This window comes from Streptosporangium sp. CA-115845, assembly GCF_050943795.1.
Taxonomy (GTDB): domain Bacteria; phylum Actinomycetota; class Actinomycetes; order Streptosporangiales; family Streptosporangiaceae; genus Streptosporangium.
This window is the reverse complement of sequence record NZ_CP191988.1, coordinates 8,494,994-8,551,490: the sequence shown is the minus strand read 5'-3', so window position 1 is coordinate 8,551,490 and position 56,497 is coordinate 8,494,994. Positions and strand designations below refer to the sequence as shown.

Below are 56,497 nucleotides of genomic sequence, written 5' to 3'. Positions count from 1 at the left end.
TGATCCGATATAACCCCTGCCGGGTGGGATTTCTCCTCGATAACGGATCGGATGTATCGGGGGCGAGGGGTTGACATCGAGGTTCAGTGTCGTTCAGCATCACGGAACAAGACATCCGATGTATCAACGAAGGGTGCGGTGTGAAGCTGCTGCGAGTAGGACCCGTCGGCCATGAGCGGCCGGCCGTCCTGGACGGGGCCGGTAACCTCCGCGAAATCTCCGAAGCCGAGATCGACGGGGCTTTCCTCGCCTCCGGGGGAGTGGCGCGCGTCCGGGAGGCGCTGGAGCGGGACGAACTGCCCGTGCTGGACGCCGAGGGACTGCGGATCGGCGCCCCGATCGCCAGGCCGGGCAAGATCGTGTGCATCGGGCTCAACTACCGCGACCACGCGGAGGAGACGAACACCCCGCCCCCGGCGGAACCGATCGTCTTCATGAAGGCAGCCAACACGATCGTCGGTCCCAACGACGAGGTGCTCATCCCCAGGGACAGCGTGAAGACCGACTGGGAGGTCGAGCTGGCGGTCGTCATCGGCGAGACGGCCCGCTACGTCGAGACGGACGAGGAGGCGCTGTCCAAGATCGCGGGCTACACCATCTCCAACGACGTCTCCGAGCGCGAGTTCCAGCTGGAGCGCGGCGGCCAGTGGGACAAGGGCAAGTCCTGCGAGACCTTCAACCCGCTCGGTCCCTGGCTGGTCACCTCCGACGAGATCCCCGACCCGCAGGCCCTGGGCCTGCGCCTGTCGGTGGACGGCGTGCGGCGCCAGGGAGGCGACACCAAGAACATGGTCTTCACCGTGGCGGAGATCGTCCGCTACCTCAGCCGGTTCATGGTCCTCGAACCCGGTGACCTCATCAACACCGGCACCCCCGCCGGCGTCGCGCTCGGCCTGCCCGGCACCCCGTACCTGCGAGCGGGGCAGGTCATGGAACTGGAGATCGACGGCCTCGGCACCCAGCGACAGACGGTGGGACAGGCATGAGCGAGGGGGTGGGCGCGTACCACATCACCTCGATGGAGACCCATGACATCCGCTTCCCCACCTCGCTGGAGCTCGACGGCTCCGACGCGATGAACCCCGACCCCGACTACTCGGCCGCCTACCTGGTGCTGAGGACCGACGACGGGTTCGAGGGCCACGGCTTCGCCTTCACCATCGGACGCGGCAACGAGGTGCAGACCTCCGCGATCAGGGCGCTGGAGCCGTACGTGCTCGGCAGGGACGTCGAGGACATGGGCGCGCTCTGGAAGGAGATGGTCCACGACTCCCAGCTGCGCTGGCTCGGCCCGGAGAAGGGCGTCATGCACATGGCGATCTCCGCCGTGGTCAACGCGCTCTGGGACCTGAAGGCCAAGCGGGCGGGCAGGCCGCTCTGGCTGCTGCTGGCCGAGATGTCCCCCGAGGAGCTCGTCGAACTGGTCGACTTCCGCTACCTCACCGACGCGCTCACCCCGCGGGAGGCGCTGGAGATCCTGCGCGCCGCCGAGCCCGGCAGGCGCGAGCGCATCGCCCACCTGCGCGAGCACGGCTACCCGGCCTACACGACCTCACCGGGCTGGCTCGGCTACGGCGACGACAAGCTGCGCCGCCTGTGCAAGGAGGCGATGGACGAGGGCTTCACCCAGATCAAGCTGAAGGTCGGCGCCGACCTGGAGGACGACCGGCGGCGGATGCGCATCGCCCGCGACACCTGCGGCGACGACTTCCCCATCGCGATCGACGCCAACCAGCGCTGGGACGTCGATTCCGCCATCGCCTGGGTGAACGCCCTCGCGGAGTTCCGCCCGCACTGGGTGGAGGAGCCGACCAGCCCCGACGACGTGCTCGGCCACGCCGCCATCGCCAGGGGCATCGCGCCCATCCCGGTCGCCACCGGCGAGCACGTCCAGAACCGCATGGTCTTCAAGCAGCTCCTGCAGGCCGACGCGATCTCCTACCTGCAGATCGACGCGGCCCGCGTCGCGGGGGTGAACGAGAACATCGCGATCCTGCTGCTCGCCGCCAGGTTCGGCGTCCCGGTCTGCCCGCACGCGGGCGGGGTCGGCCTGTGCGAGCTGGTGCAGCACCTGTCGATGTTCGACTACGTCGCGGTCAGCGGCTCGATGGAGAACCGGGTGATCGAGTATGTCGACCATCTGCACGAGCACTTCGTCGACCCCGTGGTGATCGAGAACGGTGCCTACGTCGCGCCGAGCCTGCCCGGTTTCGGTGCGGCCATGCACGTCGCGTCGATCACCGACCACACCTACCCCGACGGCCCGGTATGGAGGTCCCTCAATGGGTGAGTTCGACGGCCTGCGCGCTCTGGTCACCGGTGGCGGTTCCGGCATCGGCCTGGCCGCCGCCACCCTGCTGGCCGAGCGGGGCGCGCGGGTGGCCTGTCTGGACATCAACGCCTCCGGTGGTCCGTTCGTCGAGGTCAAGGCGGATGTCACCGACGAGGAGGCGGTTCGCGCGGGCGTCTCCGGGGCCGTCGAGCGGCTCGGCGGCCTGGACATCCTCCTCAACAACGCCGGGATCGGCGCCGCAGGGACGATCGAGGACAACTCCTACGAGGAGTGGTCGAAGGTTCTGGACGTCAACGTGCTGGGCATCGTCCGGGTCACCCGGGCGGCCCTGCCGCACCTGCGCCGCTCGGCGCACGCCGCGATCGTCAACACCTGCTCGATCGCGGCGACGGCGGGACTGCCCCAGCGGGCGCTCTACAGCGCGTCCAAGGGGGCCGTCCAGTCACTGACCCTGGCGATGGCCGCCGACCACGTCCACGAGGGGATCCGCGTCAACTGCGTCAACCCGGGCACCGCCGACACTCCCTGGGTGCGGCGCCTGCTCGACGCGGCGCGGGATCCGGCGGCCGAGCTGGCGGCACTGGAAGGCCGCCAGCCGATGGGCCGCCTGGTGAGCGCCCCCGAGGTCGCCGCGGCGATCGCCTACCTCGCGAGCCCGCTCGCGGCGTCCACCACCGGTACGGTCCTGGCCGTGGACGGTGGAATGCACGGGCTCAGGCTCCGGCCCAAACCCTGACCCGGCCGGGGCAGGTCACGACGGATCCGGATGAGACAGCGCTCCACAGAGAACTCACCCCCCACACGGCTTTGAATCGAGGCAAAAGTATGAAAATCGGACCCGCGGCGACAGGCGCGGCACTGCTCACGCTCGCCGTCACCCTCTCCGCGTGCGGATCGCCGGAGGCCACCGGTACCGGCGCGGCCCAGCCCGCCGGTGCGGCCGGTGCCAAGGGCGGCAAGGTCGGGATCGACTTCCCCCGCGCGGACTCCGACTTCTGGAACTCGTTCAACAAGTACGTCCCGCAGATGGCGACCGAGGTGGGCGTCGACCTGATGCCGCCGACCAACTCGCAGAACGACGTGGCCAAGCTGGTGGCCAACACCCAGGCCCTGTCGGGACAGGGCGCCAAGGTGATCGTCATGGCCCCGCAGGACACCGGCGCGATCGCCTCCACGCTGCAGACCCTGGAGGGCAAGAACATCCCCGTCGTCACCGTGGACACCCGCCCGGACAAGGGCAAGGTCTACATGGTGGTACGGGCCGACAACAAGGCGTACGGCACGAAGGCCTGCGAGTTCCTCGGCGAGAAGCTCGGCGGCAAGGGCAAGGTCGTCCAGCTCATGGGCGCGCTCTCGTCGATCAACGGCCGCGACCGGGCCGAGGCGTTCGGCGCCTGCATGAAGGAGAAGTTCCCTCAGATCACGGTCTTCGACGAGCCGACCGAGTGGGAGGGCACCAAGGCCGCCTCGATGCTGCAGACCCGCCTTGAGCAGCACCCGGACATCAAGGGGGTGTACATGCACGCCGGAGGCGTCCACCTGGCCCCCACCATCCAGGTGCTCAAGGCCAAGAACCTGATCGTGCCGCCGGAGGACCCCAAGCACGTCTTCGTGATCTCCAACGACGGCATCCCGCAGGAGTTCGAGGCCATCCGCAAGGGCGAGATCGACGCCACGGTCTCCCAGCCGGCCGACCTCTACGCCAGGTACGCGATGTTCTACGCCAAGGCCGCGGCCGAGGGCAAGACCTTCCAGCTCGGCCCCACCGACCACGACAGCACGATCATCCAGCTGCCGAACGGACTTGAGGACCAGCTCCCCGCCCCGCTGGTCACCAAGGAGAACGTGGACGACAAGGCTCTCTGGGGTAACCAGGTCAAGTGATGACATCTTCCGTCAAGGCGGTCGAGGCGCTTGGGATCACCAAGCGCTTCGGCCCCACCACAGCCCTCGACGGCGCCGGGATCGCCATCACCGAGGGGGAGACGCACGCGCTCGTCGGCAGGAACGGCGCGGGCAAGTCCACGCTGGTGTCGATCCTGACCGGCCTGCAGCGTCCGGACGAGGGTGAGGTCCGCTTCGCCGGGCGGCCCGCGCCGCCACCGGCCGACCGGGACGCCTGGTGGCAGCGTGTCGCGTGCGTCTACCAGAAGTCGACGATCATCCCCACGCTCTCCGTCGCGGAGAACCTCTTCCTGAACCGCCAGACCGAGCGGGGCAGGATCAACTGGCGGATCCTGCGAAGGCGGGCCCGGCAGCTCCTGGAGCAGTACGGCGTGGACGTCGACGCCGAGACCATGGCCGGGGATCTCGGCGTCGAGCAGCGCCAGCTGCTGGAGATCGCCAGGGCGCTGTCGTTCGGCGCCCGGTTCATCATCCTGGACGAGCCCACCGCCCAGCTCGACGGCCCCGCCATCCAGCGGCTCTTCGACCGGATGCGCGCCCTGCGGGAGCAGGGCGTCACGATGATGTTCATCTCCCACCATCTTGAGGAGGTGTACGAGATCTGCCAGAGCGTCTCGGTCTTCCGCGACGCCCGGCACATCGTCACCGCCGCGGTCGGCGACCTGCCTCACGACCGGCTCGTCGACGCGATGACCGGCGAGGCCACCGCCGCCTACGAGTACCGCACCCGCACGCCCGGCACCTCGGCCCCCGTGGTGCTCTCGGCGCGGGCGCTCAGTCTCGCCGGCCGCTACCAGAACGTGGACCTGGCCGTCCGCGCGGGCGAGATCGTCGGCCTGGCCGGCTCGGGCAGCAGCGGCAAGGTCGGCCTCGCCGAGACCCTGGTCGGCCTGCACCGGGCGGACACCGGGACGGTGACGGTCAACGGCACGGAGGTCAGGCAGGGCGACGTGCCGTCGGCGCTCCGCGCCGGGCTCGGGTTCGTTCCCCAGGACAGGCACCACCAGGGCTTCGTCCCGCTGCTGTCGATCGCCGAGAACGCGACCATCCCGATCGCCCACAAGCTCGGCCGCTTCGGCGCGGTGTTCCCGGCCCGCCGCCGCGAGCGTGGCGCCCGGATGATCGAACAGCTGGACATCAAGACGACGGGGCCCGACCAGCCGGTGGCCGACCTGTCCGGCGGCAACGCCCAGAAGGTGGTGCTGGCCAGGGCGCTCGCCGACGACCCGCGCGCGCTCGTGGTCATCAACCCGACCGCCGGGGTGGATGTCAAGGCCAAGCACTCCCTCCTGGGTGCGGTGGAGGACGCGGCCGAGAAGGGGGCGGGGGCCGTACTGGTCTCCGACGAACTCGACGACCTGAGGATCTGCGACCGCGTCCTCGTCATGTTCCACGGCAGGATCGTCAAGGACGTGCCGCGCGGCTGGACGGACAACGAGCTGGTGGCGGCGATGGAAGGTATCGACCACTGTTGACGTCCTCCCCTCCCTGGGGGAGGGGAGTCCCACGGTCGCCCGTGAGGGTTCCTGCTTCACCGCCAGTCGCCCGCCAGGAGGAATCCCCCTATGAGGTCTTACACCGGCTCCACAGGCGTTTCACCTCTCCGCCAGCCCGGCGGCGAGGATGTTCTTCGCGGCGTTGACATCACGATCATGGGTCACGCCGCAGGCGCACACCCACTCCCGGACGTTCAGCGGCATGGACCGGGCGATCGTGCCGCACGCCGAGCACAGCTTGGAGGAGGGAAACCAGCGGTCCACGACCAGCAGTCGCCGCCCGTACCAGGCGGCCTTGTACTCCAGCATGATCCGCATCTGACGCCAGGAGGCGTCGGAGATCGCGCGGGCCAGCCGATGGTTTTTCACCAGGGGGCGCGACCACACGATGTCCAGCGGGCCGTCCAGCTTCGCCAGCCTCAGCACGCCGTCGCGGTAGGTGAACGCCGAGCGGGTGTACTCGGCCGAGGACCGGGACTTCTTGCGGGATTTGAACGTCGGGTACCTGGCCCGCTTGGCGAAGAAGTTGACGAACGCCGCCTGCAGGTGGCGCAGGGCCTGTTGCAGCGGGACCGAGGACACCTCGTTCAGGAACGCCAGCTCGTCGGTGCGCTTCCACTCCGTCAGCATCGCCGACGACTCCACATAGGAGAGGCGGCGTCCTTCGAGGGTGTAGGCGCGGCTGCGCTCCTGCAACGCCTGGTTGTAGACCAGGCGGACGCAGCCGAACGTCCGGGCAAGCTCCGCAGCCTGCCCGGGGGTCGGATGGAAGCGGAACTTGAAGGCCCGCTTCACCGTCTGCGCCATGCCTCACATCCTGCACGCTCAGTTAGATATCGCGCAGGCGTTCGACTTTCAAACCTGAGGCCCCAGGCTGCGTTTCTTTCCCGCCCTGAAGGACGGGGTCTCCATGCTGGAGGTATTTGATGACCACGACGAAGACCCCCACTCCCGCGCCGGTCGTCCCACGGGGCCGCCGCATCCGGCTCGGGCGTTTCCGCGACCTCACCCTGGTCCCGGTGATCGTCGTTCTGCTGATCGCCGGTTCCCTGGTGGACCCGATCTTCCTCACCCCGGGCAACCTGACCAACGTGCTCCAGCAGCAGTCCGCCCTGGCGCTGGTGGTGCTCGCCGAGGCGCTGATCCTGATCTCCGGCAAGTTCGACCTCTCGCTGGAGTCCACGGTCGGCATGGCGCCCGCCGTCGGCGTGATGCTGGTCATCCCGGTGGCGGCCGGCGGCTTCGGCCTTGAGCTGCCCGGCATCCTGGCGATCCCGCTCTGCCTGCTGATCGGCGGCCTGGTCGGCGCCTTCAACGGCTTTCTGATCCTGCGCTTCCAGCTGTCGGCCTTCATCGTCACGCTGGCCATGATGATCGTCGTGCACGGTCTCCAGCTGGGTCTCACCCAGGGCAAGAGCCTGTTCGAGCTGCCCGAGTCGTTCCTCTACCTGGGCAGCGCCACCTGGCTCGGCCTGCCGGCGGCCATCTGGATCGTCGGCGCGCTCTTCACCGCGGCCATCGTCACGCTCGGCTACTTCCGGGTCGGCCGCTCGCTCTACGCCATCGGCGGCAACGCCGACGCCGCCCGCGCGGCGGGCGTCAGGGTCGAGCGGGTGGTCTGGGTCGTCTTCGTCATCGGCGGGATCGTCGCCGCGCTGGCCGGCGTGCTGGAGACCGGTCGCCTGGGCGGCATCAGCGCCAACCAGGGCGTCGGCTGGATCTTCATGGCCTTCGCCGCCGCCGTCATCGGCGGCGTCAGCATGGACGGCGGCAAGGGGACGATCCTCGGCGCGCTCACCGGTGTCCTGGTGATCGGCCTCGTCGAGAACATCCTGACCCTGAAGGGCGTCCCCGGCGAGTGGAAACAGCTCGTCTACGGTTCGATCATCCTGGTCGCCCTGATGATCAGCCGCCTGGCGGGCGGCAAGGCCCAGGACTGACGCGCCGCGGTCCCGCTCCTCCGGGCGGGACGCGCGGACGTTCAGCCCGTACGGATGTGGAGCCTGTGCGGATGTGCGAACCCGGATGGATACCTCAGACTGCACGAGAGCCAATCAGTACGAGAAACGTGCAGTCGTACAGAACGGAGCAAGAGGTGCAGGTCAGCAGGTACGGCTTCGGCGCTGCCCCGATCGGGAACCTGTTCTCCGAGGTCGGCGAGGACGTGGCGCGGGCGGCGGTGGACGCGGCCTACGAGGCAGGCATCCGCCTGTTCGACACCGCGCCGCACTACGGGCTCGGCCTGTCGGAGCGGCGGCTCGGCGCCGCCCTGGCGGACCGGCCCCGTGACTCCTACGTCCTGTCCACCAAGGTCGGCCGCCTGCTCGTGCCGGCCGAAGGGTCCTTCGGCCGGGACGAGCAGGGCTTCGACGTCCCCGCCGACCTGCGCCGGGTGTGGGACTTCTCCCGGGACGGGGTCCGGCGCTCGCTGGAGGAGAGCCTGCAGCGGCTCGGCCTGGACGCGGTCGACATCGCCCTGATCCACGATCCGGACGACCATTGGGAGCAGGCGGCCGGTGAGGCGTACCCGGCCCTGGCGGAGCTGCGCGACCAGGGGGTCGTCAAGGCGATCGGGGCCGGCATGAACCAGGCGGAGATGCTCGCCCGGTTCGTCCGCGAGACCGATGTCGACCTGGTCATGCTCGCCGGGCGCTACACCCTCCTCGACCAGTCGGGCGCCGACGAGCTGCTGCCGCTCTGTGCCGGGCGCGGTGTCTCGGTGTTCGCCGCCGGGGTGTTCAACAGCGGCCTGCTGGCCACCCACGACCCGTCCGGCACCTACGACTACGCACCGGCCCCCGGTCCGCTCCTGGAGCGCGCCCGCCGGATCGCCGCCGTCTGCGACCGGCACGACGTCACCCTGCCCCAGGCGGCCCTGGCCTTCCCGCTCCGCCACCCGGCGGTCGCCTCGGTCGTCATCGGCGCCCGCTCCGCCACCGAGGTAACCCGCAACGCGGAACTGACCGCCCAGCCTGTCCCCGAAGCCCTGTGGACCGACCTCACCGCCGAGGGCCTGATTCCCTGAGCCCCCGGGGAAACGCTCGGAATTGGGATTGGACCATGGACAAGCCATGGCCCGGCGAACAAACCAAAACGGCGATGAACCGCCCTCACTGAACTTACCGATCAGGCGGCTCGCCCCTGCCCATCACCGGGAGAAGAAAGGGTTTCGGCGGCAGGGCCTCGACTCCACCTCCACTGTGCCCACCGGACCGCCCAGACGATGGCGTGGTGAGAGGCTTCGACTCTGAGAAGACTACGCCGACGCGAGTTCGGACCCTGCGGCCTCCAGACCTGCGAACTTGGCGCGGATACGCTGCTCGGGGTCTGAGACTTCATTGACACTTCGTATGATGCCGTTGAGGAAGTCCTCAACGGTGGATGCGAGATCTTTGTTTACCTTGCCGCGGGTCCACTGGTCGATGATTCGATCATCCTTGGCCAGCGTGAGCACTGCTTCCCTGCCGCGGAACCTGGCCTCCACGAACTCCCGCATCTCATCTATCGACGCAAAGGTGATCGCGGATACCTCGTCGCTCTCCTCGGTCTCAAGGCACACGTAAGCCCATGCGGAGAGGCCGTGAGAGCTCTCCAGGACCTGGGTGAACAACACCAGACGTCCACTCAGGTGGAAGGTTCCTGTCAGCGGGATCTCGTACTCGTGCCAAACGTCGAGCTCTGTCGCCTCTGGCCTGGGCTGCCAAGGGAATTGTCCACGTTTGATCATTAAGTCCAGATTCATCCGCTTTACCTCCCGTCTTCTCTGCACCCATTGAAGCACTCGACGAAGCTCTTCGTCACTGTGGGGGGCCAGGGGATTTTCTGCACGTTGAGAGGATCTTCCGTTGGCCAGATTACTGAGACATGCTGGCCGACGGCGCCACACTCTGCGCGTATGCGCCCTGGTGTATGGACCACAGCGAACCCTCCGCTTCGGGGCCTACCTGCTGTGGTGCACCTTACTGCGGCCAACTCAAGGTCTCTGGCGTTTATTATTTTTCGTCTATATCGGCTTGCGGCTTCCACGGAGAGTCGGCCGGTCAAGAGAGAGACCTCTCGCTCCATCTCATATCTTGGCTCATCGAAGAAGTGGTCCATGTCAAACGTATGATGAGTAAGTACCACGTCGTCTGATATGCACAGCCAAGGCATTTTGGTTGCTCTGCACGCTTTCGTGCGCACATAGGAGCTATCGGGCTCTCGCATGTCGGCCAAGGTTATAGCCCGAGTTTCGAAGTGTCATGAGATCGCTACGGAATCTTAAAAAACCATTTAAAGGGTGACATGAAAACCAGCCAAAAATCTACAGAATCCTTTTTATCTGGTTTTAATGGGGCTCTGGGGCAGGGCGTTATGGTCTGACGCGTTCCGCTTCGGCGGACACCTTCTGGTTCCGGTTCGCCGACGGGCCGAGCGACCCGTCCGGGCCCGTCTCATGAGCGGGACGCGGTACCGGTGAGCCTTCGGGGCTGGAACCGGTCGCAGAAGGTGCGAGAACAGGGCGGCAGGTTAAGGTTCTCCACGCTACGAGAGGTGGTCGAGCACGTGGCCAGGCAGGTCAAAGTGCCTGCCTCGGAACTGGGATTCCATCAGATCCTCCCGAGGGGACCGTCGCCTTTAGGCGACGGGGGAATCGGGAGCGGGAGGGCCGCCAAGGCCCGAGCGTGCCCTGACCTGTCTGGTCTGCGCATCAGAGATCTCCGTTCGTCGTGCATTAGATGAGCGGCGCTGTTATAAACATCATGTGACTCGTCGGATACGCACTTCTCCCGGTGCGGCGTATGACCTCGGGTACCACGTGGTGTGGTGCCCGAAGTACCGCCGCCCGGTCCTTGGCGGGCGGGTGAAGGACCGCCTGGAGGAGCTGATCCGCACCAAGGCCGACGAGCACGGGTGGGAGATCGTGGCGCTTGAGGTGATGCCCGACCACGTGCATCTGTTCGTCAAGCCCAACCCGAAGAACTCGCCGTCGTACGTGGCCAACCAGTTCAAGGGCTTCACCTCCCACCACCTGCGCGCCGAGTTCCCGCACCTGCGCTCCCAGCTGCCCACGCTGTGGTCGCGGTCGTACTTCGTGGCCACGGTCGGCGCGGTGTCGGCCGAGACGGTGCGGCGCTACATCAACACTCAGTACGAGCGCACCTCCAAAAGTGGTGGTGCTCGTGCGTAGGTCGTTCAAGTTCCTGCTCCGCCCCACCAGCAGGCAGGCCGCCGCGCTGACCGCCTGCCTGGACGACCACCGCGCCCTCTGCAACGCCGCGCTGGAGCACCGCCGCACCGCCTACGCCAAAGCGGGCGTGAGCATCCGCTACGGCGAGCAGTCCGCCGACCTGAAACACATCCGCGCCGATGACACCGGCGGTCAGGGCCGGTGGTCGTTCTCCTCCCAGCAGGCCACCCTGCGCCGCCTGGACAAGGCGTTCGCCGCGTTCTTCGCCCGCGTCAAGGCCGGGCGCACCCCGGGGTTTCCCCGCTTCAAGGGCAAGGGGTGCTTCGACACGGTGACCTGGCCCAAAGACGGCGACGGCTGCCGGTGGGACTCCCAGCCCGAACACCCTACCGCCACCTACGTGCGTCTCCAGGGTGTCGGGCATATCCGCGCCCACCGGCACCGGCCGGTGCGCGGCACCGTCAAGACGATCAGCGTCAAGCGGGAAGGCTCCCGCTGGTACGTCGTGCTGTCGTGCGACGACGTACCTGCCGAACCCTTGCCCGCCACCGGCGCGGTCGTCGGGATCGACCTGGGCGTGGCCTGGCTGGTCACCACCAGCGACGGCGAGCACCTGGACAACCCGCGCCACCTGGCCGCCTCCGCCGAGCGCCTCGCCGTCGCCCAGCGGAACCTCGCCCGCAGGAAACGCGGCTCCACGCGGCGCCGTAAAGCGGTGGCGCGGGTCGCCGCCCTGCACGGCAAGGTCCGCCGTCAACGCCTCGACGGCGCACACAAGGCCGCACTCGCGCTGGTCCGCGACTACGACGTCATCGCCTGCGAGGACCTGCGGATCGCGAACATGACCCGCTCGGCGTCCGGCACCGTCGAGGTGCCCGGCCGCAATGTTGCCCAGAAGTCCGGCCTCAACCGTTCGATTCTCGACGCGGGTTGGGGGGTGTTCTTGACGATCCTGTCGCACAAGGCTGAAAGCGCCGGTCGAGAGCTGATCGCGGTGAACCCCGCCCACACCTCCCGCACGTGCGCCCGCTGCGGGCATGTCGCGAAGGAGAACCGCCTCGCCCAGGCCACGTTCGTCTGTCAGCGGTGCGCTCATGCGGCGCACGCCGACGTCAACGCGGCGATCAACATCCTGCGGGCAGGGCTTGCCCTTCGCGACGTCGCGCAAGCGGCTTAGCGAGAAGCCGCTCCCTTCAGGGAGCGGAGGAGTCACGATGGCCGCTACCACGTGCTGCGGCGGGCGGCCTAACCGATGTCGCGGCGGCGGAAGCCGTAAAGTCCCGCGATCGCCAGCGCCGCGGCGATCGCGGTCATGGCCACCAGCGGGGTCGCCGACACCTCGCCGCCCGGCAGCCTGGGCAGGTGGCTGAAGGGCGACAGGTCCAGCAACGGCTGCGGCAACTCCAAGATCGCGCCCACCTGGCCGAAGAGCAGGAACAGCGCCAGCACCGCCCACGCCGTCGCCACCAGGCGAGGCAGCAGGCCGAACAGCGCGACGGCCAGCCCTGCGAAGATCCAGACCGCGGGCAGTTGGGCAACGGCGGCGCCCAGCGTGGCGGGCAGGTGGGCGGGCACGTCGCCGGTGGCCGCGCCGTACGACAGGCCGACGGCCAGGCCGGTCACGATGAGGACCGCCGCCGGGCCGAGCACGGCGAACAGCAGGTGGCCGGCCGCCCAGCCGACGCGGCTGACCGCGGTGGCCAGCAGCGGCTCGGCGCGGGCGAGGCTCTCCTCGGCGCGCGGCCGTAGCGCGGCCTGGATGGCGTAGCCGGACACGGCGATGCCGAAGATGCCGATCAGGGCGGCGATGAACATGTCGGCCGGGCTGACGCCACCGCCGATCCGGTTGAGCATCTCCATGATCTGGGTGTTGTGCCGCAACGCGGAGGAGGCGGCGTCGGCGGCACTGCCGATCACCGCGCCGAAGACGGCGAAGCCCGCGCACCAGGCCAGCAGCAGCCCGCGGTGCAGGCGCCAGGCCAGCGCGAGCGGACCGGCCAGGCCGGCCGCCGCCTGCGCGGGCCCCAGCCTGGGCGGTAGCAGACCGGCCGCGACGTCACGCCGGGCGGCCAGCGCGTAGGCGGCGTAGCAGGTCACCGCGATGAAGGCGATGAGCAGGGCCGCCGGCCACCACTGCTCGCCGGCGAAGGGGCGCAGCTTTTGCCCCCAGGCGATGGGCGACAGCCACGACAGCCACGAGGCGTCGGTGACGTCACCGGCCAGGCGCAGCAGGAAGGCCAGCCCGAGAGCGGAGACGCCGATCGCGCGGGCGCTGGAGGCGCTGTCGGTGAGCTGGGCGGCCACCGCCCCGATCGCAGCCAAGGCGATGCCGACCAGGGTGTAGCCGAGCCCGGTGGCCAGCGCGCCGGCCACCGGGTAGACGCCGGCGAAGGAGCCGGTGATGATCAGCCCGGCGATCACGTTGGCCGCTGCGACGACGAGGAGGGCGGCCGACAGCGGGGCGTGGCGGCCGACCACGGTGGAGCCCAGCAGCTCGCGGCGGCCGGTCTCCTCCTCGACCCGGGTGTGCCGGATCACCGTGAGCAGGCCGGCCAGGCCGAGTATCACCGGAACGAACCCGGCGCGCCACACGCCCAGCGCCGCCACGTGCCAGTCCAGCAGGGGACCGTACAGGGCGGAGAAGGCCGGGGTGCTGCGCATGGAGGCGGCGAAGGCCTGCAGCTCGGCGTCGGTGGTGTACAGGCCGCCGATGGCGGAGGTCTGGGTGATGGGCATGATCGCCAGCAGGAGCACCCAGATCGGCAGGATCGCCCGGTCGCGGCGCAGGATCAGCCGGATCAGCGCCCGGGTGCCCGTCATCGGGCGTCCTTCGCTGATGCGGCGCCGGCCTTGCCCGATGCCTCGCCAGAGCCCGCCCGGGTGCCGGTCCTGCTTTGGTAGTGGCGCATGAACAGCTCCTCCAGCGTCGGGGGCTGGCTGGTCAGCGTGCGTACCCCCGAACGTGTCAGCTGCCGCAGCGCCTCGTCGAGCTCGCCGGACGCGACCTGGAAGGTCACGCGGTTGCCCTCGACACGCAGGTCGTGCACGCCGTGCAGGCCGTTGGGCGAGTCGGCCAGCTCGGCGGTGATGGTGGTCCGGGTCAGGTGGCGCAGCTCGGCGAGGGTGCCGGTCTCGACCGTGCGACCGTCGCGGATGATGCTCACCCGATCGCACAGCTTCTCGACCTCGGCCAGGATGTGGCTGGACAGCAGCACCGTGCGGCCCTGCGCACGCAACTCGGCGACGCACTGGGTGAAGACCGCCTCCATGAGCGGGTCCAGCCCGGAGGTCGGCTCATCCAGCAAGAACAGCTCGACGTCGGAGGCCAGCGCCGCCACCAAGGCGACCTTCTGCCGGTTGCCCTTGGAGTAGGCGCGGCCCTTCTTGCGCGGATCCAGCTCGAAGCGCTCGATCAGCTCGGCCCTGCGCCGGGGGTCCAGGCCGCCGCGCAGCCGTCCCAGCAGGTCGATGACCTCACCGCCGGACAGCCCCGGCCACAGGGTGACGTCGCCGGGAACGTAGGCCAGGCGGCGGTGTAGTCGGGTGGCGTCCTTCCACGGGTCGCCGCCCAGCAGGCGGCAGGTGCCGGCGTCGGCGCGCAGCAGCCCCAGCAGAACGCGAATGGCGGTGGACTTGCCGGCGCCGTTCGGGCCCAGGAAGCCGTGCACCTCGCCGACCCGGACCTCGAGGTCGAGGCTGTCCAGCGCGGTCGTCCGGCCGAACCGCTTGGTCACACCGGACATGGAGATAATGTTGCTCACATTTTAGAATGTACACAGCCTTCACGAGTTCGTGAAAGCTATGAAGGCCGTAAAATACGGATTCTTGACACGAGGGGAGCGGCATGAGGGATGAGGAAGCGGTGCGCCAGTTCGTCGAACGGCTCAGCCGGGTGCTGGCCGACTGGGGGTTCCCCCCCATGGCGGGCCGCGTCCTGGTGGCGTTGTCGGTCGCCGAGGAGGACACGCTGAGCGCCGCCGACCTGGCCGAGCGCCTCGGCGTCAGCCCGGCGGCCATCTCCGGTGCCGTCCGCTACCTCATCCAGCTGGGGATGGTCGCCCGGGATCCGGTGCCCGGGTCCCGGCGCGATGTCTACCGCCTGCTTCACGACAGCTGGTGGGAGGTCGCGCTGACCAAGGTCGGCCTCTACAAGACCCTCGCCGGCATGGTCGACGAGGGCATCGAGGCGCTCGGCGGGCCCCAGACCCACGCCGGGCGGACCATGACCGAGCTGCGCGACTTCTACCTGTTCATGCACCAGGAGATCCCCCTGCTGTACGACAAGTGGCGCGCCACCCCCAGGTGAGCCTGGCGCCCGATTGAACCCGGGGACGGCCGGCGCCATGACCGCCGTGTCCAAGACCGGCCGGACCCCAAGGGGCCGGCCGGTTGACAGCCTGAGGGGGCGGGCATAACGTCGCTTTTGACAAGTTATCGAGAAATGTCAAAGTGACAAAATGGGAATCAACGAACAAGAACGTGAGCGGGCGATCCTCGACGCGGCCGCCGACCTGCTGCTCCGCCTCGGCTACAACAAACTGACGATGGGCGACGTCGCCGAGGCCGTGGACCTCCATCGCGGGCTGGTCTACCTGCACTTCAAGTCCAAGGACGAGCTGGTCGAGACGGTCTTGATCCGTGAGCTGGACCGCTACGTCGAGACCTGGCGCGAGCAGGTGGAGGCCGATCCGCGCGGCGGTGACGTGGCCAGCGTCTACCGGGCGATGGTCCACGTGCTGAAGACGCTGCCGCTGGCCTCCGCGATCACCGCGAGGGACCCGGACGTCTTCGGCAAATACCTGCGCAAGCCATCGACCCTGTTCGCGAAGCGGCCGGACACGCTCGGCATGCGCGAGTTCCTCCAGATGATGCAGGAGGCGGGCACCATGCGCCGGGACGTCGACACCAGGGCTGTCGCGTACATCCTCGACGCGCTCACCCCGGCCCTGCGCAGCGCCTTCATCGCGGAGAAGACGGGGCCGCACCCCGATCAGCCGACCTCGGACGAACTGCTGGAAACGCTGGCGGACCTGCTCGACCGCGCCCTGACGCTGCCGGACGGCGCCGACCTCGCGAGGGGCAAGGCGGTGCTGCTCGGCGGCTTGGACGAAGTTCGCAGCGCGATGGCCGTCGCGCTGCGCGGACAGGAACGAGAGGGATCATGACGGACGAGCCCTTTGTGCTGGCCCTGGACGACGCCCGCGCCACCTTGGAGCACGCCGGAGGCAAGGGCGCCTCACTGGCCCGTCTGGCCGCCCATGGCCTGCCGGTGCCGCCGGGCTTCCACGTGACGACGGCCGCGTACCGCCGCTTCGTCGCCGCGCACGGCCTGCGGGAACGCATCGTCGAGATCGCCTCGACGGCCTCCCCTGACCGGCCCGAGACCTGCGACGCCGCGGCCGAGAAGATCGCCGCGCTGTTCGCCGAGCAGCCCATGCCGGAAGAGGTGGCGCACGCCGTCGGCGCCGCGTACGCCGGGCTGGGTGACGACCCGGCGGTGGCCGTACGGTCCTCCGCGACCGCCGAGGATCTGCCGGACATGTCCTTCGCCGGGCAGCTGGAGACCTACCTCAACATTCGCCGCCGTTCCCCGGTCCTGGACGCGGTGAAGCGCTGCTGGGCGTCCTGGTGGACGGCCCGCGCCATCGGCTACCGCGCACGTCAGGGGGTCGGCGCCGACGACATCGCGCTGGCGGTCGTCGTCCAGGAACTTGTCCCCGCCGACGCGGCCGGTGTGCTGTTCACCGCCGACCCGCTGACCGGCGCGCGCGACCGCCTGATGGTCAACGCCGCGTGGGGGCTTGGCGAGGCGGTCGTCAGCGGGCAGGTCACCCCGGACACGCTCGTCATCGCCAAGGCCGACGGCTCGATCGTCCGCCAGGAGATCAGTGACAAACAGGTCATGACGGTTCGCGTGCCGGCCGGGACCCACGAGGAGCCGGTGCCCACCGAGCTGCGCGAACGGCCGGTGCTCGACCCGCCCCAGGCGGCCGAGCTCACTCGCCTCGCGGTCGCGATCGAGGAGCTGTACGACCGGCCGATGGACATCGAGTGGGCCATGCACGACGGCCACCCGTACATCCTCCAGGCGCGTCCCATCACCGCCCTGCCCGGCGCCGCACCCGGGTGGGAGCTGCCCGACCCCAAGGGCAGGTATGTGCGGGGCAGCGTCACGGAACTGCTGCCGGAGCCGCTCTCTCCGCTGTTCGCCACGCTGGGCCTCGGTGCCTGGAAGCGGGCCACGCAGGAGCAGTACAAGACCACCGGCCTGCCGTACTTCGAGGAGCCGTTCGCCGTCATCGGTGGTTACGCCTACTACAACATCACCTACACGGCCGGCATGATGGCCCGGATGATGGTGGCACAGCCGCTGTTCCTGACCACCACGCTGCCTCGGGGGCTACGCACCGCGGCCGAGCGGTGGCGCCAGGCCCATGCGGCCTACGCGGGCGTCGCGGCCAGGTGGGGCGCGGTCGACATGGGGACCGCACCGGCGAGTGAGCTGCTGGCAGGTGCCCGCGAGATCGTCGAGGAGGCGGCCCGCTACTACGTGGCCATCCAGAGCGGCGTCCTCCCGGCGGCCTACATCAGCGAGTCGATGTTCACCGCGGCGTACAAGCTCGTCAGGCGCCAGGGGGACCCGCCGGCGCTGACGTTCCTGCTGGGGTTCGACAGCAAGCCGGTACGGGCCGACAAATCCCTCTACGACCTGGCCCGCCAAGGGCGCACGGCGGAGTCGGCGGAGTTCGCCGCACACCTGGCCGAATTCGGCGACACGGTGTACGACCTCGACTTCGCCAAGCCGCTGCCCGCGGAGGATCCGGCGCCGTTGCTGCAGACGTTGGGCTTCTACCTCACCGGCGAGGCACCTGACCCCCATGAGCGGCAGCGGGCCGCGCGGGAGGAACGCGAGCGGGTCACGAGCCGGCTGAACGCCCGCCGTGGCCCGCGGGCGGCGTTCGCCAAGCGAGTGCTGCGCTGGGCGCAGCAGGTGGCGCCGCTGCGCGAGGACGCCCTGGCCGACGTGGGCCTGGGCTGGCCGGTCGCACGCCAGGCGCTGCACGAGATCGGCCGGCGGCTCGTCGCCGCGGAGGCGGTCGCCGACCAGGACGACGTGTTCTGGCTGCGGATGGACGAGCTGGAGACCGCGGTCGAGGCGCTGGACGCCGGCCGTACCCCGTCGGATTCGCGCGAGATCGTGGCCGAGCGGAGGGCCACGTGGCGGGCGCGGCGGGCCGCCGCGCCACCGCACGCTCTCTCGGAGGACGGCGGCATGAAGATCCTGGGCATCGATTTCTCCCGGCTGCTGCCCGGGCATCGCGACGACGGTTCCGGCGATGTCATCAAGGGCGTGCCCGGCAGCCCCGGACGGGTCAGCGCCCCGGCGCGGGTCATCCACGGCCCCGACGAGTTCGGCCAGATGCGTCAGGGGGACGTGCTGGTCGCGCGGATCACCACGCCCGCGTGGACGCCCCTGTTCGCGCTGGCGTCCGCGGTCGTCACCGACGTCGGCGGCCCGCTCAGCCACAGCTCGATCGTGGCGCGCGAGTACGGCATCCCCGCCGTCCTCGGCACCGGCGCGGCGACCGAACGGCTGCGGAGCGGCCGACAGGTCACCGTCGACGGCGAGGCCGGAACCGTCACTCCGGAGACCCGATGATCATCCCGCTGCGGGAGGGCGCCTCGCAGGAGGCGATCCACGGCCACGAGACCTTTCTCTCGGACCTCCCGGTCGCCCGGAACATCCGGTTGATCCGCAACGTGACGGCCCCATCGCTGACCGTCTACACCCCCGAACCGTCCGCGGCCACCCGTACCGGCGTGATCCTCTGCCCCGGCGGCAGTTTCCACACCCTCCCGCACTGGGACGACCCCGAGATCAACGGCATCGCGCGCCGGCTCACCGAGCACGGACTGACCGTGTTCGTGCTCAGGTACCGGCTGGCGCCGACGCCTCGGACCGACGAGGAGTTCATGCGCCTGGCGTCGGCGTCCGCCATCATGGACGCCGTCAAGGCGCAGTCGCGCGTGACCAGGGACGACCCCTTCCAGGCGCTCCGGATCATCCGCGAGCGGGCCTCCACCTGGGGGCTCGACCCCGAGCGCGTCGGCATGATGGGCTTCTCCGCGGGCGGGCTGCTCACGACCTGTGCGGCGACAGGGTACGACGCGGCCACCCGCCCCGCCTTCGCCGCGCCCATCTACGGCACTGCCTTCGACGAGTACACCGTGCCCACGGACGCGCCTCCGCTGTTCATCGCGTTCGCCAGCGACGACGAGGGCATCGGGGTGGTGCCCCGCTGCCTCGGCCTGTACAGCGCGTGGCAGACGGCGGGACACCCGGTCGAGATGCACGTGTACGCCCAGGGCGGCCACGGGTTCGCGGCCGCGCCGCCGGAGCTGCCCTGCGGCACCTGGATGGACCGGTACCTCCACTGGCTCCGCTCCCTCGGCTTCCTGAGCTGACAGCGAGCTGTCTGCCGACGCTTTCGGAGATGACGGGCCGACGGTTCGCCAGGCGCGTTTCACGACCGGGGAACGGTGCCGCCGGGCGGGCATGGGACAGGTGGCGGGTTGCCGTGCGCGAGCGGCAGGGTGGGGATCGGCCGGTGGGCGAGGGCGTCAGGCCAGGGCGTTGCGGAGCCAGTCCTCGACGCCGGCGATGTGGACGGTCGCCCAGGCGCGGGCGACCTCCGGCTGGTGGGCGGCGATGGCGTCGCAGATCGCGGTGTGCTGCTCGCGGGTCTTCTCCAGGGCGTTCTCCTGGGTGAGGCCCCTCCAGATCCTGGCCCTGGTGGTGGGTCCGGAGAGGCTCTCGATGAGGGAGCAGAGCACGGCGTTGCCCGAGCCCGCCGCGATGCGCTGGTGGAACTCCAGATCGTTGGCGACGAGCTGCTCGACGCTCGGATCGGGAGGCAGTGCGTCGAGGATCTTACGGAGTTCGGCCACCTCCGACTCGGACATGTACCTCGCCGCCATGGCGGTCGCCGCAGGTTCCAGGATCCGGCGAACCTGGAAGAACTGCAGCACCGTGTCGTCCTGATGGAAGTCGACCACGAACGACATGGCGTCGAGCAGGAGCCTCGGCTCCAGGCTGGTCACGTAGGTGCCGTCGCCCTGGCGCACGTCCAGCACGTTGATCAGGGCCAGCGCCCTGACCGCCTCGCGCAGGGAGTTGCGCGAGAGGCCGAGCCGGTCGGCCAGGTCGGCCTCCTTGGGCAGCCTGCTGCCCGGGGCGAGCTCGCCGGACAGGATCATCTGCTTGATCCTGTCGATAGCGGCGTCGGTGACCGCCACTCCGCACCGTCCTCAGGTTTCGCCAGACATCCGATGTCTATGAGTGTATGGCGAACCGGACCGGATCCACCCCCGTCACCCGGCGGATGATCCCGCGAGCCTCCAGGGTGCGCAGGTGCGCCGCCGCCTCCCCGGCCGCCATCCCGCGCAGCATGGGAGGGAAGTCCTCCCAGGGCCGGTTCCAGGTCATCCGTCCGGCGATCTCCCAGATGGTCAGCGGCTCCGCCGCCTCGGCGAGCAGGTCCGCCAGCCGTCGGAGCTTCTCCTCGTGATGGATGCCGATCTCCGCCGCCCGAGCCGCCGTGTCCGGAAATATCCATTCATGGGCGGGCATGGCTTCGAGGTCGCCCAGGCCCTTCACCTTCTCCAGCGACTCCAGGAAGTCGCTGAGCGGGTCGGCGTCCGCCCGGTCGTACGGGTAGATGCCGATGTGCGGAGTGATCGCCGGCAGCACGTGGTCGCCGGTGAAGAGCCGGTCGGCGTCCTCCAGGTGCAGGCAGACATGGCCCGGCGTGTGGCCGGGGGTCCAGACCGTACGGAGTCTGCGGCCCGGCAGGTCGATCAGGTCGCCGTCGGAGAGGACACGGTCGGGCAGCGCCGGCGGCTTCGGCCGGTTCACGGTCACCTCCTCCACCTCGACGGTGCCCGCTCCCGCGCGGCGCAGCATGTCGGCCTGGAAGTCGCGGTGCGCGTCGCCCTCAAGCTCTCGCATGAGGCCGACCAGCGCGGCGTCGGCCTCGTGCATGGCGATCCAGGCGCCGGACTCCTCCCGTACCTGTCCGGCCAGCCCGGCGTGGTCGGGGTGGAAGTGGGTGACGACCACCCCGCGCACGTCGCGCACGTCCATGCCGGCCACGCTCAGCCCGTCACGCAGGGCCAGCCACGCCTCGGGGGCGTTCCAGCCCGCGTCGATCAGCACCGGCCCGGCGGGGGACTCGATCGCGTAGACCAGGGTGTAGCCGAGCGGGTTTCCCGGGATCGGGACGGGCACGCTCCACACACCGCCACCGGTGTCGAACGGACGCTGCTCGCTGTACGGCCTGCGGCGGGATTTCAACGGGGGTGCTCCTTACCGGCGCCACTCAAAGGCGTTCCAGGATGGTCGCGGTCGCGAGTGCCCCACCCGCGCACATCGACACCAGCGCGGTCGAGGAATCGGACCGCTCAAGCTCGTGCAGGGCGGTGGTGATCAACCGGGAACCGGTCGCGCCGACAGGGTGGCCGAGTGCGATGGCTCCGCCGTTGACATTGACCCGTTCCATGTCCGGCTTGTGCACCGATGCCCAAGACAGGACAACCGATGCGAAAGCCTCGTTAACTTCGAATCTATCTATATCAGCCGCACTCATTCCGGTAGCGGACAGGGCCTTCGCAGTGGCGTCCACCGGGCCGTCCAGGTGGTAGTACGGCTCGGCGCCGACGAGCGCCTGGGCGAGGATGCGGGCCCTGGGGCGCAGGCCGTGCCGGGCGGCGGCCTCCTCGCTCATCAGCAGCACCGCCGCCGCGCCGTCGGAGATCTGCGAGGAGGTGCCCGCGGTGTGCATGCCGCCCTCGCCCATCACGGGCTTGAGCCGGGCCAGCCCTTCGAGCGTGGTCTCGCGCAACCCCTGGTCCCTGCTGACGACGCGGGTCTCCCCGGTGGGCTGCCCGTCCTCGCCGAGGATCGGCGCGGTCACCGGGATGATCTCCCGGTCGAAGCGGCCCTCGGCCCACGCCGCCGCGGCGAGCCGCTGGGACCTGGCGCCGAACCCGTCGAGCCGCTCGCGGGTCAGCCCGCGCCGTCGCGCGATCCGCTCGGCGGCGGTGAACTGGTCGGGCAGGTCGATGGACCAGTCGTCGGGCCGGGGCCGGGCGGGCAGCACGTTGGAACCGAGCGGTGCCCGGCTCATCACCTCGACGCCGCAGGCCACCCCGACGTCGATGACACCGGCCGAGATGAGCGCCGCGACCAGGTGCACGGCCTGCTGGGCGGAGCCGCACTGCGCGTCGATCGTGGTCACGCCCGCCTGGTACGGCAGGCCGGCGTACAGCCAGGCATGTCGCCCGACATGACCGCCCTGCTCACCGGCCTGCGTGACGCACCCGGCGAAGACCTGTTCCACGGCGGCGGGGTCGATGCCCGCCCTGTCGATCAGACCACCCAGCGCCGCCGCGAGGACCGCCTGCGGTTTCAGCCCGGCGAGCCACCCGTTGCGCCTGCCGATCGGGGTTCTCGCGGCTTCGACGATCACTGCACCCATACGATCTCCTCGCCCGCCGGCTCGGAGCTCGCGGCCACCGGGCGACCGTTCCCGCTCGCCCGCTCGCGCGTCGCTCCAGAACGTCGTTCCAGTCGCCTTCCAGTGCGACTGTAACGGGTTCTAGTTTCAGGTGGAAGGAGAGGGCCGGAAATCGGCGAGCAGGCGTTCTGCGGCGATCTCGATGCGACGCTGGATCTGCTCGTAGGTGCGGCGCCCCCTGAGCATCTCCAGAAGCTCGTGCACCCAGATGCTGGACAGCGAGCCCGCGAGGGCGAACTGCTCCTCGGTGGCGGTATCGACGGTGAGGTCGTCTCCGGCGACGCGGAGCAGCAGCCCGGTCATCCGGTCGCCGAACGGCGTCTCGACCTCGGCCATGATCAGCGAGCGGATGAGCGCGTCGGCGAGTTCGGGCTCGCGCATCAGGCCACGGGTGGCGCGCATCAGGATGTCGACGGCCCGCCCCGAGGCCGCGGTGGCGCTGGGCGGGCGGCGCTCGATGCTGCTTTCGAGGAGGTCGATCTCCTCGCCCACGACGGCGACGACAAGATCCATCTTGGAGGGGAAGTAGCGATAGAGCGTTCCCAGTGCGACCCCGGCACGCTCGGCGACGGTCCGCATCTGCATCGCCTCGACGCCGCCTCGCGAGGCGAGGGCGGCGGCGGCCTGGACGATGCGCTTGCGCCGCTGGTGCTGGCTCCTGGTGCGGACGCCCGTGGACGCCGGTTCGCTCTGCATGCCGGATGTCTTCTCGGTCGTGACCGGATCGAGGTCTCTCGGGACGGGCCTGTCGGCCGCGTGCGGGGTGACCGGCACGTCGGTGGACACATGCGGGATGCGCATGAGAACACGTTATCTGATTTCCGGATACTCCGGTGGGTTACTCGCCGGTCACAAAGACGCCCCGCGCTTACACGGCATATGCGATGTCGCGGTTATCCGGTGAGGTGTTGTGATCGGCCGCCTCTGGACACAGAATAGAATCTGTTCTAGTTTTCGGAGCAGCTGGCCTGGGCATCCTGGCGGGAGGCGCAATGTCCGAAGAGACGCTGGCGGGGCTGCTGGAGCGGCGTGCCGACGACGACCGGCCAGGACTGCTCTTCGAGGAGCGGACCTGGAGCTGGCGCGAGTACGTCGCCGAGTGCCGGGCCCGCGCCGCCCTGCTGGACGCGCGTGGCCGGAACCTGCACGTCGGCGTGCTGTTCGACAACGTTCCCGAGGTGCTGTTCCTGCTGGGCGGGGCCGCGCTCTCCGGTCACGTGGTCGTCGCGCTGAACACCACCAGGAGCGCCGCCGAACTCGCCCGCGACGCGGACACGACACATGTCGACCTGATCCTGCACGAGCCCGCCCACGCCACCCTCGCGGCCGACCTCGCCGCGCTCCGCGATCCGGAATCGGCCCGCTCCCGGCCGCCCGCCGATCCTGCCGTTCCTCTGGCGGGCCCGGTACGCGAGGACGCGCTGACGATGCTGATCTTCACGTCGGGGACCTCGGGACGGCCCAGGGCGGTGAAGATCACGCAGCGGAAGATCGCGGTTCCGGGGGCGAACCTGGCGGCGATGCTGTCACCGCAGGACGTCGTCTACTGCTCGATGCCGCTCTTCCACTCCGGGGCGATCATGGCCGCGTACGCCCCGGCGGTGGCGTCGGGGGCGGCGCTGGTGCTGCGGCGGAGGTTCTCGGCCTCGGGCCTGATGCCCGACGTCAGACGCTACGGGGTCACCTACCTGCACTACGTGGGCAAGGCGCTCTCCTACGTGCTGGCCACCCCGGCGGAGCCCTCGGACGCGGAGAACACCCTCAAGATCGCGTTCGGCAACGAGGGCGGCGCCACCGCGGTCAGCCGGTTCGGGGAGCGCTTCGGCTGCTACGTCATCGACGCGTTCGGGTCCACCGAGACCGCGATCTCGATCACCCCCGACCCGTCGGGACCGCCGGGATGCCTGGGCAGGCTCCCCGAGGAGGTCGAGATCCGCGCCCCCGCCACGGGAGAGAGGTGCCCGGTCGCGGTCTTCGAGGACGGGCGGCTGCTCAACGCGGGCGAGGCGGTCGGGGAGCTGGTCAACACCCGCGGACTGGGCCTGTTCGACGGCTACTACAACGACCCGGACGCCGACCGCGAGCGCGTCAGGCGGGGCGCGTTCTGGTCGGGGGACCTGGCCTACGCCGACGCCGACGGTTACGTGTTCTTCGCCGGACGGGGCACCGAGCGGCTCCGGGTGGACGGGGAGAACCTGGCGGTCGCGCCGATAGAGGCGGTCGTGCGCGAGTTCCCCGGCGTGGTCGAGGCGGCCGTCTACCCCGTACCGGACGCCGCGGCGGGCGACCAGGTGATGGCGGCCCTGGTGCTGCGGGACGGCTTCGACCCCGAGGCGTTCGCGAGCTTCCTGGCCGGCAGGAAGGACATGGGCCCCAAGTCCATACCCCGATATATCCGGATCAGCGCGGAACTGCCGCAGACCGCGTCCAACAAGGTCATCAAGCGGATCCTCGCAGCCGAGGCATGGCACACCGGCGACCCCGTCTGGTGGCGCCCACCCGGGCAGGCGTCCTGGCGGCCACTCACCACCGAGGACGCCATCCGCATCGACGACGAGTTCATCCAGCACGGCCGACGGCAACCCTGGAGCGCCAGTGGATTTCAATCTTGACGAGACCCAGACCGACCTGCGCGAACTCGCGGTCGACCTGCTCGGCAGGGAGGTGACCTCGGCCAGGATCGAAGCCCACGAGAAGAGCGGCGCCCCCTACGACGCCGCCCTGTGGCGCTCCCTGGCCCAGGCGGGACTGCTCGGCGTCTGCCTGCCGGAGGAAGCCGGCGGGGCCGGGCTGGGGCCGGTGGAGATGGCGGTCATCCTGCGGGAGATCGGCGCCCACGTGGCCCCGGTCCCCGCCGAGCAGAGCCTGGTCGCCGCGCAGGTGATCGCCAGGTACGGCTCCCGCGAGCAGCGCGAGGCGCTGGCCCCGCTGGCGGACGGCGAGGTCTCGCTGGCCGCCGCGCCCTCCGAGCCGGGTCGTGATCTCGGTGCCTCGCCCGCCACGACCGCGCGCAGGGACGGCTCGGGGTGGGTGCTGGACGGCGCCAAGGGCACGACGCCCTACGCGGCCCAGGCGGCGAGGATCCTCCTGCCGGCCACCACGGGGACGGGCGTCGGCCTGTTCCTGGTGGACCCCGCCGAGACGACGCAGCACCGGGTGACGCTCTCCACCGGTGAGCCGGCCGCCACGCTGAGCCTGGCGGGCACTCCCGGCGAGCTCGTCGGCGCCGCGGACGGCAGGGCGGCCGACGGCCTGCGGAGGCTGGCGCTGGCCGGGAACATCGCGGTCACCTCCGGAGTGCTGGCCGGAGCACTGGCGCTCACCACCGAGTACATCAGGACGCGCAGGCAGTTCGACCGGGCGCTGGCCGAGTTCCAGGCGGTCACCGTGCAGATCGCCGACGTCTACATCGCCGGTCGGGCACTGGACGTGGCCGTCTGGTCAGGGGCGTGGCGGCTGGCCGAGGGAGCCGACTCCGAGGCCGAGGCCGACCTGGCCGTCGGCGCGCTGACCGTCACCGACCAGGCGCTGCGGGCGCTCTACACCTGCCAGCACCTGCACGGCGGGATCGGCGTGGACGTGACCTACCCGCTGCACCGCTACTTCGCCTGGGGCAAACACCACGCCCACCTGCTGGGCGGGGTGGAAGCCCGGCTCGACATGATCGGAGCGCATCTCTGATGCTCATCGACCTGACCCCCGAGCAGCAGCGGCTCCGCGCCGAGCTGCGCGAGTACTTCCAGTCCTGCCTCACCGCCGAGGGCCGCAAGAAGATCTCCACCGACCCGTTCGGCGAGGCGTACATGGAGCACTGCCGTGCCCTCGGCCGCGACGGCAAGCTCGGTCTCGGCTGGCCCAAGGAGTACGGCGGCGGCGGGTACGGCCCGCTGGAGCAGCAGATCTTCGCCAACGAGATCGCCCGCGCCGAGGTGCCGTACCCGATCATCACGGTGCAGACCGTTGGGCCGACCCTCATGCAGTACGGCACGGCGGCGCAGAAGGAGTTCTTCCTGCCGCGGATCCTGGCCGGAGAGTGCCACTTCGCGATCGGCTACAGCGAGCCGGGGGCCGGCACCGACCTGGCGTCGCTGCGCACCACCGCGGTCCGCGACGGCGACCACTACGTGGTCAACGGGCAGAAGATCTTCACCTCGGGCGCACACTACTCCCAGTACATCTGGCTCGCCGCCCGCACCAACCCGGACGCGAAGAAGCACCGGGGGATCACCATGATGATCGTCGACTGCGCCGACCCCGGCTTCTCCTGGACGCCCATCCTGACGATGGACGGGCGCCACCACACCAACTCCACCTACTACTCCGACGTCCGGGTGCCGGTGGACATGGTCGTGGGGGAGGAGAACAAGGGCTGGGACCTGATCGTCAACCAGCTCAACCACGAGCGGGTCACGCTCGGCCCGGCGGGCAACATCGCGCACACCTACGACCGGTTCCTGGCCTGGGCCCGCCGTACCGGCGCGATCGAGGAACCCGCGGTGCGCAGGGCGCTCGGCCAGGTCTACGCCTACTTCCGGACCAACGAGCTGCTGAACTGGCAGGTCGCGGCCAACATGGACCTCGGCTGGCTGGGCGCCCCCGACGCCTCGGCCACCAAGGTCTACGGCTCCGAGCGGCTGCAGGACGTCGGCCGGATCGTCGGCGAGACGCTGGCCCGCTTCGGCGACCCGTCCGACCCCGGCACCGCCGACCTGATGGAGCGCGTCGACCGCGGCGCCAAGGGCGCCTTGGTGCTCACCTTCGGCGGCGGCGTCAACGAGGTACAGCGCGAGCTCATCGCCATGCTCGGCCTGAGCCTGCCGAGGCCGCCCCGATGACCGCGACGGCGGAGCCCACCGACCTGCACGAGCGGCTCACCGCCCTGGCCGAGCGGCAGATCGCCGCGGGCGAGGTGCTCGGGGTCGCGGCGGCGGATCCGGTGAACGCCCCGATGATCCGGCACTGGACCGACGCCCTGGGCGACGCCAACCCGATCTACACCGACCCCGGGGCGGCCGCGGCCGGGGTGCACGGGCAGATCGTGGCGCCACCGGCGATGATCCAGGTCTGGACCATGCCCGGCGTGAACCGGGACCGCAGGCAGGCGGGCACCCCGGTCGACGCCGTGCTCGCGATGCTGGACGGCAACGGCTACACCGGCGTGGTCGCCACCAACTGCGAGCAGACCTACCACCGGTACCTGAGGCTCGGCGAGTCCCCGGTCCCGGCCACCCGGTTCACCGGCCTGGCCGGCCCGAAGCGGACCGCGCTCGGCGAGGGCTACTTCGTCACCTGGAACGTCACCTGGTACGTGGCCGGCGAGGCGGTGGCCGAGATGCTGTTCCGGGTGCTGAAGTTCCGGCCCAGGGAGCGGGCGAAGGAGCCCACGGGGAACGGGACGTCGGCCGCCAAGGGTTCGTCCGTGACCGGTTCGTCCGCGACCGGCGAGGGCGGGGCCGCGACGGACGGGAACGGATCGGCGGCCGGCAAGGACCTGCCCTCGACAGGCGAGGGCACGCCCGCGGCGGGCGGGAACGACCAGGACGCGCCCGCTCGCAGGCCGTACCCGCTGAGACCCGCCGTCAACGCCGACACCGCGTTCTTCTGGGAGGGCGCCGCCGAGGGGGAGCTCCGGATCCAGAAGTGCGCCGACTGCGGCGAGCTCCGCCACCCGCCGGGACCGGTCTGCCCCTCGTGCCGCTCGGCCGCGCGCACGTACCTGACGGCGAGTGGTGTGGGCGAGGTCTACAGCTACGTCGTCCACCACAACCCCCCGGTGCCGGGGCTTGAGACGCCTTTCGTGGTCGCGGTGGTGGAACTGCCGGAAGGTGTGCGGATCGTGGGCAACGTGGTGGACTGCGTTCCCGCACGGGTGGGTATCGGTATGCCGGTGCGCCTGACGTATCGCCAGATGGACGACGAGCTGATCCTGCCCATGTGGGTCCCCCGGGAGGCGTGATGCGGACACTTACCGACGACGAGGTGCGGGTCGGAGCCGTGCTCCCCGAGCTCGCGATCGAGCTGACCCCCACCGTGGTCGTCTCGACCGCACTCGCGACCATGGACTTCACCCCCGTCCACCACGACGTCGAGGGCGCGAGGGCACAGGGGTCGAAGGACATCTTTCTCAACATCCTGACCACGATGGGCCTCGTCGAGCGCTACGTCACCGACTGGGCCGGACCCGAGGCGATCATCCGCGGCATCAACGTCAAGCTCGGCGTCCCCGCGTACGCGGGCGACAGGCTGGCCTTCAGCGGCGCCGTCCTCGCCTGCGAGGACGGTGAGTTCACGGTCGAGGTCCGCGGCAGGGTCAGCCTCGGCGACCACGCCTCGGGCACCGTCAGGTTCGCCCTCCCGTAGAAAGGCCCTCATCAGCGTGGTCTCCTTTTCCGGGAGTACGGCCGTCGCCGGCATCGGCGCGACCGAGTTCTCCAAGCAGTCAGGCCGGTCCGAGCTCCAGCTCGCCGCCGAGGCCGTGTTCGCGGCGCTCAACGACGCGGGCCTGGCGCCCTCGGACGTGGACGGCCTCGTCACCTACACCCAGGACGCCAACCAGGAGATCTCGGTGGCCCGCGAGGTGGGCATCGGCGACCTGTCGTTCTTCTCCCGTGTCCACTACGGCGGCGGCGCGGCCTGCGGAACCGTGCTGCACGCGGCGATGGCCGTCGCCACCGGGGTCGCCGAGACCGTGGTCTGCTACCGGGCGTTCAACGAGCGCTCCGGACGCAGGTTCGGCCAGCCCAACCCCGGGATCGGCGGCGAGCCCACGTCGCACGGGCTGGACATGAGCTGGCACCTGCCGTACGGGCTGATGACCCCGGCCGCCTGGGTCGCCATGTTCGCCCGGCGCTACATGCACGCCTACGGCGCCACCTCCGAGGATTTCGGCAGGGTGGCGGTGGCCATGCGCAGGCACGCCGCCACCAACCCGGCCGCCTGGTTCCACGGGCGCCCGATCACGCTGGAGGAGCACCAGGCGTCGAAGTGGATCGCGGAGCCGCTGCACCTGCTCGACTGCTGCCAGGAGAGCGACGGCGCGGTGGCGCTGGTGGTCACCTCCGCCGAGCGGGCCAGGGATCTGCGCAGGTCACCCGCGCTGATCACCGCCGCCGCCCAGGGCGCGGGCGCCGGTCAGATGACGATGACCAGCTACTACCGCGACGACATGACGGGCCTGCCGGAGATGGGGGTGGTCGGCGGCCGGCTGTGGAGGCAGTCCGGGCTCGGGCCCTCGGACGTGCAGGCGGCCATCCTGTACGACCACTTCACCCCGTTCGTGCTCACCCAGCTGGAGGAGCTGGGCTTCTGCGGACGCGGCGAGGCCCGCGACTACGTCGCCGACGGCGGCATCGAGATCGACGGCCGCCTGCCGGTCAACCCGCACGGCGGCCAGCTCGGCGAGGCGTACATCCACGGGATGAACGGCATCGCCGAGGCCGTCAGGCAGATCCGCGGCACCTCGGCCAACCAGCTCGCCTCGGTACGCAACGTGCTGGTCACCGCGGGCACGGGGGTGCCGACCAGCGGACTGGTCCTGTCGGCGGATTGACGTCCTCCCGCGGCTCGGAAGCCTGGGATTCCAGCACCCGACCTGATGGTCGGATCTGTCGGTTCGCGGTTCACCGGCCCGAGCACCCCCGAAGCCTCCCCGCGCGGACACGGCACGCCCTGCCGCGTTCACACAAACATGCTCCACTTGGCTATCGCGGAACACCCCGACCCTACCGAGCCGCGCCCGCACACCACACGAAAAAAGAAAAGTGCTTCCTCCCTGCCCTGAAGGGGGAGGCATCTGCACCAAATGTTCGGTGAACGGACGAATGTGAGAAGGGCGCGGCCGCCTGGTCGCGCCCTTCGTGTCCCGCGTGCTCACGGGGGCCCGCACTTGGCGGGCGGGGTGACAGGAGGAGCGGACCCCGCCGCCCCCGCCAGTCGGTCAGCAGCTCAGGTTGCCGCCCGGGGTGGTGCCGAGGATCTGCGTGAAGCTCTGGTAGGAGTTGATCCGGCTCTGCACCTGTGCCGGGTTCCTGCCGTCGCACTCCAGGCTGCCGTTGATGCTGCGGATCGTCTGGCCGAAGCCGTGGCCGTTGACCATCGCGTTGTGCGCCGTCATCGTGCCGGGGCCGTTCTGGGTGTTCCAGTACCACAGGGCGGTCTTCCAGGCCACCGCCGCGTCGTTCTGCACCAGGTACGGGTTGCCGAGCAGGTTGATGCCGAGCGCGTCGCCCGCCGCCTTGTAGTTGAAGTTCCAGCTCAGCTGGATCGGGCCGCGCCCGTAGTAGGCCGCCTGACCGGCGGGGCAGCCGTAGGGCTGGCTCGCGTCGCAGTAGTGCGGGTAGTTCGCGGTGTTCTGCTCAACGATGTGGACCAGGCCGCCGGTCTCGTGGTTGACGTTGGCGAGGAAGGCGGCCGCCTCCTGCTTCCTGACCGTGTCACTGCCGGTCTTCGCGAAGCCGGGGTAGGCGCTCAGCGCGGCGGTCAGCCCGCTGTAGGTGTAGAAGGGGTTCCGGTTCGGGAACATCTGGTTGAACTGTGCCTGGCTCACCACGAAGCCCGAGGTGGGCGGGTCGGTGGGCGGCGTCGTGCCGCCGCAGGTGTACGGGTCCCAGTACCAGGTGCTGATCACCGGGTCGTAGCCCGGGTTGTCGTGCTCGGCGATGTAGTAACCGCCGTTGGTGTACTTGACGATGCTGCCGGCGGCGTACCAGGTGCCCGCCGCCCAGTTCGGGTGGTTGCAGTTGCCCGGGGGCGTCGTGCCGCCGCCGCAGACACCCTTGTCCGCCCAGACGTCGGCGGTGCCCGGGGTCTCGTTCTGGGTCCACCACTTCGCGGACCAGTTGTGGCCGTTGTACGAGGCGGTCATGCCGCCGGTGTAGACGGCCGAGGAGTTCCACGCGGCCGCGCAGCTCTCGGCGGAGGCGGAGGACATCGGCAGGACGACCGCGAGCACGCCGGTGACCGCCAGGGCGGCGAGGGCGGCGATGATGCGCTGTCTCAACACTTGATCACTCCCATGGGGGGGAAACCGGAAGGTGTGGGGTGTCCGGACGGTCGGACTTTCGCGCGGTGACGGCCCGCGTCATCGCGTTCGCGCAGCTCGTTCCTGGATCGGGCGGGTCCGCCGTGGGGCGCGGGGCCGCCAGCCCGATCTTTCTCTTAAGAAAGTTTCCTAAGAGTTGCCGCGATACTAGCCTTGACAGATCGCTGTTACAACCCGTTCGGACATCAAGTTCCGCCATTGCGGGCCGGGTGCGTTCCAAACGCGGGGAACCTCGCGCGCCGCCGGTTCGCCGGGGCGTGATTCATCCGGTTAGCTATTAAATGTAACTTTTATCGGTGTTTAGGGTGTCACCGTTGCGGCACGGTGGAATCCCTCGGGCTCGATCCTGTGGAGGAGCGCGTCCACCGGTTCCTGGTGACGACCACGGAGGCGGACGCCACCGACCTCCTCCGCCACCGGCAGGCGCTCGACCGGGCGCGGCGTGAGGTGGCGCGGCTGTCCGACACCCGGGCCAGGTTCGTCGCTTCGGATGCCTGGATCAGGGGGCTCGTCACAGATGTCCCTTACGCCGTTGTTCGTACGGCCCCCTGCCCAAAGGCGATGTGGCGCCAGGTGTGAAACGGCGGATCGGAAACGTACATCAAAGGGCAACGACGCGGCTTGGTGACGGTGTGCGGACGGTTGGGCGCACCGCCCTGACATATGTTTCCATTCCATCGCAACCAAAAATCGATCATTTTCTCGGCGTGATTGCGCTGACCCGGCTCGTGTGGCGTTGTTCGCGGCGCACATTGCCGTTCCGTTGTTCTCCGACCCTTGCGGCTTACGGTAATCGGGCACTGCGGCTGTGGAATGTTCTGAGTTTGCATAGGGCTTTGCCGCGGCAACGTCTACGTGTGCTTGCTGTCCGCTACGGTGGGAAGTGTGATGGTATGGAATGTTTGATTACCTCCGGTACCGAGGGCGCTCTGTTGCAGTGACCCGTGAGCAGAAAACTCTCGCCGTCGGCTGACCGATCGAGAAGTGTCTGCGTTCAAAGCTCGAACCGGCGAACACCGCTGACGAAGGGGTGCCGTTCCCCATGAAAAGAACAGCGAGATCATGACTTCTGGTTACGTCTGTCTTTGCGGTGCTTTTCGCCATGAGCCGGAGCGGCTTCCGCAAGCCAAACCGGCGACGCGCCGAGCAAACCCCGCGACGCAGGCTCCACGGGCCGGCACGGTAACGGCCGGCACGGCCAAATCCCGACCGGGTTAAGGACGTCGGCCCCGACACGGCCGGTGCCGGCCGGCGAGGAAACGCTGAAGTGGCCTGTCATCTTTTCTCCCCCCGCTACCTGACAGGAGGAGGATCATGAGGATGTTCGCGCTTCCAGAACCGCGGAGAACCCAGCGGCGGCCTGTGCTCGCGCTCGCGGTGGCCGTCTTGACGATCGGCGCCCAGGGCGCCGCGGCACCCGCCGCCCATGCCGCCCCGCTCACGACCGCGAACGCCGTCGAGGGGACGCCCGAGGGGACGCCGCAGGGCAACGTGGTGATCGAGTGGAATCGGACCCTGCTCAACATCGTGAAGACTCCGCACGCACCGCCGACCACCGTTCACCCCACCCGCAGCTTCGCCATCATGAGCGCGGCCGTCTATGACGCGGTCAACGCGATCAGCCGCGCTCACCCCCTCTACGGCACCGGCTTCACCGCCCCGCAGGATGCCTCCCGTCCCGCCGCGGCCGCGACGGCCGCGCACGACACCCTCACCGCCCTGTACCCGGCGCAAAAGCCCGGCCTGGACCGGCAACTGGCCGCCGATCTCACCGGCATTCCCGACGGCCGCGCCAAGCAGGAGGGCATCCGGGTCGGTGCCCAGGCGGCCCAGGCCATCCTTACCCTGCGCGCGCATGACGGCGCCGACGCCACCCCGCCGCCCTACACCAGCACCGGCAAGCCCGGCGACTACCGGCCGACCCCGCCAGACTTCGAGCCACCGGTGTTCACCCACTGGGGCAAGGTCACCCCATTCGTGCTCCATAGCGGCCATCAGTTCCGCCCCGCCGCGCCCCCGGCGCTGGCCGGCCCGGTCTACGCGGCAGCCATCAATGAGGTCAAGACCATCGGCGCCGCCCACAGCACGACGCGCACGGCGGAACAGACCACGACCGCCAAACTCTGGGGTGCCCCCATCCAGAACTACTGGTACAGCATCGGCCAACAGGTCGCCCTCGCGCGCCACAGCGGCCTCGACCAGTCGGCGGACCTGTTCGCCCTGCTCAACCTCACCATCGCCGATGCCACCATCGGCGTCTACAACGCCAAGTACCACTACCGGTTCTGGCGGCCGATCACCGCCATCCGCTCCGCCGCCGGCAACCCGCAGGTCAAACCCGACCCCGGATGGACCCCGCTTGTCGTCACCCCTCCCGACCCGTCCTACCCGGGCATGCACAGCGCGATCAGCACGGCCGCCGCCACAGTACTCGCCGGCTTCTACGGCGACCGCAATGACTTCACCCTCACCTCACCCACCGCGTCCGGCACGACCGAGACCTACACCAACTTCAGCGCCGCCGCGACCGAAGCCGGGCTCAGCCGCATCTGGGCGGGCGTGCACAGCCGGATGGACCACCAGGCCGGCAACAAGCTCGGCACCACCATCGGTCGCTACGTGCTCAGCCAACTGAAGCTCGCCCCGGCCACACCGGCTTCCCCGACCGCGAAGCCCCCGGCCGGCAGCGGCCTTGCCGCAGGCGTCACCGTCGAGGTCCGGGACTCCAGGCTCGGCAAGATCCTCACCGACGGCCAAGGGCGCACGCTGTACCTGTTCGAGACGGACAAGGGCACCAAGTCGACCTGCTACGGCGCGTGTGCGGTCGCCTGGCCGCCGCTGGTCGCCACGGGCAGGCCGCAGGCCGGCAGCGGCGCATCCTCCGCCCTGCTCGGCACCACCGCCAGGACCGACCACACCACAGGGGTCACCTACAACGGCCACCCGCTGTACTACTACGTCGGCGACACCAAGCCCGGCGACACCAGCGGGCAGGGCCTCGACTCCTTCGGCGCCAAGTGGTACGTGCTCAACCCGCAGGGAAACAAGATTGACACGGGCTGAGCAGCCACTACTCGGGCAACGCTGAGCGGGCTGTCGCGAGAGCGCCGACGGCCGGGAGCACGGGAGGGAGCAGAGGAACATGGGAGCAGCACGGACGATGTCACCCCGCCCGGTCTGGCTGCGGCCGGCGGTGGCCGCCGGGCTCGCCCTGGCCGTGGCGGCGGCCTTGTACGCGTTCGGCCGGATACACACTCCGGACTACGCCGGCAGCCTGTTCGGACGCCGTGGCGACGACGCGAACCTGCTGAAGGCGCAACTCGGCACCGCCCTGCTGGGCCTGGCCCTCTACCAGCTCGTATTGGCGCTGTGGATGTACCGGCGGCTACCCGGGGCCGGCGCCGCTCCCCGCCCGGTACCCATCGCCCACCGCATCGGCGGAGCCGTGCTGTTCGTGCTCTCCCTTCCCGTCGCCTACCACTGCATCACCACCTACGGAGTGCAGCTGGACGATGCCCGGGTCGCCCTGCACTCCCTCGCCGGCTGCTTCTTCTACGGCGCGTTCGCCGCGAAGGTGCTCCTCGTCCGCAGCCGGTACCTACCCGGCTGGGCGTTGCCGGTCGCCGGCGGCACCCTGGTCACCCTCATCGCGATCCTGTGGTCCTCGGCGGCACTCTGGCAGCTGGCCCAGCCGTAGCCTGTCCGCCCCCGGGAAGTGGTCAGCGGACGGTCACGGCCAGGGGTTCGTGGCAAGGAACCAGGGCGGCTTCACGGGGTCGCGATCATCGGTACCGCGAAGAAGACGATCATGGCGATCGCCACCGCGATGATGAAACCGATCACTTCCCAGGCCCAGTCGTGGTGGGAGACCTTCGTCGGCGCCTTGTACCTGCGTGCCGCTCGCCGGCCCGCGCGCCTGCGGGATCCGGCCCGTCCGGAAAGCCGGAGCCCTGTCTCCGCCGTCGCGGTCTCGCCGGTCTCCGCCCCGGAATCGCCTTCCTGCGCGGTCGTCGGCTCGCTCCACTGCGCGTCGTACGACGCCGGGGTGTGCTCCTGGGGTGCGCTGTAGTTCGGAGGCACGGTGTGCGGCGGGGCGTCGTCCGGCTGGTCGACCCGCATGATCCAGCTGGGCAGGCGCAGCTGGGCACGGCCCGCCGGGATGCTGAGATGGTCAGGCCGGGGAGACCAGGCGGGGAGGGCCGTCGGGGTCTCGCCCGAGGTCTCGTGCCGGGTCTCGTCGGCCTGGGCGTCTGTTCCGGTGCCGGTCGCGTTGCCGGTCTCGGTGCCGGTCTCGGTGCCGGTCTCGGTGCCGGTCTCGGTGCCGGAGGGAGCGGCGTCGGTGAACCAGTCGACCGCGGGCGTCTGAACGGGGTCGGTGACCCAGGTGGGCATCGGCGGCTGCACGCGACCGGTTTCGGGGTCGGGGGCCGGTGCCGGTGTGGCCCAGGTGGGCATCGGCGGTTGCGCGTGACCGGTTTCGCGGTCAGGAGTCTCCACCTGTGCGGGCCTGACGGGGAAGAGAGGCCGGTGGCGCTCGGCGTCGGAGAGGGCGTCGAGCTGGTCGGTCTGCAGGGGCCAGCCGGGGAGCGGGTGCGCGGTGGGGGGCGCGGTGGGCACATCGTCCAGCACATCTCCCGGCACGGGTCCGGGAGCCGGGGCGATCGTCAGGGGCGTGCGGGGGGCCTCGACGGACAGAGCCTTGGGCGTCTCGACGGGCCTGGGATCGGCGGGCGGATCGGCGGGCGGATCGGCGGGCAGGGCCTCGGGGCGGGGCGCGGCGGCGACGAGCCTGTCGGTGTGGACGCGGGCCGCCCGCGCCTCAGGGGTGAGCGGGCGGAACAGGTCCTCCCGTACCGGGGCACCGTCGAGGGCACCGTCGGGGGCACCGTCGAGGGCACTGTCGAGGGCACCGTCCAGCACGTCCCCCGGGATGGGCGCCGACAGCGGTGCCGCCCGGCGCGGCCTGGGACGCTGGAGCCGGCGGCGCGGCCGCAGGGCCGCGGTGTCCAGGGCGGTGAGCACCGAGTCGCCGAGCCTGGGCAGCGGTTCGGTGCTGGCCTCGTGGGTGGAGACCGTGCCGGGGTCCCTCGGCGCGAAGGGGTCCGGGAAGCGGTCGCCCGCCATGTGGTCCGGCACGGGGAAGGCCGGGGCATCGGCCGGGGCGCCGCTCTCCGGAGACGGTGGTGGCCAGCCGGGCGACGTCGGCCACAGTTGCCTGACCAGCGGGGAGGTTGACCGCCTGGCGACGGGAGCGAGCGGTGCCCGCGGTCCGAGCACGGCGGCGCGCAGCCCGGAGGGAGGGGTGGCCCAGGGGGCGAGGACGAGCACGTCGCGGACCGGGGCGACGGCGAGGGCGCCGAACACCTCCGTCAGGTGCGCGGGGATCCGGGCCGAGGCCAGGGCGGCGCCCAGCGACTGGGCGAACCTGCGGCAGGCGCTCACCGTCAGCTCGTCGGCGGTGTCGACGGCCACGTCGAGCACCCAGGACAGCTCGGCGGCGTTCATCTCGCAGACGCCCGACAGGTACAGCACCTCGCGCTGGTGGGTGCGCAACTCGCTCAGCACACGCTCGACGAGGGCGGGGACGGGGGCCAGGCCGGTGCGGGGGGGCGAGTAGACGATGTCGCGCTGGAAGATCTCGCGGCGGGCGAGCGCGTACAGCGCGGCGCGCGGGGGGTGGGTGTCCGTGACGCTGGACAGAACGGTCACCAGGACGTCGAAGGCCGAGTCCGCGCTGCCCAGCTGGTCGTGGGAGTAGGCGTACAGTCCTGCTGCGTGGCGGTCGTAGAGCTCGGCGATCAGTTCGCCGCGCGAGCGTTGACCGAGGAGCGGTTGGGTCACGGGACCGGCTTCCTCTGGTGGTTCGTCGAGCGTGGTGAAGAGGTGGGGCGGCTGTGAAGCCTGTGACATACGGTGCCAGAGGGATCAACTCCAGCAATGTGGGTAATCATGTCAAGTCATGGGCACCTCCCGCACTACTGAATGCCCTTTTCGTGAGAAATACACATGTCGATCTACCCGGCAAAGCCGGGAAGACAGATCGGAGAAGTGGGGCATAGGCTGACCTGAGCCAGATTGTGGGGGCGGTTGGGGCAGGGGGCCGTAACCCGGCGACAACAAGAGGTTGTGCATGATCACATTCAACGGTGTCACCAAGCGCTACGCCGACGGCACCGTAGCGGTGGACAGCCTGAGCCTTGAGGTGCCCACCGGGGAGATCACCGTCTTCGTCGGCCCCTCGGGGTGTGGCAAGACGACCTCCCTGCGCATGATCAACAGAATGATCGATGCCACCGAGGGGCAGATCCTCCTGGACGGCGTCGATGTCAAGACCATAGACCCGCCGACACTGCGTCGGGGCATCGGCTACGTCATCCAGCAGGCCGGGCTCTTCCCGCACCGCAAGATCGTCGACAATGTGGCGACGGTTCCCCTGCTGCTCGGCTGGGAGAAGAAGAAGGCCCGCGACCGGGCGATGGAACTGCTGGAGCGGGTCGGGCTCGACCTGAAGATGGCCGACCGCTACCCCTTCCAGCTCTCCGGCGGCCAGCAGCAGCGCGTCGGCGTGGCCCGCGCGCTCGCCGCCGACCCGCCGGTGCTGCTGATGGACGAGCCGTTCAGCGCGGTCGACCCGATCGTCCGGGCCAGCCTGCAGGAGGAGTTGCTGCGGCTCCAGGCCGAGCTGAACAAGACCATCGTGTTCGTCACCCACGACATCGACGAGGCGGTCAAGCTCGGCGACCGGGTGGCCGTCTTCCGCGTCGGGGGTCACCTGGCCCAGCTCGACGACCCCGCCACGCTGCTGGCCAGGCCCGCCGACGACTTCGTCCGCGAGTTCCTCGGCCGCGACCGGGGCATCCGGCGGCTGTCGTTCGTCTCGGACGAGGGGGTACGGCTCCGCACCGACCTGCTCGTCCCGGTCTCCACCGACGCCGCGTCGGCCTTGGCACGCGCCGGGGGAGAGCCGTGGCTGGCCGTGGTGGACGCGGGGAACCGGCCGCTGGGCTGGGTCGCGGTCAAGGACCTGCCCGAGTCGGGCACTCTCACCGAGGTGGAGTTCGCGCCGTACGGGACGTTCGTCAGCGGGCGTGACTCGCTGCGCGGCGCGCTGGACGCGACGCTGCTCTCCCCCTCGGGCAACGCCGTCGCGGTGGACGGCGAGGGCAGGGCCGTGGGCGTCGCCACCCGCGAGGCACTGGACGAGGCACTGGCCGAGGTGACGGGAGGCGTCGGCGGGTCCGCCGGGAGTGCGGGAGGTTCCGGCGGGCCCGTGGGGGACGCGGGGAGTGCCGCCGAAGCCATCGGCAAGGAAGGCGTCGGCGGCTCCGCAGGTGGCGCGGGAAGCGCGGCCGGATCCGTCGTGGACAAGGGGCGCGCGGGAGGTTCCGGCGGATCCACCGGGGACGCGGAAAGCACCGGCGAGGGCACGGCAGGCACGGGGGACGCGGGTGAGTGAGGAACCCCTGGTCCGCTGGGACTGGATCGGGCGCAACTGGCCCACGATCCAGGGCCTGCTGGCGGACCACATCGTGATGGCGCTGGTGCCGATCGTCGTCGGGCTGCTCATCGCGCTCCCGCTCGGGCTGGCCGGAGTCCGCTGGCGCTGGCTCTACCAGCCGACCGTCGGCGTGATGAACGTGATCTACTCGCTGCCCTCGCTGGCCGTCTTCATCGTGCTCATCCCGGTCACCGGCCTCGCGACACGGCTGACCGTGATGGTCCCGCTCACCTTCTACGCCATGGCGGTGCTGATCCCGGCGGTCGTCGACGGGCTGGGCTCGGTCCCCGACCACGTGCGCCAGTCCGCGGTGGCCATGGGCTTCACCCCGCTGCGCAGGCTGCTCCAGGTCGAGTTGCCGATCGCGGTGCCGGTCGTGCTGGCCGGGCTCAGGGTGGCCACGGTCGCCAGCGTCAGCCTGGTCAGTGTGGGCGCGCTGGTCGGCAGGGGAGGGCTCGGCTACCTGTTCATCGACGGCTGGCAGCGGCAGTTCTACACCCCGATCGTGGTCGGCATCGTGCTGGTCGTGGTGCTCGCGGGGGTCGCCGACCTGCTGCTGATCCTGGCGCAGCGCCTGCTCACCCCGTGGTCGCGAGCAAGGGGGTCCGCGTGAGGCGGCTGGTCGACTTCTTCGGCGACCCGGCCGGTGCGGCGCCCCGGATTTCCGGTCGCCGTCTCACCGGAGTCGCCATCGGCGGGACTCCCATCACCCCGTGGACGAGGGGGGCGGCGTGAACTGGCTGATCGACTTCTTCGGCGACCCGGTCAACTGGTCGGGTCCGGACGGGATTCCGGTCCGGCTGCTCGAACACCTGGAGTTCGCCGGGCTCTCGTTGCTGCTGGCCATGCTGATCGCGCTCCCGCTGGGGCTGCTGATCGGCCACACCGGCAGGGGCGCCCTGCTGGTGGTCTCCATCGCCAACGCGGCCCGCGCCCTGCCGACGCTCGGCCTGCTCGTCCTCATCGTGCTGCTGATGGGCGTCGGCACCATCCTGCCGGTGCTGATCCCGCTGGTGGCACTGGCCGTGCCGCCCATCCTGGTCAACACCTACGAGGGCATCCGCGGGGTCGACCCGGACCTGCGTGACGCCGCGTACGGGATGGGACTGCGGGGCGGGCAGGTGCTCGGCCGGGTGCTGGTGCCGGTCGCGCTGCCGCTCATCCTGCTCGGCCTGCGGCTGGCCGCCATCCAGGTGGTGGCGACCGCGACGGTGGCCGCGTACGTGGGCCTGGGCGGCCTCGGCCGCTTCATCATCGACGGTCTCGCGACCAAGAACTTCCCGAGCACGATCGGCGGAGCGGTTCTCGTAGCACTGCTGGCGCTGCTCGTTCAGCTCGGGTTCACCCTGGTACAGCGCGCAACGGTCTCCCCGGGGGTGAGCGAGCGCCAGACCATCCGATAGTCTCCATTACCCCCCGTTTTGGAAGGGAATAGCACCATGAAGCGCCTGTTCAGCACCGCGGCGATCCTTCTGTCCGCGGCGCTCACACTTACCGCGTGCGGCGGCGGAGATCCCCTCACCAGCGCGTCCCCGGCTCCCGCCGAGTCCGGGTCCGCCTCCGAGCCGGCGGCCGCCGGGAAGGTCGTCATCGGGTCGGCCAACTTCCCGGAGAACGTCCTGCTCGGCGAGATCTACTCGCAGGCCCTGGCCGCCAAGGGCGTCCAGGTCGAGGAGAAGTTCAACATCGGCAGCCGTGAGGTCCTGTACGACCAGGTCAAGAGCGGTGGCCTGACCATCCTGCCGGAGTACATCGGCTCGCTCCTCGCCTTCGTCGACAACACCGCCACGGCGAAGTCGAAGGACGACGTCGTCGCCGCGCTCAAGGAGAAGCTCCCGGCCGAGCTGGAGGTCCTGACGCCCGCCGCGGCCGAGGACAACAACTCGCTGACCGTCACCAAGGAGACCGCCACCAAGGAGGGTCTCACCACGATCGAGGACCTGGTCAAGGTGGCCAAGAACTACGCGGTGGGCGGCCCGCCGGAGTTCAAGAGCCGCCAGGAGAAGAACTTCAAGGACACCTACGGCCTGGAGTTCAAGGAGTGGAAGAAGACCGGCGACGCCACCGCCGACGCCATCAAGGACGGCACCGTCCAGGTCGGCAACGTCTTCACCACCGACCCGAAGATCATCATCAATGACCTGGTCTCCCTCCAGGACACCAAGAGCGCCTTCGCCGCGGAGAACATCGCCCCCCTGGTCAACAAGGCGGGCGTGAACGACACGGTGCGGACCACCCTCGACGCGGTCTCCGCCAAGCTCGACACCGCCGGCCTGGTCGCGCTGATGAAGCGCGTCGCGGTCGACAAGGACGACGCCGACGCGGTGGCCAAGGACTGGCTCACCCAGAACGGCCTGCTCTGACGATTCGTCCGTCCGATCACGTACGAGGCCGATGCGGCCTCGTACGTGATCGACCGGCAGTTGCGTGAGCTTCGGCTCTTATCGCTGCTTGTGCAGGGTTCTGGCTACGTGCAGGTGCTCGGCGATGATCTCTACATCCTGCGCGGCACCGACACTCGTGCCCCAGTCACCGGCCGGCACGACGGCGACACCGAGGAGAGTAAGGGTGAACGCGGCAGAAGGGCGACGGAGGAGAGTGTGCGCCCCGCCACCGCTCACGGCTTCAGCGTGAGCCTCTTCCTCGACGCACCCGGGAACACGACGACCAGGTGCTCCTCCCCTGCGTCGCCGACCCGCACGTAGACACGGAGCCGGTAGCGGCCCTTCCCCGCGATCGCCAGGTTCGGCATCGGGGCCCCCGCGCCCACCTCTCCGCCCTCGCCCATCTCCGGCACGGTGAGCCGGCCGCTGCGGCTGACGATCGGCACCTCGTTGACCTGATCCCACCCGGCCGTCCGCGGTGGCGGTGCGGTGCGGAAGGCCTTCACGGTGAGGCACAGATCAACGACGTCCTCGACGTGCCCGATGAGCACCGTGCTGCCGGCCACCCCGATAAGGGTGTTGTCGTCGTAGAGCTTGTCCATCGCCTGCTCCTCCGCCTCGCCGGACGCCTCGTCTTCGGGGTCGTGGACCAGATAGCCGGGATCGCCGTCGACGAACAGGAAGTATTTGGCCGTGGCCTGGACGACACCCTTCGTCCGGGGCCACGGGTCGCGGCACTTCGCGTTCTCCTCGGCGATGTAGGCGGTGTTCGCCGCCTCCATCTCCGCGGTCGACCGCAGCAACTCGGGATGGGTCGCGCCGACGATCTCCGGGCAGACGTAGACGAGGTCCCACGGGTCCGCGCCCCAGGCGGGCCGCGCGCTCCCGGCCCGCGTCAGAATCGCCTCCTGCTCGTCGCGGTCCTTTGTCCGGCACAGCGCCCGCCCGTACGCGAGGATCTGCTGGTCCGACAGGCTGTCCGGGAACATGGGCGAGACCCCGCCATCTGTGCTCCGCGCCCGGCACAGGAACGCGGCGTCGCGTTCCGCGGGTTTCAGGTCGCCGAAGCTGGGCCGGTCATAGCAGTCCATCGACCAGCCGGTGTAGGTGAGGTGCGGGGTCTGCTCCGGGTGGATCAGTGCGACGATCGGCAGTACGGCCACGGCCGCCACCGCGACGCGGATCACGCGCCGCCGCGCGGGCGGAAGGGCGGGCGGAAGGTCCGCCGGGCGGTCCTCAACGGGCAGTTCACGGGCGGTCGCCGCGATCCACACGGTGCTGACGAGCCCGGCCGCGTCCATCATGACCAGTATCGCCAGACTGCCGCTGGAGATCCTTCCGAAGAGAATGCTGAGCGGGATCGCCAGCGCGTAGACGCCCACCGACAGCCACCCGGCGACCTGCGTGCCGCGGCTCCACCGGCCGTCGCGCCGCTGCCCGACGACCGTGATGACGGTCCCCACCACTCCACCCAGTATCAAGCCCAGTGCGACGATGTCGCCCGATCCAAGCTCCGGGAGGTCGAGTTCGTCGAGCAGTTCGTTGGCCACCCCGGCCAGCGTGACCGCGAACATCGCTCCGGCCGCCGCGCGCAGCATGCGGGACCGCCAGCGGATGACGAGCAGGTAGAGGACGTCGATCGCGGCCCACAGCGCGAGCTGGAATGCCGCGTTGACCGCGTCGGGGAGCAGCACGATCGGATACCACAGCACGAGGGCGTACGCCACCGCCAGATACAGCAGCCGGCGCAGCGCCTTCTCCCGGCGGTTCAGCGGTCCCGGCGCGGGGGCACGCAGGATCAGCCACAGGAGCGCGGCCTTCACCAGGGCGGCCACGAGCAGCGCCACAGTCGTCGGGGCGTCGAACCCGCCGCGCGCGTAGAACTCCGCATAGGCCGGCGGCGACCATTCGACGGCCACCCAGAGCCAGGCGTCGCCGAGAATCAGGCCCGCGACCGCCGCCGCAAGAACCAGGCCTACTAATCCAATCCTGATAATCCGCCATAAATTATCCGAAGGCACGGGACGTGATCTTAGTGCGGCACCGCCGTACCGGCGGACATCGTCTTGTTCACACCCGGTGGCGTGACACCGAAGGTACGCCGGTGCCGCCTCTCGAAGTCGCACACGATTTCTGTCGGACCGGCATGCCAGGATTCCTTGATCCGTCCCCAGCGAGAGCAGGATTTTCGTGAGTGGCTACGACTGGCTCGATGACACCGCGTTCTGCGCGACGTTCGTCCGCGGCCTCACCCCACACGAGGCGCTGGCGCGCCTCGGCATCGAGGTGTTCGACGGCGATGACGAGGAAGGCGAGATCGAAGAGGGCCTCATCTGTGCCCACCAGGCCGAGGGCGGAACCATTCTGAGCGAGTCGAACGGCTTCGCCGGCACGCTGGACGAGGTGTTGCGGCCCCTGTCGGCCGGGACGGTCACGGCAAGCGTCTTCGTCAACGTGAACCTGGTCGCGGACTTCGACCACTACGCCGACGGCCGCAGCATCCTGTCCTTCGACCCGCTGTACCCCGGCGACGAGGACGGTAGCGCGAAAGACTACCTGGCCGACCGGATCGAGCTCGGTCTGGTCGGCGACAAGTCGGAGGGCGGGCTCGCCGCCGCGCTGCGACTGGCCGAACGCATCACCGGGGTGCGGCCGAACGCCTCCAGCGACATCGTGGCCGCCCACGGTGTCCTCGATTACTGAGCTTTCCTCGGCATACGTTTCCACAGTTCGTCAGGTGGTCCCGAAGTCCGTTCAGGCCCGGAACCGCCTACGGAGCGCTTGCGAGTTGCTGTCAGGTCAGCGCCTCAAGACACATTGGGGCACTCCCTGACCAGGATGAAAAGGCTCACTGTTTCTCCTCGCTCAGCGGTTCGGCGCCGCGCCGGTCGGTCCGAGTCGGCGGCGTGGCTATTCGTCGGGTAGATGCAGCTGCTTCCAGCCGTTCTCGACCGATAGGCGGCACCTGTCGGGGTTGTCTCCCACGCTGATGAACAGCGCGGTCAGCAGGGGGACGCCGTAGCCAAGCGTCTGGTGGGGCAGGGGGCCGTTGGCGACCAGGGAGACCAGCCCGTGGGCGATGGTCCAGCTCTGGGTCGCCAGTTCCAGCGGGTCGGTGTCGGCGCGGAAGCGGTCGGCGTCCCTGCTTCGTTTGACGGCCTGGACCAGATACTCCAGGGTCGCGTCCGCGGCCTTGAGGTCTTCAAGGTCGAAGTTCGCGTCGAACATGACCCGGTACAGGTCGGGGTGGTCCAGGGCGTTGCCGAGGTAGGCGGTGACCAGGACGGTCAGGTCCTGAACCGGGTCCTCGGACGTGGCCACCGTCGCGAACCTGGCCGCCAGGCGGGTGAAGCCCTCCTGTCGTAGGGCCTTCCACACGCCGTCCATGCCACCGAAGTAGGTGTAGACGGCCATCGTCGACACGCCGGTCTCGGCCACCAGCGAGCGCAGGGTGATGGGCTCGCGGGTGCGGAGCATGTGTGCGGCCCGCTCGATGAGCAGGGTGCGGACCGCTGGATCCTTCGTCCTCGCCATGACATCAGAATACATAGCATTGCACTGCTATAGTTTCGGGACCCCGAGCCCCCGAGGCTCTTACGACAAGGAGTCAGCATGGCCATCACCCTGGTGAACCCCGAAGGACTGCCGAAGGTCGACTTCTACCGGCAGGTGTCGGTCGCCACCGGATCGAAGCTGGTCTTCATCGCCGGCCAGGTCGCCCGCGATGCCGATGGGAACAGAGTCGGTGAAGGCGACCTCGCCGCCCAGGTCGAGCAGTGCTGCCTCAACATCGGCACCGCCCTGGCCGAGGTCGGTGGCTCCTATGACGACGTGGCGAAACTGACCGCCTACCTTGTCGACTGGACCCCCGACAAGATGCCCCTGATCATGGAGGGAATCGCCCGGGCCTCCGCGAAGCTGGGCGTCACTCCGCTCTCGCCGCTCACCGGGGTGGGCGTCGCCGCACTGGCCGAGCCCGACCTCCTGGTCGAGGTCGAGGCCACCGCGGTCATCGATTGAACGCAAGACGATGAGGCGGCCCGGACCGGCGCGGCAGCCGCCGTTCGAGGTCTCGGTCCGGGTCGGCGGTCACCGCGCAGATGTCGCCGGGTGGGGGCTGCGGTCAGGACACCGTGTCCTCGTGCTGGAGGGTGCGTCCGGAGCGACATCCGCGCGGACGTCGTCGCGAGTTCTGGCGATGAGGAAGCCATGGCCGGGGCGAGGCGCCGTGATCAGGGGTTACCCGCTGGTCGAGCAGAGCTCGAACCAGATGACGGTCCCGGTGGGGTCGCGGTGAAATCCCCAGCGGGTGGCGAGGTCGTTGACGAGGAGGAGTCCCCGGCCGCCGGTGGCCTCTGGGCCGGGCTTTCTCGTACAGGGAATCTCTGAGGCGCCGAGGTCCTGGACGGTGATCAGTACGCCGTGGGAGAGGAAGGCGACCGTGACGACGAACTCCCGTGGCCGCTCGACCGGTCCGTTGTCGTGTGACCGGATGTCGGCGGCCTCGGTGTCGAGCGATCGGGTATCGAGCGGTCTACCGGAGTGCTCGACGGCGTTGGTGGCGAGTTCGCTGGTCAGGAGTACGGCGTCGTCGTGGAGCGGGTGGTCGTCGCCGAGGAGTTCGGCGACGAAGACGCGTGCGGGCCTGACCTGGTCGGGAGCGGCCGCGAACCGTTGCGAGATGACAGGTGTGTGGCCCAGGGGTGCCGACCAGCCGGGGATCCGTCCCAGATGCGGTGACCGTACGACGCCGTCGGTCGTTGTGCGGAAGCGGTCAGCGAGTACGCCGACGAGTACGGCCAGGAGTCGTGCTGCCATCTCGGTCCCCTCCCCTGCGCGCGATCCTGTTCTGCTCGGGGTTTCTGGCGCCCTTGACGTCCGTGCTGCTTTCGGGGCGCGGGGCTTCTGCCCTGGAGAGGGGGCGGTTGGGCTGGCCGGGGGCGAGATGGGGACAGAAGTTCTCGATGTGCTGCATCTGGGCGGCCAGTTCGGTGGGAGTGTCGGCCTCGATCAGGCCGACGTGCTCTCGGCACCAGGCGGGGGAGAGCGCCCACCAGTGTCCGGTGGCCTTGCCGTACCAGAGGTGCCAGCCGGTGAACCGCAGCGCCAGCGCACGCGGAACCCGGTCGTATCCGTCGTCTCGCGATGTGCACTGCAGAAGCTCGGTGGTCTGGCAGGGATCCATGGTGATCACTGGTGAGGGATCGCCCGACATATCTTCTCCCGGTGAGATCAAGTAACTCTGTGTAATTCCCTTCCAAGAGAAGCGCAGCTGAGTGACGATGAAAGGAGCCTCGTAGGGGCCCGCGTCGAGGGGCCGCTTTGAAGGCCAGGTCAGTCGCGAGGGGGCCGCTTCCTGGCCTACAGGTGGTGAGCGAAAGGAGCCGGGGCGTGGAGGGTCTGACGATCGAGGAACTGATCAAGCAGTCCAGGCAGGCCAAGGGCCTCACTCAGGCGAGCCTCGCCGACCGGCTCGCCCGAGCGTCAGGGCAGTCCACGATCACTCGCAACGAGATCTCCCGCTGGGAGCGCGGCAGGCGGTTGCCCCTGGCCTGGCTGCCGTGGTTGAGCATCGTGCTGGATCTCCCGCTGGCTCTGCTGGACCAGGCGGTCGTGCTGTCCCGCGCCAAGCGACTGGGCGTCACCCCGCCCGGCGTGAACGGTGATCGTCTGACACTGTTCAGCGATGGCTGGACGCGCGAGAGCAACGAGGCGATGGCCGCCGGGCTGGTCATCGAGAGCGAAGGCATGTCGGAGGAGTCCGCGCTCCGCGTCGCCCACGAGTGGCTGATCGTGGAGCCGCCACAGCTCCATGAGATCCGGGCGGGACGTCGTGTCGGTCACTCGTTGGTCGACAAGATCGAGACTCGGGTCGACCATTTGCGGCACCTCGATGACTACGTGGGCGGTACAGACCTGCACACGCTTGTCTCTCAAGAGGTGGAGGCGACCGCCACAGTCGCCAAGGAGGCCGCGTACCGCGAGGACGTGGGCCGCCGACTTCTGAAGGCTGTGGGAGAGCTCTGCCAGCTCGCGGGATGGGTAGCCTCCGATGCGGGGCTGTACGGTCGCGCTCGTACCTATTACGTCAAAGGCATTCAAGCCGCACATGTCGCTGGAGATGAGCCGACGGCGGCCAATCTGCTGTCCTCGTTGAGCTACCAGATGGCCAATGTGGGAGACCCCAGGGAAGCGGCCATGATGGCCCGTACGGCGGTCAAGGGCGCTGAGCGATCAAGCACCCCGCTCACCTGCGCCCTGCTACTGGAACGGGTGGCCTGGGCACACGCCAAGGCCGGAGATTCAGCGATCACCGAACGGGCACTCGGCGCGGTCGACCGGGTGTTCGAGCAGCGTGGGAACGGTGATGAGGACCCGAAGTGGGTCTACTGGCTGGACCGAGGCGAGGTCGACGTGATGGCCGGCCGCTGCTTCACCGAACTCGGCCGCCCGCTCAGGGCCGAACCGCTGCTCACCCAGGGCATCGACACCTACGACGCAACGCACGCTCGGGAGGTCTCCCTCTACCTGAGCTGGCTCGCCGACGCCTACGCCCAGGCCCGCGAGATCGAACGGGCCACCGAGGCCGCCTCGAAGTCGTTGAACTTGGCGGTCAAGGTCAACTCAGCCCGCGTCACCGACCGCATAGAGACCATCCGGTCCCGCCTCCGGCCCTTCGCGGACACCGCCGCGGTTCGAAGATTCGAGGACCTTTACCAATCGACGGTAGACGCGATCTGACCAGTCGAAAGTCGAGTGGCCATTACTGGGGAACGCAGGAACGACGCCAGGAGGCGTGGTCACGACACCGCCTCGCGGGAGAGGCGGTCACTCGGCTCGGGGCTCGTCAGCGCACCAACTACTACGAGCTGTCCACCAACCAGCCCAACATCGACATCCACGGCGTCGCCATCGCCGTCGAACTCGGTGACGGACCACAGGCCGTACGGCGAGCGCAGGCGATGCACCTTCCCAAGGATCTACAGGCAAGCCGTGCCGGCTATCACCATCTCGATCACGCCCGAGGACTGCTGTGGTGCGGCAAGCGCGACGACGCCCTGGCCGCACTGGAACGCGCCGAGAAGATCGCCCCCATGCTGATCCGTAACCACCCGATGGCCCAGCAGGCCGTACGGACCCTCCTTGACCTGGAGCGCTACAGCTACCGCGAACGCATCCGCCGCCTCGGCACACGCATGCACATCCTTTGAGACGTTCGATTTGGTTGGTCAACCGCAGTGCAAGGAGAGGATTGCGGACCGGACCAGCCCTGTGCTCGCCTGACGCAAGAGCAGCAGGAGTGCTCAGCAGGACAACTGAGTGGAGGTGGCAGCCCTTCCGGACGGAGGCCGCACCGTACGAGACAGCAAGGATCCGAACGGGCCCATGCTGCGTTTCGCGAGTAGTGATTGGCAGTCATTCATCGTCATCCTAGAACCCTCCGCCTGACCGGCCGAGCTGATCACCAACCCCGATGCGCCATCGCACGCCGGGGTTCGCTACCGCCTGCCCGGTGATACTCCGATTTTCGGATTAGAACTCAGAAGATGTTATCGATGACCTGTCCCTTATCGGCCCGCATTTCATCGTATGCGCTAAGCCACACGTCGAACTTCCGCTCCGCGCGCAAGGCCGCCTCCACGAGGCTCGGAGAGAAGGATTTGTGTGGTCGTAGTCTTTGTACTTCTTCAAAGGTCGCCTTGCGGCCCACCTCACCACGGAAGTTCTGGATGTAGTAATCACCACCGAGACCAACTTGCACCTTAAATGCCGGTATCGGCAGATTACTTGAAGGGGTTCTATTTCCTATGACCCTCCACCTCTCAGATTCGACGCTCTCACCCATCGTCTCGATCAGGAACACGGGGTTGGTCAACTCGATCTCATCGAGATCGGGCACGGTAGAGCTGTCGAGGTATGCCGGGAATGTCGCGAGTAGGAACGAGCTGCCCATCACTCGGACAACCTGACACACGCAAGTTCGTATCTCTGTTAGGGGAACGAGTAGCACGTCCCCTTCTTTGGTTAACAAACGCCTCCTCCTGCAGCTTTGTACCTGTTATCGTTCATTTGAACCCGATCATTCGAGAGTGCACTCCCCGCATTTCGACTGGGGCCGCCTCCGGCCCGGATCCAACTCTCCTCAAGAACATCGAGGTCGGTCCCATATGTCGCACGCCCGAGGACCTCGAACGTAAACCGCGCATTGGGAAGCTTCTTAGCGTGCTCTTTCTGACGCTTAAGGTAGCGATCCCAACTGCCAGCCTGGCCGACATATTCTTTTCCGGTAACCTGATCGGTGCGCAGATAGACAACACCAAGGCTCCCCGGAGGAATAGGAGCATTGTGCACCAGGACGGGCGTGTTGCCCGCGAGGACATGGTAAGTGTGCAGGCCATCGACTGTCAGGTTGTGGACGCGTTGGGTGGCGGTCCACTTCTTGATGGCGGTGAGTTGGACGTAGGTGCCGGCGCTGGTTCGTAGGAGCATGCCGGGCTGGAGTTCGCCTGCCTTGACCCACTTGCGGAGGTCGGGGACCCAGAACGGGTGGCCATCCGTGGCGACCAGTGTTCCGGATTTGCCGGTCGTTTTGTCCGGAGCGATGGTGATGCGGACGAGGTGTTTTTCGCCGTCGCCGGTGATCAGGTGGCTGACACGCCTGGCGGCGGTCAGTCCTGTCGCCGCGTCGGCGGCCACCACCCAGTCGCCTACCTCGACGTCTTCGATCGGCTTGGTGGTGCCGTCGGCCATCAGGACCTTGGTACCCGGGACGAAGCTATTGGGGTCGGAGGGCGAGCAGGACACCGGCGGGAGTGGCGGGGCGTCGGGGTACGGGTCGGGGTCGATGTCGGTATCGGGAACGGGGAAGTTACGCGGGCGAGCTGTGCCGTTACCTAGATCGTCGCCGGAACTGGGCACACATCCGGACACCGATGTGGAGGACAGAAAGCCGATGGATTCGCTGCAGGCGTCTCTTCCGCAGTTTCCTGGATTCCAGTCCTCGCATGAAATTCCTCCGCCGCCACGCTGATGTATCCGTGGCATGAGGCCCGCAGGCAGCTCCACATAGCCCGAGCTCGTCAGATCGACCGCGGTGTCGGTGCTGCCGGCCAGTGCTCCCGGACGCCCTCGGGTCGCCTCGGAGTAGTAGGCCGGACCGGCGCCCCAGCCCAGATCGGCCGCGTTGCCGGAGGCCTCACCCAGCCGCCAGTAACCGAACGGGTCGGCGTCCTGGACCGAGCTGCGATACAGCGAGCCGGCGCCGTACTCGAAGCCGGTGCAGGCGGTCGTCGGTGCGCAGACCTCGGTCAGGCGGTCGCCGGTGTAGGAGTAGGTCCAGGTCAACGGCGCCCCGTTGACCGGGGAGGTGGACACGGTGGTGACGTGGTCGCCGGTCCAGGTGAACGACAGGGACCTGCCGCCGGTCGCGGTGACCTCGCTCAGCTTGCCGTCGGTGCCGTAGGTCAGCTCCTGGCTGCGGCCCCGGCTGTCGGTCGCTCTCAGCAGCCGTCCCTGGGCGTCGAAGAGGTAGGTGGTGGACGACTTGTCCATCAGCCGCCAGCCGCCCCCGGTGACCGTGGCCAAGGTGGCGTAGGTGCCCGGCGGCGGCTGGAAGATCCCGTCTCCCTTGTCGGCGAAACGCACCGTACGCCCGTCGGGGTAGGTCACCAGGAGTGCCTCGAAGCCCCGGATCGTCTCCGGCACGATCCGCATGTCGAAACGGGTCGACCAGCCCGCCCCGAACGCGCCGTCGCGCCGGGGGTCCATGCTGTTGTAGGAGCGCACCACCGACAGGGGCGGCCCCGCGGCGTTGACCACCGGCGCGACGGTCAGGTTTGGGGAGGGGAGATATCGAACACGTGAGTGAGATATGACGGATAGTCGTGGAGTGGCGAGACAAAAACAGTGACGCAGGGAGTGGGCGTGATCACTCTTGGCCACTTCGCGCTGTTCGCCTTCGAGGGTTTTTTCTGAAATCCCAGATCGCGCCTGGTAGGAAGCGGTGGTGGCCATAAAAAAGCATCCGAGTGGGGGGCAAGGCCTATTTTCGGACACCCGACGACGAAGGGGGCGTCACTCCGCCAGTGGCCGGGTGCAATGGGGAGATTGTGTCCGGAAGCGGTCAAGGGTGATCCCGCCCAATGTCGTCACTGTTCTACCTGGCGGAACCTTGATCAGCCGCGTGCGACCACGGCCTTGCCGGGTGGATGCCCCGCCTCCGCCCGGTTCCGGGATGATTGCCGCATGAACGAGTTCGTCGAGTCCATGGCCCAGGTGGTGACCGGGGTGACGGTCGTCACGGTGAAGGACGAGCGGGATGACGTGGGGGTCACGGTCGGCACGTTCACCTCGATCTCGCTGGACCCGCCGCTGGTGATGGTGAGCCTGGACAATGTCGGATACCTCAACGAGCTGCTGCTCCGGCACGACCGCTGGGCCGCCAGCGTGCTGTCGGCCGGGCAGAAGACGGTCGCCAGCCGGTTCGCCACCGCGGGCCGTCCCGGTGCCAGGTTGCTGCTCGCGGGCATGCCGCATCACCGGGGTGAGCTGAGCGGGGCCCTCATCGTGGACGGCGGGGTCACCGCGCTGGAGGCCGAGACGGTCAAGGTCGTCCCGGCCGGGGACCACACGCTCTTCATCGCCAAGGTCCTCGGGGTCGACTACGTCGACGCGTCCGTTCTGCCGCTGTCGCGCTACCGGAGCCGCTACCGCTGACCCGGTGAGCCGCGCGTCCCTCCGCGCGGGAAACTCCCGTACGGGCAAGAGCCGCCGCGTCCGAACGCGGCGGCTTACTCAGCGGAAAACGCGGTCAGCGGATCGTCCATGAGCCCGGCAGGATGAGCGGCCCGTACGACGGCAGGCCCAGCTCGCCCGCGAGATGGGCGAGCGGGCCCCATGCCTCCACCCGGACCTGGGCCAGCGCGGCGGCCTTGTCCTCGCTGGACTCCGCGGGGCGCAGCCGCTCCAGCGGGTTGAGCCTGGGGTAGGCGCGCACCGGGGCGTCGGCGGGCAGGCCGGCCTTCCTGCGGGCCACGGCCAGGGCGTCCTCCAGGCCGCCGAGCTCGTCGACGAGCCCGTTCTCCAGGGCGTCGGCCCCGGTCCAGACCCGGCCCTTGGCCAGCTCGTGGGCGCGCTCACGGGTCAGGCCGCGCCCCTCGGCGACCTTGTTCACGAAGTCGTCGTAGACCCGGTCGAGCCAGGTGTTGATCCGCGCCCACTGCGCCTCGGAGAAGGCGTTCGTGGGGGAGAACATCCCGGAGTTGGCACCCTCGCCGACGATCTCCGAGGTGACGCCGATCTTCTCCAGCAGGCCGCCGATGACCGCCTTGCCGCCGAACACGCCGATGGAGCCGGTGAGCGTGCCCGGCTGGGCCACGATCACGTCGGCGGCCATCGAGACCATGTAGCCGCCGGAGGCGGCCAGGTCGCCCATCGAGATCACGATGGGCTTGCCGGCCTTGCGGGTGAGCACCACCTCGCGCCAGATGGCGTCGGAGGCCACGTACGAGCCGCCGGGGCTGTCGACCCGGAAGACGACCGCCTTGACGTTGTCGTCGCGGCGGGCGGCGCGCAGTGCGGCGCAGACGGTGTCGGAGCCCATCGCGCCGCCGCCGCCCATCGGGCTGCGGCCGCTGCGGCCGAGCCGGATCGCGCCGTTGCCGCGGACCAGCGCGACGGCCTGCTCGCCCGGGTGCGGCAGCTTCTTCGCGGTCAGCGCCTTGGCGTAGCGGCCGACGTACAGCAGCAACGCGTTCTCGCCGACATCGCGCTTGACCTCGTCGTAGACCTCGTCGCGGTAGGCCATCCGGTCGACGAGCCCGGCCTCGACGGCCTCGGCGCCGATGAACGGGCCCTGGTCGATCAGCTCGCGTACCCTGGCGGGCTCCAGCCCGCGCCCCTCGGCGACGCCCGCCACGACCTGCTCGGTGATCGACTCGGTGATGCGGCCCATCGACTCGCGGTGGGCGTCGGTCATGCGGTCCTGGGTGAAGGTGTTGGCGGCCGTCTTGTACTCGTGCCGCTGGCCGAGCTGGTACTCGACGCCGAGCTTGCCGAGCGCGCCCCGCAGGAAGCGCTGCTCCATCGCGACGCCGGTGAGCCCGACGTCGCCGGACGGCTGGAGGTAGACCCGCTCGAAGGCGCTGGCCAGGTAGTAGGGGACGGTGCCCCCGCCGAACTCGCCGAAGCTCTCGGCGAACGCGACGGTCAGCTTGCCCGAGGCCCGGAAGAGGGCGACGGCCTGGCGGAGCTCCTGGACGGCCGCGAGCCCCGGCGACTGGACACCGATCTTGACGATCAGGGCCTTGACCCGGTCGTCCTTCCTGGCCCGCTTGAGCCCGGCCAGCACGTCGGCCAGGCTCGTCTTACGCATCGCGAGGATGGCGCCCAGCGGATCCGCCGGGGCGCCGTCGGTCAGGCCCTCGGTGAGGTCGAGTTCAAGGACCAGTGGAGCGGTACGCCGCTGCTTGAACCGGTCGACGGTATCGATGATCACCCTGGTCGCGTCCATGCCCTTCACCCTAAGCGACACATACCGGGCTTATGCGGATCGGCGTAGGTTCACCGGCTTTCCGGGCAGGCGATGTGACGGTCCTTCACCGGCGGTGCCGGGCTTGTGCGGTGTGGCGAGACTCACCTGCTTCACACCGTCCCCGCCGGGCGCCGAGGCTGTCCTGCACCGGCCCTGCCGGACCTGTGCGGCCCGGCAGGTGTCCGAGTACGGGGTGCGACGGCCGTGTCACGCGGCCCGGCGGGTGTTCACCTGCTTCTTGAGCAGCGAGGTGGACGCGGCGGGAGTGGTGCCCTTCAGGCGCTGCTTCTCCACCGAGGTGAGGACCGTCTTCAGCGTCGCCGCCTCATTGATCTTCGCGGTGAAGTTCACCCCGCCGTTCGCCCAGTTCAGCCAGGCGGCCAGCAGCTCGCTCTCCAGCTTGGCCTTCGACGTCTTCTTCGCGGGTTTGAGCACCTTGTACGCGGTGCCCAGGGTGGCGGCGCGGGTGACCTCGGAGAAGACCTTGCTGGCCTTGCCCACCAGGCCGAGGTAGCAGCCGAGCGTCGCGTCCGGGATCGTCCCGGAGCCCCGGCTGATCTCCGTCGCCCACTGCGTGGCGGTCAGCGTCTTCGCGGACTTGCCGCGCGTGCACACCGCGGGGGCCGCCGCCGGGGGAGCCGTCGGGGGGACGGTCACCGTCACGGTGACCGTCACCGTCGGCAGCGGGATCGGCGTCGGCACCGGATCGGCCGGGATGGGGGTGGGCGTGGGACCCGAGCTCGGTTCCGGGCTGGGCTCCGCGCCGGGGTCCGGGTCGGGGTCGTCGGAGGGATTGTCAGGGGCGGGGGGAGTGACGGGAGCACCGGGGGTGCCCCCGGCGATCGCGGCGTTCAGATCGAGGCGGGGAGTGGTCACGCCGTCGTAGGTGATCTGTCGGCCCGCGTTCTTCAGCGCGGCCTCCAGCGCGTCCGGGGTGCCCGGTGCCTTCTGGGCCATCAGCGCCAGGGCACCGGTGACGAACGGGGTGGACATCGAGGTGCCGCTGTAGACCTGGTGGCCGCCGCCCGGCACCGCGGAGTCGATCTCCAGGCCGGGAGCGAAGAGGTCGAGCACGGAGCCGTGGTTGGACCAGTAGGGGACGGTGTCGTCGTCGCCCGTCGCGCCCACGGTCACCGCGCCGGAGAGGCAGCCGGGAGCCCCGGCACCGACCACGCCCTCGTTCCCGGCGGCGGCCACCACGGCCACGCCCCTGGCACGAAGGTCGTCGATCCTGCTCTTCAACGACGCCACCTCGGGCTCGGCGTCACACGCGCTCTCGTAGAGGCCGCCACCGAGGCTGAGGTTCACCGCGGCGACGTTCCTGCCGCCCTCCTTGAGCTTCGCGACGTGCTCCAGGGCGAGCAGGATGGTGGACTCGAAGGCGCTCAGGCAGGCTCCGCCCGCCTCGTCGCAGTCGTTGAACCTGCTGAAGACCTGGATCGCCACGATGTCCGCGTCGGGGGCGACGGCGTGCGCGATGCCCGCCACGTGGGTGCCGTGGTCACAGAGGTTGACCTGCTCGTGGACGCAGGCGGGGGTCTCCGCGTCGGCGGATCCGGGGTCGCTCGTCTGCCCGTTCGGGCACAGGGACTGCGCGCCCTCGTCCGTCGCGGAGAAGCAGGCCTGTTCCACGACCTTGCCCCCGAAGTCGGGGTGGTCGGCGTCGATCCCGGTGTCGATGATCGCGATCGTCTGGCCCGCCCCCTTGGTCCCGGCGGCGTGCGCCTTGTCCGCGCCGATCACCTGCAGGCTGGCGGCCAGTGAGCCCAGCGAACCCAGTGCGGCGGGGGAGTAGGTGCGGTCGCGGCGGATGGACCGGACTCGCGGGTCCTCGGCCAGCTTGGCGAGCGACTCGCCGCTGCCCTCGACCACGATGAACGAGGTGCCGGAGGGTTCGAGGACGACCTGGGCGTCGGGGAGTCGCGCCGCCTCCCCGGCCACCGGCGCCGCCTCCTCGGGGGCCGCCAGTTCGACGATCACCCGGGTCCCGTCGCTCTCCGCGGCGAGCCCCGCCTCCAGCTTCGGCACCGGTTCGCCGTCGGCGGGCGGGGCCGGTACGTCGACGGGCGCGGTCTCATCCGGGCCGGGGGACGGACTCGCGGAGGCGCTCGGGGGAGCCGGAGGGCTCTCGGCGAGGGCCGGCACCGCAGGTGCGAGGGTGAGAACCAACGCCATGGCCACCAGGGCTCGAATTCGCACACGTCCTCCGGGGGGATCAAAGGGCGTTTCGGAGTCTAAGCAGCTATATGCGCCGAGTGAATACTTTGCCCCGGATTTTGAGGATCTTCGCAGAAACTGCTCGACCCCCCGCGGCGTGACGCACACGGAGGGTCGAGTGATTGGGATATTACTTGAGACCGTTGGACATGGCGGTGATGAGCTCACCGTTCGCGGTGTCGCCGCTGGTCTCCCAGAAGAACGCACCGCCCAGGCCCTGGTTCTTGGCGTAGGTCATCTTGCCGGTGATGGTGGCGGGGGTGTCGTAGCCCCACCACTGGCCGTTGCAGAAGCCGTAGGCGGTGCCGGCGACGGTGCCGGTGGCCGGGCACTTGGTCTTGAGGACCTTGTAGTCCTCGTTGCCCTGCTCGTAGGTGCCGGGGGCG

Annotated in this window: 52 protein-coding genes and 2 pseudogenes (1 of these 54 only partly in view); 33 read left to right on the top strand and 21 right to left on the bottom strand. The window is 69.4% G+C overall.

All coding sequences use genetic code 11. The features are described from left to right. The first annotated feature begins 140 nt into the window (after positions 1-140). From ACQP0P_RS40665 to ACQP0P_RS40645, 5 genes are all read left to right on the top strand, one after another. Positions 141-986: a fumarylacetoacetate hydrolase family protein gene (locus tag ACQP0P_RS40665; RefSeq protein WP_433366379.1), complete on the top strand. Its 846-nt coding sequence runs from the start codon at positions 141-143 to the stop codon at positions 984-986. Continuing rightward, entirely contained in the window at positions 983-2,290 is a 1,308-nt protein-coding gene (locus ACQP0P_RS40660) for an L-fuconate dehydratase (protein WP_433366377.1), read from the top strand. Before ACQP0P_RS40665 ends, ACQP0P_RS40660 begins: the two co-directional genes overlap by 4 nt. After that, a complete protein-coding gene (locus ACQP0P_RS40655) occupies positions 2,283-3,029 on the top strand; it encodes an SDR family NAD(P)-dependent oxidoreductase (protein WP_433366374.1) in 747 nt (248 codons plus the stop codon). Before ACQP0P_RS40660 ends, ACQP0P_RS40655 begins: the two co-directional genes overlap by 8 nt. Before the next feature lie 89 nt (positions 3,030-3,118). Further along, positions 3,119-4,177, top strand: a complete 1,059-nt coding sequence (locus tag ACQP0P_RS40650; protein WP_433366371.1) for a sugar ABC transporter substrate-binding protein — start codon at positions 3,119-3,121, stop codon at positions 4,175-4,177. After that, positions 4,177-5,673 carry a sugar ABC transporter ATP-binding protein gene (locus ACQP0P_RS40645; protein ID WP_433366368.1) on the top strand — a complete coding sequence of 499 codons (1,497 nt, stop codon included), beginning with the start codon at positions 4,177-4,179 and terminating at the stop codon, positions 5,671-5,673. Before ACQP0P_RS40650 ends, ACQP0P_RS40645 begins: the two co-directional genes overlap by 1 nt. 33 nt (positions 5,674-5,706) lie before the next feature. Here ACQP0P_RS40645 and ACQP0P_RS40640 read toward each other — a convergent pair. Further along, a pseudogene (locus tag ACQP0P_RS40640) lies at positions 5,707-6,501 on the bottom strand (RNA-guided endonuclease InsQ/TnpB family protein); the annotation flags it as partial. 119 nt (positions 6,502-6,620) lie between these two features. Between ACQP0P_RS40640 and ACQP0P_RS40635 the strand changes: the two are divergent. Together ACQP0P_RS40635 and ACQP0P_RS40630 are read left to right on the top strand one after the other, a co-directional pair. Continuing rightward, positions 6,621-7,634, top strand: coding sequence for an ABC transporter permease (locus ACQP0P_RS40635; protein WP_433366365.1), 1,014 nt, complete (start codon positions 6,621-6,623; stop codon positions 7,632-7,634). 155 nt (positions 7,635-7,789) lie between these two features. Further along, positions 7,790-8,719, top strand: coding sequence for an aldo/keto reductase (locus ACQP0P_RS40630; RefSeq protein ID WP_433366362.1), 930 nt, complete (start codon positions 7,790-7,792; stop codon positions 8,717-8,719). 231 nt (positions 8,720-8,950) lie between these two features. Here ACQP0P_RS40630 and ACQP0P_RS40625 read toward each other — a convergent pair whose 3' ends face one another. Next, positions 8,951-9,436 carry a hypothetical protein gene (locus ACQP0P_RS40625; protein ID WP_433366359.1) on the bottom strand — a complete coding sequence of 162 codons (486 nt, stop codon included), beginning with the start codon at positions 9,434-9,436 and terminating at the stop codon, positions 8,951-8,953. A gap of 1,002 nt (positions 9,437-10,438) precedes the next feature. Here ACQP0P_RS40625 and tnpA point away from each other — a divergent pair. Further along, a complete protein-coding gene (gene tnpA / locus ACQP0P_RS40620; protein WP_433362464.1) occupies positions 10,439-10,864 on the top strand; it encodes an IS200/IS605 family transposase in 426 nt (141 codons plus the stop codon). Continuing rightward, the gene (locus ACQP0P_RS40615; protein WP_433366356.1) at positions 10,857-12,041 is read left to right on the top strand and encodes an RNA-guided endonuclease InsQ/TnpB family protein; all 1,185 of its coding nucleotides are present in this window, start codon (positions 10,857-10,859) and stop codon (positions 12,039-12,041) included. Before tnpA ends, ACQP0P_RS40615 begins: the two co-directional genes overlap by 8 nt. Before the next feature lie 68 nt (positions 12,042-12,109). Here ACQP0P_RS40615 and ACQP0P_RS40610 read toward each other — a convergent pair whose 3' ends face one another. Together ACQP0P_RS40610 and ACQP0P_RS40605 are read right to left on the bottom strand one after the other, a co-directional pair. Then, on the bottom strand, positions 12,110-13,684 hold the full coding sequence (locus ACQP0P_RS40610) for an ABC transporter permease (RefSeq protein ID WP_433366354.1): 1,575 nt from the start codon (positions 13,682-13,684) through the stop codon (positions 12,110-12,112). Then, positions 13,681-14,607 (bottom strand): ABC transporter ATP-binding protein, encoded by a 927-nt coding sequence (locus tag ACQP0P_RS40605; RefSeq protein ID WP_433382352.1) that lies wholly within the window; start codon positions 14,605-14,607, stop codon positions 13,681-13,683. The genes ACQP0P_RS40610 and ACQP0P_RS40605 overlap by 4 nt, the downstream gene beginning before the upstream one ends. Positions 14,608-14,708: 101 nt before the next feature. Here ACQP0P_RS40605 and ACQP0P_RS40600 point away from each other — a divergent pair, with 101 nt between their 5' ends. The 4 genes from ACQP0P_RS40600 (at position 14,709) to ACQP0P_RS40585 (ending at position 19,330) form a co-directional block, all read left to right on the top strand. Beyond that, entirely contained in the window at positions 14,709-15,170 is a 462-nt protein-coding gene (locus tag ACQP0P_RS40600; protein ID WP_433366351.1) for a GbsR/MarR family transcriptional regulator, read from the top strand. A 151-nt stretch (positions 15,171-15,321) separates the two neighbouring features. Next, the gene (locus ACQP0P_RS40595) at positions 15,322-16,029 is read left to right on the top strand and encodes a TetR/AcrR family transcriptional regulator (RefSeq protein ID WP_433366348.1); all 708 of its coding nucleotides are present in this window, start codon (positions 15,322-15,324) and stop codon (positions 16,027-16,029) included. Then, positions 16,026-18,524 (top strand): PEP/pyruvate-binding domain-containing protein, encoded by a 2,499-nt coding sequence (locus tag ACQP0P_RS40590; RefSeq protein WP_433366347.1) that lies wholly within the window; start codon positions 16,026-16,028, stop codon positions 18,522-18,524. Before ACQP0P_RS40595 ends, ACQP0P_RS40590 begins: the two co-directional genes overlap by 4 nt. Further along, positions 18,521-19,330, top strand: a complete 810-nt coding sequence (locus tag ACQP0P_RS40585; RefSeq protein WP_433366344.1) for an alpha/beta hydrolase — start codon at positions 18,521-18,523, stop codon at positions 19,328-19,330. Before ACQP0P_RS40590 ends, ACQP0P_RS40585 begins: the two co-directional genes overlap by 4 nt. Positions 19,331-19,486: 156 nt before the next feature. On the opposite strand, the gene ACQP0P_RS40580 is transcribed toward ACQP0P_RS40585, so the two are convergent. The 4 genes from ACQP0P_RS40580 to ACQP0P_RS40565 all read right to left on the bottom strand — a co-directional run bounded on the left by ACQP0P_RS40580 (position 19,487) and on the right by ACQP0P_RS40565 (position 23,136). Further along, positions 19,487-20,161 carry a FadR/GntR family transcriptional regulator gene (locus tag ACQP0P_RS40580; RefSeq protein WP_433366341.1) on the bottom strand — a complete coding sequence of 225 codons (675 nt, stop codon included), beginning with the start codon at positions 20,159-20,161 and terminating at the stop codon, positions 19,487-19,489. Between the two features lie 37 nt (positions 20,162-20,198). Next, positions 20,199-21,218, bottom strand: coding sequence for an MBL fold metallo-hydrolase (locus ACQP0P_RS40575; RefSeq protein WP_433366339.1), 1,020 nt, complete (start codon positions 21,216-21,218; stop codon positions 20,199-20,201). A 25-nt stretch (positions 21,219-21,243) separates the two neighbouring features. Beyond that, entirely contained in the window at positions 21,244-22,401 is a 1,158-nt protein-coding gene (locus tag ACQP0P_RS40570) for a steroid 3-ketoacyl-CoA thiolase (protein WP_433366336.1), read from the bottom strand. Positions 22,402-22,527: 126 nt separating this feature from the next. Then, positions 22,528-23,136, bottom strand: coding sequence for a TetR family transcriptional regulator (locus tag ACQP0P_RS40565; RefSeq protein WP_030913896.1), 609 nt, complete (start codon positions 23,134-23,136; stop codon positions 22,528-22,530). A 296-nt stretch (positions 23,137-23,432) separates the two neighbouring features. Between ACQP0P_RS40565 and ACQP0P_RS40560 the strand changes: the two genes are divergently transcribed. From ACQP0P_RS40560 to ACQP0P_RS40535, 6 genes are read left to right on the top strand one after another with little or no spacing between them, the layout of a single operon-like run. Beyond that, complete coding sequence (locus tag ACQP0P_RS40560; RefSeq protein ID WP_433366333.1) at positions 23,433-25,052, top strand: AMP-binding protein; 1,620 nt, start codon at positions 23,433-23,435, stop codon at positions 25,050-25,052. Then, a complete protein-coding gene (locus ACQP0P_RS40555) occupies positions 25,036-26,121 on the top strand; it encodes an acyl-CoA dehydrogenase family protein (protein ID WP_433366330.1) in 1,086 nt (361 codons plus the stop codon). The genes ACQP0P_RS40560 and ACQP0P_RS40555 overlap by 17 nt, the downstream gene beginning before the upstream one ends. Then, positions 26,121-27,275: an acyl-CoA dehydrogenase family protein gene (locus ACQP0P_RS40550; protein WP_433366327.1), complete on the top strand. Its 1,155-nt coding sequence runs from the start codon at positions 26,121-26,123 to the stop codon at positions 27,273-27,275. Before ACQP0P_RS40555 ends, ACQP0P_RS40550 begins: the two co-directional genes overlap by 1 nt. Continuing rightward, positions 27,272-28,396 (top strand): bifunctional MaoC family dehydratase N-terminal/OB-fold nucleic acid binding domain-containing protein, encoded by a 1,125-nt coding sequence (locus tag ACQP0P_RS40545; protein ID WP_433366324.1) that lies wholly within the window; start codon positions 27,272-27,274, stop codon positions 28,394-28,396. The genes ACQP0P_RS40550 and ACQP0P_RS40545 overlap by 4 nt, the downstream gene beginning before the upstream one ends. Next, complete coding sequence (locus ACQP0P_RS40540; protein WP_350914428.1) at positions 28,396-28,800, top strand: MaoC/PaaZ C-terminal domain-containing protein; 405 nt, start codon at positions 28,396-28,398, stop codon at positions 28,798-28,800. Before ACQP0P_RS40545 ends, ACQP0P_RS40540 begins: the two co-directional genes overlap by 1 nt. Before the next feature lie 16 nt (positions 28,801-28,816). Next, the gene (locus tag ACQP0P_RS40535) at positions 28,817-29,989 is read left to right on the top strand and encodes a lipid-transfer protein (protein ID WP_433366321.1); all 1,173 of its coding nucleotides are present in this window, start codon (positions 28,817-28,819) and stop codon (positions 29,987-29,989) included. Positions 29,990-30,376: 387 nt separating this feature from the next. Here ACQP0P_RS40535 and ACQP0P_RS40530 read toward each other — a convergent pair whose 3' ends face one another. Beyond that, complete coding sequence (locus tag ACQP0P_RS40530; protein WP_433382348.1) at positions 30,377-31,438, bottom strand: glycoside hydrolase family 19 protein; 1,062 nt, start codon at positions 31,436-31,438, stop codon at positions 30,377-30,379. 366 nt (positions 31,439-31,804) lie between these two features. Here ACQP0P_RS40530 and ACQP0P_RS40525 point away from each other — a divergent pair, with 366 nt between their 5' ends. From ACQP0P_RS40525 to ACQP0P_RS40515, 3 genes are all read left to right on the top strand, one after another. Then, positions 31,805-32,059 carry a hypothetical protein gene (locus tag ACQP0P_RS40525; RefSeq protein WP_433366318.1) on the top strand — a complete coding sequence of 85 codons (255 nt, stop codon included), beginning with the start codon at positions 31,805-31,807 and terminating at the stop codon, positions 32,057-32,059. Between the two features lie 735 nt (positions 32,060-32,794). Further along, a complete protein-coding gene (locus ACQP0P_RS40520; protein WP_433366315.1) occupies positions 32,795-34,543 on the top strand; it encodes a phosphatase PAP2 family protein in 1,749 nt (582 codons plus the stop codon). A 79-nt stretch (positions 34,544-34,622) separates the two neighbouring features. Further along, complete coding sequence (locus ACQP0P_RS40515; protein ID WP_433366312.1) at positions 34,623-35,177, top strand: DUF6529 family protein; 555 nt, start codon at positions 34,623-34,625, stop codon at positions 35,175-35,177. Positions 35,178-35,248: 71 nt separating this feature from the next. Here ACQP0P_RS40515 and ACQP0P_RS40510 read toward each other — a convergent pair whose 3' ends face one another. Beyond that, complete coding sequence (locus ACQP0P_RS40510; protein WP_433366309.1) at positions 35,249-37,321, bottom strand: hypothetical protein; 2,073 nt, start codon at positions 37,319-37,321, stop codon at positions 35,249-35,251. 289 nt (positions 37,322-37,610) lie between these two features. Here ACQP0P_RS40510 and ACQP0P_RS40505 point away from each other — a divergent pair. From ACQP0P_RS40505 to ACQP0P_RS40485, 5 genes and pseudogenes are all read left to right on the top strand, one after another. Beyond that, a pseudogene (locus ACQP0P_RS40505) lies at positions 37,611-38,702 on the top strand (ABC transporter ATP-binding protein); the annotation flags it as partial. 226 nt (positions 38,703-38,928) lie between these two features. Beyond that, the gene (locus ACQP0P_RS40500; RefSeq protein WP_326644238.1) at positions 38,929-39,591 is read left to right on the top strand and encodes an ABC transporter permease; all 663 of its coding nucleotides are present in this window, start codon (positions 38,929-38,931) and stop codon (positions 39,589-39,591) included. After that, complete coding sequence (locus ACQP0P_RS40495) at positions 39,588-39,713, top strand: hypothetical protein (protein WP_433366306.1); 126 nt, start codon at positions 39,588-39,590, stop codon at positions 39,711-39,713. The genes ACQP0P_RS40500 and ACQP0P_RS40495 overlap by 4 nt, the downstream gene beginning before the upstream one ends. Continuing rightward, entirely contained in the window at positions 39,692-40,381 is a 690-nt protein-coding gene (locus tag ACQP0P_RS40490) for an ABC transporter permease (protein WP_433366303.1), read from the top strand. Before ACQP0P_RS40495 ends, ACQP0P_RS40490 begins: the two co-directional genes overlap by 22 nt. A gap of 36 nt (positions 40,382-40,417) precedes the next feature. Further along, a complete protein-coding gene (locus ACQP0P_RS40485) occupies positions 40,418-41,341 on the top strand; it encodes a glycine betaine ABC transporter substrate-binding protein (protein ID WP_433366300.1) in 924 nt (307 codons plus the stop codon). 78 nt (positions 41,342-41,419) lie between these two features. Here the strand turns inward: ACQP0P_RS40485 and ACQP0P_RS40480 are convergent, their stop codons facing one another. Together ACQP0P_RS40480 and ACQP0P_RS40475 are read right to left on the bottom strand one after the other, a co-directional pair. Continuing rightward, on the bottom strand, positions 41,420-41,599 hold the full coding sequence (locus ACQP0P_RS40480) for a hypothetical protein (protein ID WP_433366297.1): 180 nt from the start codon (positions 41,597-41,599) through the stop codon (positions 41,420-41,422). Beyond that, positions 41,596-43,383, bottom strand: a complete 1,788-nt coding sequence (locus ACQP0P_RS40475) for a hypothetical protein (protein WP_433366295.1) — start codon at positions 43,381-43,383, stop codon at positions 41,596-41,598. The genes ACQP0P_RS40480 and ACQP0P_RS40475 overlap by 4 nt, the downstream gene beginning before the upstream one ends. A 169-nt stretch (positions 43,384-43,552) precedes the next feature. On the opposite strand from ACQP0P_RS40475, the gene ACQP0P_RS40470 reads away from it, so the two are divergent. Continuing rightward, the gene (locus tag ACQP0P_RS40470; RefSeq protein ID WP_433366292.1) at positions 43,553-44,065 is read left to right on the top strand and encodes a DUF6461 domain-containing protein; all 513 of its coding nucleotides are present in this window, start codon (positions 43,553-43,555) and stop codon (positions 44,063-44,065) included. A gap of 207 nt (positions 44,066-44,272) precedes the next feature. On the opposite strand, the gene ACQP0P_RS40465 is transcribed toward ACQP0P_RS40470, so the two are convergent. Next, positions 44,273-44,896, bottom strand: a complete 624-nt coding sequence (locus ACQP0P_RS40465) for a TetR/AcrR family transcriptional regulator (RefSeq protein WP_433366290.1) — start codon at positions 44,894-44,896, stop codon at positions 44,273-44,275. Between the two features lie 78 nt (positions 44,897-44,974). On the opposite strand from ACQP0P_RS40465, the gene ACQP0P_RS40460 reads away from it, so the two are divergent. Next, positions 44,975-45,382, top strand: coding sequence for a RidA family protein (locus ACQP0P_RS40460; RefSeq protein ID WP_433366287.1), 408 nt, complete (start codon positions 44,975-44,977; stop codon positions 45,380-45,382). Between the two features lie 219 nt (positions 45,383-45,601). On the opposite strand, the gene ACQP0P_RS40455 is transcribed toward ACQP0P_RS40460, so the two are convergent. Next, positions 45,602-46,180, bottom strand: coding sequence for an ATP-binding protein (locus ACQP0P_RS40455; protein WP_433366284.1), 579 nt, complete (start codon positions 46,178-46,180; stop codon positions 45,602-45,604). Beyond that, a complete protein-coding gene (locus ACQP0P_RS40450) occupies positions 46,137-46,577 on the bottom strand; it encodes a hypothetical protein (protein ID WP_433366282.1) in 441 nt (146 codons plus the stop codon). The genes ACQP0P_RS40455 and ACQP0P_RS40450 overlap by 44 nt, the downstream gene beginning before the upstream one ends. Positions 46,578-46,753: 176 nt before the next feature. On the opposite strand from ACQP0P_RS40450, the gene ACQP0P_RS40445 reads away from it, so the two are divergent. Continuing rightward, positions 46,754-48,103: a helix-turn-helix domain-containing protein gene (locus ACQP0P_RS40445; protein ID WP_433366279.1), complete on the top strand. Its 1,350-nt coding sequence runs from the start codon at positions 46,754-46,756 to the stop codon at positions 48,101-48,103. A gap of 59 nt (positions 48,104-48,162) precedes the next feature. Here ACQP0P_RS40445 and ACQP0P_RS40440 read toward each other — a convergent pair whose 3' ends face one another. Continuing rightward, positions 48,163-48,330, bottom strand: coding sequence for a hypothetical protein (locus tag ACQP0P_RS40440; RefSeq protein WP_433366276.1), 168 nt, complete (start codon positions 48,328-48,330; stop codon positions 48,163-48,165). Between ACQP0P_RS40440 and ACQP0P_RS40435 the strand changes: the two genes are divergently transcribed. Together ACQP0P_RS40435 and ACQP0P_RS40430 are read left to right on the top strand one after the other, a co-directional pair. Then, positions 48,325-48,573 carry a hypothetical protein gene (locus ACQP0P_RS40435; RefSeq protein WP_433366273.1) on the top strand — a complete coding sequence of 83 codons (249 nt, stop codon included), beginning with the start codon at positions 48,325-48,327 and terminating at the stop codon, positions 48,571-48,573. The two genes, ACQP0P_RS40440 and ACQP0P_RS40435, sit on opposite strands and share 6 nt — an antisense overlap. A 109-nt stretch (positions 48,574-48,682) precedes the next feature. Beyond that, complete coding sequence (locus ACQP0P_RS40430) at positions 48,683-48,811, top strand: DUF397 domain-containing protein (protein WP_433366270.1); 129 nt, start codon at positions 48,683-48,685, stop codon at positions 48,809-48,811. Between the two features lie 91 nt (positions 48,812-48,902). Here ACQP0P_RS40430 and ACQP0P_RS40425 read toward each other — a convergent pair whose 3' ends face one another. Continuing rightward, the gene (locus ACQP0P_RS40425; protein WP_433382345.1) at positions 48,903-49,337 is read right to left on the bottom strand and encodes a hypothetical protein; all 435 of its coding nucleotides are present in this window, start codon (positions 49,335-49,337) and stop codon (positions 48,903-48,905) included. A gap of 50 nt (positions 49,338-49,387) precedes the next feature. Further along, positions 49,388-51,376, bottom strand: coding sequence for a polymorphic toxin-type HINT domain-containing protein (locus tag ACQP0P_RS40420; RefSeq protein ID WP_433366267.1), 1,989 nt, complete (start codon positions 51,374-51,376; stop codon positions 49,388-49,390). A gap of 231 nt (positions 51,377-51,607) precedes the next feature. Between ACQP0P_RS40420 and ACQP0P_RS40415 the strand changes: the two genes are divergently transcribed. Next, entirely contained in the window at positions 51,608-52,078 is a 471-nt protein-coding gene (locus tag ACQP0P_RS40415; protein WP_433366264.1) for a flavin reductase family protein, read from the top strand. A 94-nt stretch (positions 52,079-52,172) separates the two neighbouring features. On the opposite strand, the gene sppA is transcribed toward ACQP0P_RS40415, so the two are convergent. The 3 genes from sppA to ACQP0P_RS40400 form a co-directional block, all read right to left on the bottom strand. Next, entirely contained in the window at positions 52,173-53,873 is a 1,701-nt protein-coding gene (gene sppA, locus ACQP0P_RS40410; protein ID WP_433366261.1) for a signal peptide peptidase SppA, read from the bottom strand. A gap of 228 nt (positions 53,874-54,101) precedes the next feature. Beyond that, positions 54,102-56,093 carry a S8 family peptidase gene (locus ACQP0P_RS40405; protein ID WP_433366258.1) on the bottom strand — a complete coding sequence of 664 codons (1,992 nt, stop codon included), beginning with the start codon at positions 56,091-56,093 and terminating at the stop codon, positions 54,102-54,104. Between the two features lie 148 nt (positions 56,094-56,241). Beyond that, on the bottom strand, positions 56,242-56,497 hold the final stretch of the coding sequence (locus ACQP0P_RS40400) for a glycosyl hydrolase family 18 protein (RefSeq protein ID WP_433366255.1). The gene runs 1,340 nt beyond the window's last position; 256 of the gene's 1,596 nt are visible here — the last part of the coding sequence; its start codon lies beyond the right edge, outside the window — the gene reads right to left on this strand; it ends in the stop codon at positions 56,242-56,244.

Excerpts from the sequence above, each read along its gene's own strand:
- ACQP0P_RS40450 (WP_433366282.1), bottom strand. The coding sequence starts at position 46,577 with ATGTCGGGCGATCCCTCACCAGTGATCACCATGGATCCCTGCCAGACC.
- ACQP0P_RS40650 (WP_433366371.1), top strand. The coding sequence starts at position 3,119 with ATGAAAATCGGACCCGCGGCGACAGGCGCGGCACTGCTCACGCTCGCC.
- sppA (WP_433366261.1), bottom strand. The coding sequence starts at position 53,873 with ATGGACGCGACCAGGGTGATCATCGATACCGTCGACCGGTTCAAGCAG.
- ACQP0P_RS40545 (WP_433366324.1), top strand. The coding sequence starts at position 27,272 with ATGACCGCGACGGCGGAGCCCACCGACCTGCACGAGCGGCTCACCGCC.
- ACQP0P_RS40610 (WP_433366354.1), bottom strand. The coding sequence starts at position 13,684 with ATGACGGGCACCCGGGCGCTGATCCGGCTGATCCTGCGCCGCGACCGG.
- ACQP0P_RS40420 (WP_433366267.1), bottom strand. The coding sequence starts at position 51,376 with ATGGCCACCACCGCTTCCTACCAGGCGCGATCTGGGATTTCAGAAAAA.
- ACQP0P_RS40485 (WP_433366300.1), top strand. The coding sequence starts at position 40,418 with ATGAAGCGCCTGTTCAGCACCGCGGCGATCCTTCTGTCCGCGGCGCTC.
- ACQP0P_RS40435 (WP_433366273.1), top strand. The coding sequence starts at position 48,325 with ATGCACCTTCCCAAGGATCTACAGGCAAGCCGTGCCGGCTATCACCAT.
- ACQP0P_RS40585 (WP_433366344.1), top strand. The coding sequence starts at position 18,521 with ATGATCATCCCGCTGCGGGAGGGCGCCTCGCAGGAGGCGATCCACGGC.
- ACQP0P_RS40645 (WP_433366368.1), top strand. The coding sequence starts at position 4,177 with ATGACATCTTCCGTCAAGGCGGTCGAGGCGCTTGGGATCACCAAGCGC.
- ACQP0P_RS40550 (WP_433366327.1), top strand. The coding sequence starts at position 26,121 with ATGCTCATCGACCTGACCCCCGAGCAGCAGCGGCTCCGCGCCGAGCTG.
- ACQP0P_RS40570 (WP_433366336.1), bottom strand. The coding sequence starts at position 22,401 with ATGGGTGCAGTGATCGTCGAAGCCGCGAGAACCCCGATCGGCAGGCGC.
- ACQP0P_RS40660 (WP_433366377.1), top strand. The coding sequence starts at position 983 with ATGAGCGAGGGGGTGGGCGCGTACCACATCACCTCGATGGAGACCCAT.
- ACQP0P_RS40415 (WP_433366264.1), top strand. The coding sequence starts at position 51,608 with ATGAACGAGTTCGTCGAGTCCATGGCCCAGGTGGTGACCGGGGTGACG.
- ACQP0P_RS40595 (WP_433366348.1), top strand. The coding sequence starts at position 15,322 with ATGGGAATCAACGAACAAGAACGTGAGCGGGCGATCCTCGACGCGGCC.
- ACQP0P_RS40655 (WP_433366374.1), top strand. The coding sequence starts at position 2,283 with ATGGGTGAGTTCGACGGCCTGCGCGCTCTGGTCACCGGTGGCGGTTCC.
- ACQP0P_RS40455 (WP_433366284.1), bottom strand. The coding sequence starts at position 46,180 with ATGGCAGCACGACTCCTGGCCGTACTCGTCGGCGTACTCGCTGACCGC.
- ACQP0P_RS40590 (WP_433366347.1), top strand. The coding sequence starts at position 16,026 with ATGACGGACGAGCCCTTTGTGCTGGCCCTGGACGACGCCCGCGCCACC.
- ACQP0P_RS40600 (WP_433366351.1), top strand. The coding sequence starts at position 14,709 with ATGAGGGATGAGGAAGCGGTGCGCCAGTTCGTCGAACGGCTCAGCCGG.
- ACQP0P_RS40605 (WP_433382352.1), bottom strand. The coding sequence starts at position 14,607 with ATGTCCGGTGTGACCAAGCGGTTCGGCCGGACGACCGCGCTGGACAGC.
- ACQP0P_RS40565 (WP_030913896.1), bottom strand. The coding sequence starts at position 23,136 with ATGCAGAGCGAACCGGCGTCCACGGGCGTCCGCACCAGGAGCCAGCAC.
- ACQP0P_RS40540 (WP_350914428.1), top strand. The coding sequence starts at position 28,396 with ATGCGGACACTTACCGACGACGAGGTGCGGGTCGGAGCCGTGCTCCCC.
- ACQP0P_RS40625 (WP_433366359.1), bottom strand. The coding sequence starts at position 9,436 with ATGAATCTGGACTTAATGATCAAACGTGGACAATTCCCTTGGCAGCCC.
- ACQP0P_RS40515 (WP_433366312.1), top strand. The coding sequence starts at position 34,623 with ATGGGAGCAGCACGGACGATGTCACCCCGCCCGGTCTGGCTGCGGCCG.
- ACQP0P_RS40460 (WP_433366287.1), top strand. The coding sequence starts at position 44,975 with ATGGCCATCACCCTGGTGAACCCCGAAGGACTGCCGAAGGTCGACTTC.
- ACQP0P_RS40560 (WP_433366333.1), top strand. The coding sequence starts at position 23,433 with ATGTCCGAAGAGACGCTGGCGGGGCTGCTGGAGCGGCGTGCCGACGAC.
- ACQP0P_RS40635 (WP_433366365.1), top strand. The coding sequence starts at position 6,621 with ATGACCACGACGAAGACCCCCACTCCCGCGCCGGTCGTCCCACGGGGC.
- ACQP0P_RS40465 (WP_433366290.1), bottom strand. The coding sequence starts at position 44,896 with ATGGCGAGGACGAAGGATCCAGCGGTCCGCACCCTGCTCATCGAGCGG.
- ACQP0P_RS40520 (WP_433366315.1), top strand. The coding sequence starts at position 32,795 with ATGAGGATGTTCGCGCTTCCAGAACCGCGGAGAACCCAGCGGCGGCCT.